Below are 49,715 nucleotides of genomic sequence, written 5' to 3'. Positions count from 1 at the left end.
GGTCGTGGCTGGGCCGGCGTCCGCCCGGGCGAGGCGGGCGGTGGGTCGCCGCGGTCGACCCCGGCGACCCCGGCGACGACCGCCACGGCGCCGAGCAGCACCACCGCCACCCCGGCCACGACGAGCGGCAGCGTCCGGTTGCGCGGCGAGGGCTGCGGCCGGGGCACCACGACCGGCAGCAGCCGGGACGGGTCGGGATCACCGACCCGGTACACCCCCTCGGCCTCGGCGTACCCCGCCGGTCCGGGACCGGTCTCAGGGTGCGGATCGGGGCGCGGCTCCGCCGGCCACGGGTCGCCGGAGGACTCGGAGGGGTACGCGACGGGGCCGCTCTCGTGGGGCAGCCGCTGACCGGGCACCGTCGGCGGGTACGTCTGGTCGGCCGGAGCCGCCGGCCAGGCCGGCGGGTCGGGCGGCCCTTCCTCGGGCGACGCGGTACGCGCGGCGGGCACCACCGGCGTCGGATCCCGCGGCGGCCGGTCGTCGGCGCAGACGTGCTCCGGATCGGCGGCCGACCGGGCCAGCGTGGTCACCTGCCGGGCGAGCGGGTCCGCGGTGTCCAGGTGCTGGCGGGCCAGGTCGCGGGCGAGCGCGAGGGTGTCCTGGGCCTCGGAGAACCGGCCGCAGTCGCGCTGCATCGCCCCGAGCCGGGCGAGCATCTTGATGCCGCTGGGGTGCCCGTCGCCGTAGACCTCGCGGTGCAGCTCCCAGGCGTCCTGTAGGCGTTCCCGGGCCTGGCCGCACTGGCCCCGGGCATACTCCACGGTGGCCAGATCGGCGTGGGCGGCCAGCACCCGCAGTGACTCGGGCCCGTCGTGGGCGGTCAGTTCGAGAATCACCTCGGAGTAGAGCCGGGCGGCCCGGGCGTCGCTGCCGACCCGGTGCAGCACCGCGGCCAGGGTGGCCGCCGCGGCGATGGTCCGCTCGTCGGAGCGGCCGTGCAGCCGGGTGGATGCCGCGTACGCGAAGGCGGCCCAGCCGCGCGCGGAGTGCGGCTCGCCGAGCGCGACCAGCACCCGGGCCTGGAGGCCGGCGGCGTCGGCCAGTTCGGGCGAGGCATGGTCGGGGCGGGGGTCGACCTCGGCCAGCGCGTCGGCGAGCAACCGCTGGGCGCCGGCGAGGTCGCCGGCGGACACCAACTGCTGCGCCTGGAGGATCAGTTCACCGAAGCCGGAGGACACGCCTCATCGTGCTGGTCCGGCCACGGTATGTACAAGCCTCACCGGGCCGCAAGTTGGTCAAGAACGGGTCAGGTGGGCGACCAGGGTCTCGCTGATCCGGCGCAGCTGGTCGACCTGGGCGGGACTGAGCGCGTCGAAGAGGTGGCGGCGGACGCCCTCGACGTGACCGGGCGCAGCGGCGGCGAGGGTGGCGAAGCCCGCGTCGGTGAGTACGGCGATCTGGCCGCGCCGGTCGGTGGGGCACTCCTCGCGCCGGATCCACCCGGCGGCCTCCAGCCGGGCGGCGGCGTGCGAGAGCCGGCTGCGCGACGAGCCGCTGCTCTCGGCCAGCTCGCTCATCCGGAGCCGCCGCTGCGGGGCCTCGGAGAGGCGGACCAGGATCTCGTAGTAGGCGTGGGGCATCCCGGCGTCGCGTTGCAGCTCGCGGTCGAGGGTCTCCATCAAAGCCCGCGAGGCGGTCAGGAAGGACCGCCAGGTCTGCTGCTCGTCGGGGTTCAGCCAGCGGGTCATGCCGACCATCATACCGGCGTTGTTGAACGCTCAACCAAACCGCGCTACGGTGGGGGCATGGGAATCCACCGCCTCAACCACGCCGTCCTCTACGTCGCTGACCTGGCCCGCAGCGTCGCCTTCTACCGCGACGTCCTGGGCTTCCGCCCGGTCCCGATGACCCCCGACGGGTTCCGCGGTGCCGCCTTCCTCCAGGCGCCCGACTCCACCAACGACCACGACCTCGGCCTGTTCGAGATCGGCGCCGCCGCCGGCCCCAGCCAGGCCGGGCGCGCCACCGTCGGCCTCTACCACCTCGCCTGGGAACTGGACACCCTGGACGAGTTGGCCCACACCGCACAGCGGCTGGCCGCCGCCGACGCCCTGGTCGGCACCGCCGACCACGGGACCACCAAGAGCCTCTACGGCCGCGACCCCGACGGGCTGGAATTCGAGATCGTCTGGATCGTCCCGGCCCACCTGCTCGACGACGCCGCGCTGACCGCCCGCAGGCGCATCGGCCGGCTCGACATCGACCGCGAGCGGCAGCGCTACGGCGGCCAGACCCGCGGCGGGGTGGGGATCTCCGTCCCGGCCTGAGCACCCGTACGGTAGAACGGCAGGATGTCCACCGATGCCGCCCTGCGCGAGCTGCTCGTCCGACAACTCGACCACTGGCTGCCCGGGGCGCTGCACCGCTCCCGGCGGGCCACCCTCGCCCTCGGGTACGCCGGGGACCCCGGCACCGCGGAGGCGGCCCTGCGGGTGGTGGCGGAGTTCGCCGACCAGCTCCGGGGCCGACGGCTGACCGTTCTGGTGCTGGCCGGCGGCGGGCCCGACCTGCCCGCCCGGCTCGGCCCGGTCGAGGCCACCCTGCCGGCCGACGTGGCCGTGCACGTGGTGCCCGGCGACCCGTCCCGGCTGCCGGTCGCGCTCAAGGCCGCCGGTGCGGCCGGAGCCCCGCTGCTGACCGTCGCCGACGGGGCCGACCCCGCCCCGGCGATGCTGGCCGCCGCGGTGACCGGCCGCCCGGCCGAACTGCTGCTCACCGCCGAGGCGCCGACCGCCTTCCGCGCCGCGCTGACGACCGCCGGCTTCCGCCTGACCGCCGAGGCGGAACTGGTCGCCGCCGACGGCTCACCGGCCCGGACGGTCGCCTTCGGCACCAACCTGGACAACAGCCTGGCGGCGTTCAAGGACGCGCTCTGGGACGTCGACGAGAGCGTCGCGGTGCGCTACCGCGACCCCGCCGGCGCGCCGCTGGACCTCGTACCGCACCCCGACCCGGAGCTGCTGCGTCGGGAACTGCTGGCCGAACTGAACCGCGGGGGTCCACGCACGGTCACCGAGCTGCGCCGGCACACCACCCTCGCCACCGCCCACCGGGCCGCCGACACCGTCGCGGCGCTCACCGATCTGCTGCGCACCGGCACGGTGCGCCGCGACCCGGTCGACGGGCGGCTCGGCGGCGACGTGGTGATCAGTGCCGCGACCGGGCGGTGAGACCACCCGGACGCGGACCGGCCGAACGGGGGTGCCGGTGAACCACCGGCACCCCCGTTCGACCCTGGACCTCACGCCCGGGACTTGTCCTGCTTCCAGGACAGCGGCCCCGGCAGGTCGACGCGGTGCGCCCGGGCCCGCGAGTTCCAGGACCAGCGGCCGATCCTGATGCTCCACGAGGAGAAGCCGTTCTCGGTGAAGTTCAGGATGATCGGCCCGTACTTCTTGCGCTTGCGGAACATCAGGCCCATCGTCGGGCTCCCTTCGGCTACCCTGCCGTCCCGGCGTCGCTTACTGCCGTGCCGGCGTCGCGGTCTGTCGTCTCCGAGCTTGAGATGCCCGGATCGAGGAAACCCGAAACCCCGCTGCCGTCCCCGGTGGACGGTGCCACGGTCAGCCGCCGACGCGGCCCGCCGTCGGGCGGCACCTCTCGCAGCGGCCGGCTGGCCGGCCCGGTCAGGCGCGGTCGACGGCGAGGACGCGGGTGACGCTGCCGTCGTCCTCGGTGACATCGCGCTGATGCGTGAAACCGAGCTTGCCGAGCAGCGCGAGCGAGGCGTGGTTCTGCTCCGCCACGGTCGCCCAGACCCGGGGCAGGTCGAGGGTGTCGAAGCCGTACCGGAGCAGGGCCCGGGCCAGCTCGCTGCCGAGGCCCTCGCCCCAGGCCGGCTTCACCAGCGCGTACACGATCTCGTGGCCGTCGACCTCGTCGGTGTGCTTGACCTCGGCGTGCCCGACGTACCGGCCGTCGCGGCGGACCGCCCAGACGTCGAAGAGGTCCTCCGCGTACACCTTGCTGAACAACCGCTCGAACAGGCCGGCGGCATCGCCCGGGGTGAGCGGGCCGTCGCCCATGAACCGAGCCACCTCCGGATCGGACAGCAGAGCGATCGAGTCCGCCGCGTCATCCGGCCGGTACGGCTCCAGTAACAGTCGGTCGGTACGCAGGACGGGCGTGGGCATCAGCGTGGCTCCCAGGATCGGACAGACCGGTCAACTCGTTATCATGCCCGCCCGATCGGCTCGGCCGGGGACCGTGGCCGCACGATCCGCCCGTGGCGGCTGGGCGTGGGCCGCCCGGAACGCGCCGGGGCTCATCCCGACCTCCCGGGTGAAGAAGCGACCGAAGTTGGTCGGCTCGGGGAAACCGAGCCGGCGACCGATCCGGGCCACCGGCTCGCCGGTGGCGGCGAGCAGCCGGCTGGCCTGCAACGCCACCCGTTCGTCAACCACCTGCTTCGCGCTGCGCCCGGTCACCGCCAGGCAGGCCCGGGTGAGGGTACGCACGGAGCAGCCCAGCTGCGCCGCGTAGTCCTCCACCCGGCGGGTGTGCTGGTAGCCGCGCTCGATCTCGCGGCACAGCCGATGGAAGGTGACCACCTCGGCCCGGTGCGCGTCGTTGCCGACGCCGGTCGGGACCGGCAGCAGCGACAGCCGCAGCAGCAGGACAGCGAGCTGGTGCCGGAGCAGGGCCTGACCGACCGGGTCGTCCCGGTGTCGGCGGACGTCCACCGACAGCTGGCTCACCTCGTTGATCACCGCGTCCTCGTCCTCACCGGTGAGCTGGTGGTGGGCGGGCACCGACGTGGTGTCGACGTCCAGCCCACGCAGCGCCCCGTCGCTCCACCGCACCACCGTCGCGGCGAGGCCGGAGGCGCAGCGCAACACCTGACCCGGCTCGGCCCGCAGCAGCGTGCCGGGCCGGCAGGGCAGGGCGCGGAAATCCAGCTCGGCGATCCCGTGGCCGCCGGTGACCAGGAGCAGCAGGTCGGTGTCGAGCAGGATCGGGCGGCGCCAGACAGGCTCGGGCGCGAGGTCGGCGAGGTCGAGCAGGTCGATCTCGGGCAGGTCGGAACGGGTTGCCGGGGAGAGCTGACCGGAAGAGACCATCACCAGCGACCGTAGCCCCAGCGAGCCGGCCTCGCATCCCGGCGACGGGACCCCCGCCGCGGGGGTTGTCCGGGTGCCGGGGTCGGGTTACGTTACCGGGCGGTAGGCTCCGAGCGGTGATGGGATGGGCATGACGGATCTGTTCTCGGTCGCCGGCAAGACGGTCCTGGTCACGGGCGGGTCCCGGGGCATCGGCCTGATGATCGCCCAGGGTTTCGTGCAGGCCGGCGCACACGTGATCATCTCGTCCCGCAAGGCCGACGTCTGCCAGAAGGTGGCGGAGGAACTCTCCGCCCAGGGGCGGTGCGAGGCCATCCCCGCCGACCTCGGCCACGACGGGGGCGCCGAGGGGTTGGCCGCGGCGGTACGGGAGCGCACGGACCGGCTCGACGTGCTGGTCAACAACGCCGGCGCCACCTGGGGTGCGCCGCTCGAGGCGTACCCGGAGGCCGCGTTCGACAAGCTCTGGGCGGTGAACGTCAAGGCCGTCTTCCGGCTCACCACGGCGCTGCTGCCGGCGTTGCGCGCCGCGGCCAGCGCCGACGACCCGGCCCGCGTCATCACCATCGGCTCGGTCGACGGTCTGCGCGTGCCGGTCATGGAGGTGTACGCGTACAGCGCCACGAAGGCGGCCGTGCACATGCTCACCCGCAGCCTCGCCCACCAGCTCGCCGACGACCACATCACGGTCAACGCGATCGCGCCCGGCCCGTTCGAGAGCAGGATGATGGCCTTCGCCCTGGACGACCCGGCCTCGCGGGCAGCGGTCGCGAAGCAGGTGCCGCTGGGGCGGATCGGCCGGCCGGAGGACATGGCCGGCACGGCGATCTACCTGTCGTCGCGGGCCGGCGCGTATTTGACCGGCGCGGTGATCCCGGTCGACGGGGGCATCACCACCCACGGTTGAGGTCGTACCGGTGCCGGGCGGCCGGAGCCGCGCGGACTCGGCAGATCCGCGCGGCTCCGATCGGGTGGTTCAGCGGCCGGCGAGCAGCCGGTTCACCGCGGTGTCGACGTCGAGGTGCTCGGCCTCCCGGCCGCGCGGAACGACGACGTAGGTCCGCCGCAGGAAACGCACCAGCACGCTGCGCGGCACCTCGAACAGGGCGTTGCCGTCCGGCGACGACAGCGCCAGCGCGACGAAGTCCCCGCGCGGGGTGGCCCAGGGCCAGACCCGCACGTCGCCGATGCCGGCCGGCTCGTCGAGGCCGGTGACCAGCAACTCGCGGGCGAAGGACCAGCTGACGGCCTCACCGCCGGCCGACTCGGCGTGGAACAGGACATGGACCGCATACGGGTCAGCAGGGTCGTAACGCAGACTGGCGCGCACCGGCAATGCGGTGGCGTCAGGCGCGACGAGCCTTAGCGACGTCTCGACCTCGACGGTCGTTGGTCGAATCACACTCATGGACGATCTCCCCCCGGCACCGCTGCGGAACGCGCGTGTCCCGCTTTTCCCATACTCAGGTGCTACCTCTGGCTACGCACCGCCATACGCTGACTTCACCCAGTGGTGGGAAGGGGGTGGGAAACGCCGCGAGAACATGAAGGTTCTTGTACGATTCCGGCTCTGCCCGTGCGTCATCCCGTCCGAAGTCGGGTGGTTCAGTCGTCGACTTACTCCGGTAACGTCCAGTGGTCTGCGCAAGTGACGGGCCCGGGCGACACTGGGGGTGCAAATGGTCACGAACCGTTCCTCGGTGGATGTCCCGGCCACGACCGGCTCGCCGGAAGTAGGGGCCCGAGCAGCCGAAAGGCGGGGGAGTGAAGTGCCCATGGAGCAACCCGAATCCGATGGTCGGACAGCATCGTCCGACCGCCGGGCCGTCGGCCCCACCGGTACGGCCGTGGCCGAGCGTTCCCGTTCCGGCTGGCGCTTCCGGGCGCGCATCACCCTCGATCTGATCCGCGCCAATCCCACCGGCCGGGTCGCCCTCAAGGTCGCCGTCGCCGTCGCCGGCGCACTCGTGGTCACCCTGGGCATCGCCCTCATTCCACTACCCGGCCCCGGTTGGCTGATCGTGATCGCCGGCCTGGCCATCTGGGCCGTGGAGTTCCACTGGGCGCGACGACTGCTCACCTTCACCCGCCGGCATGTGCACAACTGGACGCGGTGGGCGGCGTCACAATCGCTGCCGGTGCGGTTCGTCCTCGGCTCCGTCGGCCTCGTCTTCGTGGCGGCCGTGGTGTGGCTGTCGCTCAAGTACAGCCTCGGCATCGACCTGGTGGCGCAGTTGCAGCACCACCTGGCGAAGCGTTGACCAGCCGTTGATCGACGTGCCGGCGGCGCGCGGACCCCGGGTTTTTGGTCCAGCCCCTCGATCCGGTAGAGTCAACGGCGCTGAGGGCGATTAGCTCAGCGGGAGAGCGCTTCGTTCACACCGAAGAGGCCACTGGTTCGATCCCAGTATCGCCCACCATTGAAGTAGCGCAGAAGAGCCACCCTCGGACGAGGGTGGCTCTTGCTGATTCCATCGTCAGGTGTCGTTGGGCGTCAGCGGATCGTCAGCGAACGCGTCGCGGATGCGTTGATCCCGCCCGTTCGACCGGTGGGGCAAGCGTCGAGCGCCGAGCAATAGCTCGGGCTCACTCCGGCGGCGGGGGAGTGAGCCAGGCGAGAGGTTGTCCGCTGAGGGCGGCGTCGGCGAGGCGATGGGCGCTGGCGGTCTTGAGCGCCGCTCGTGAGCTGTCGATCCAGCGCTGCACGTTGTCGATGCCCTGATGGCGGTACTCGACGGCCTGGACGAGGCATTCCAGCTTGTCAGCATCACGAGCGACGATGGCTTCTAGTGTCTCGCCAGCTTCGTACTCGGCAACCGCGGCGGTGATGACGTCGGCGGCTGCCGGTGGGCAGGTGGCGACCTGGTCGGCGGTGACGGTGGTGTTGGGTGCGGCAGTGAGGTAACGCTTGGCGATGTGTGGGATGTCGGTGATCCGGGTTTCCTGGGTGTCGTGCAGCACGCAGAGCATCGACACCCTGGCCGGGTCAGCGCCTTCCATGGCGGCGAGCATCATTCCGATGAGCGCGGTCCGGAAGGAGTGCTCGGCGATGGACTCGGGGTGCTTGACGCCGGCGAACCACCAGCCGGTACGGGCGGCACGTTTGAGGACGCCGGCTTCGAAGATGAAGCTCATCGCTCCGGCGGCGTCGTGGTCGTCGCTCATCTGCCCGTCCCTGTGCTGGTGAGTCCGTCCGCCCGCAGGCTGTAGACGATTGAGGTTAGTTCCTGCCGCGACCGCGCGGAGATCCGGTCACTGTCCAGGAGCGGGACACTGCGGTCGAGGAGTGACCGAGTCGCGGCGGGGTTGTCGAGAGCGAGACCGCGTCGTGCGGCCAGCAGAGCCCAGACGTTGTGGATGTTGAGGTCGACGAAGGGGTGTCCTGGGTCCAGGCGCTGGACCAGGTGCCGAAGAAGGATCGAGCCGTGCCAGTCCGCGAGCGTCCCGGGCATGAAGGAGTCGTCGCGGTGGCGGTAAGGGATCTCGCCCACCCAGTAGGCCGAGTAGTTGAGGGCTGCTCGCTCGCAGGCGTCGTCCGGGTGTGCGTGGGCGATGAGGTCCCGCAAAGGTTCTGAATCGCCCTGGTTGGCCAGGGACGTGACGACGGATCGGGCGTCCGGCCACAGCGGTGACCAGGTGTGGAAGGTGGTCATCCGGCGGGCGCGGGCGGTGGTCTGGGTGAGTCATTCCGCCGCCGCCCTGGTGGGGTCCATGCCGGCGGGGAAGCAGGCTCGCCGATGCAGATCCATCGACAAGCATCACTTGACAGACGTATGACGTCAGATCTACGGTTGTCGAGTCCGATTCGTCGAGCTTTGCGGAGACCCCGATCCGAAACGCGCCCCGCGTACTCGGTCGGCCTTTTATTCATTCGCGCATGTGTTGCCGCGCTCGGCCCGCGACCACACCCTCACACGCGGCCTGATCCGACACATGCGGCCTCGGGTCGTGCGCAGATGGAGCGGGGGCCGGCGGTCGGCTGATGGCGGGGACGCCTACGACCAGACGCCGGCGGCTCAGTGCCGAGCGGGCCTTGCCCGTGGTGATCCGGACATCGCTCGTGGATCAGCGGACCGCACGGTGGACGGTGCATTCTTGCCGGTCGGCAAGCACGGAATCGAGAGCTCAATACCAGAAGGAGTGGAATGCTCTTGAAGCGCAGATCAGCACTTGTCGCCGCTGCGGTCGCTGCGGTCACCGTCATCGCGGCCGGCGGAATGATACTCAACGGCGGGCATGCTTCTGCTGACAGCGTCCGCACCCTGGCGACGTCGGCCGGGTGCGGTAAGGCACCTACGCTGGCCAGCGGTACACGCACAATCCAGAGCGGCGGGCAGAACCGCAGCTACATTCTGCGGGTTCCCGACAACTACAACAGCAACCACCCATACCGTGTGATGTTCTCCTTCCACTGGTGGGGTGGCACCGCCGAACAGGTCGACAACGGCAGTACCAGCGGCCCCGCGTGGTCCTACTACGGGCTCCGGCCGCTGGCCAACAACACCACGATCTTCGTCGCCCCGCAGGGCATCGGCAACGCCTGGCCCAACTCCGGCGGCCGGGATCTGACCTTCGTCGACGACATGGTCAGACAGATCGGGGCCGGCCTGTGCGTCGACACCACGCAACTGTTCGCCTCGGGCTTCAGCTACGGAGCCGGTATGACCTATGCCATCGCCTGCGCGCGGGCAAACGTCTTCCGCGGGGTGGTGCTCTACGCCGGGGGTGTCCTCAGCGGGTGCGAGGGCGGTACGCAACCCATCGCCTACTTCGGCATCCACGGGCTGCGGGACACCACGCTGTCGATAGCGGGTGGACGGTCGATGCGCGACCGGTTCGTCAGGAACAACGGCTGCACGCCGCAGAACCCGCGGGAGCCGGCGCAGGGCAGCCTCACCCACGTCGTCACCTACTACACCGGGTGCAGGCCGGGCTATCCGGTGGTGTGGGGCGCCTTCGACGGACCGCATGCCCCCAACGCCGTGGACGGCTCCGCTGACCCGTACGCGCCCGGCGCGCGGTCCTGGACCCAGCGGGAGGTGTGGAACTTCATCACCCAGCTCGGCAGCAACACGCCACCGACCACGCCGCCACCGACCACGCCGCCACCGACCACGCCTCCGCCCACCACGCCTCCGCCCACCACGCCTCCGCCTACCACGCCGCCGCCCGGCGCTGCCTGCAGCGCCAGCTACCGAACGGTCAACTCCTGGCAGGGGGGCTTCCAGGGTGAGGTCACCGTGCAGGCCGGCACCTCGGCGATCAACAGCTGGACCGTCCAGTGGGCGCTCGGTAGCGGCCAGAGCATCACGCAACTGTGGAGCGGCACGCTGACCACCAGTGGCTCGTCGGTGACGGTGCGCAACGCGCCCTACAACGGCGCTCTGCCGGCGTCCGGGTCGACCACGTTCGGCTTCATCGCCAACGGCGCGCCGTCCTCCCCGGCACCGACCTGCACCAGCCCGTAATCCTGGATAAGCGAAAACGGCGGACCCACACCCACCGAGGCCGAACTGTCGGCGAACGGTCGGGCGTGGGTCCGCCGGCTCGTCCGGCCTCGGGTTCGAGCGTCGACGACATCGGGCACCCCGGCGACGACGAAGACGGCGACACAGCGCCGATGAAGTGGCGACCGACAACGGCAGCCAGGTCCTCATCGCCGTGACCGGGTCGACCATCGCCGCCCTCCTGAACCTGAAGCGCGTCGGGGAGAACTGATCCCGCTGTCCGCTCAGGAGCGGGGACCGGCGGATCAGTCGGAAGCGGCGGCTCTGTCCAGACGGCTCTTCAGGCCGGCACCGAAGCTTGTGGGGGTGCCGGTGTAGTCCGTGATGAGAGCCGGTCCCTTGGAACAGTCCCAGGTGTTCCAGGTCCAGCCCAGGTACCCGACGCCGTGCGCGTCCGCCCACGTCATCAGCGTGTCGATGAAGGCGTGCCCGCAGTCGTTCTGACCGATCTCGGTGAGGGTCAACGGAACGACGGCCGCCACCGGCGCCAGTTGTCGGTCGTAGCACGAGACGCTGTTGCAGGCGTTGAAGTTGTAGACATGGGCTGCGGCTGCCAGGTTGCCGGTCGGATCGGTGGGCCGGTACTGCAGCCACTGGCTCAGGTCGTTCGCATAGGTCAGCCCACCGAGCAGGATCACGTTCGTCGCACCGGTCGCCCGTACCGTGTTCACCAGCGTCTGGAAGCCGGCAACCGGGTAACCGATGCCGAAGCAGTTGCCGCCGTCACGCCAGCACCGCCACGCGGCCGGCTTGTCGAGGGTGAGGCTCGCCCAGTCCGGGTAAGGCTCGTTGAACAGATCGAAGAGCACCGCGTCGTTGCCTTTGAACGCGCTCGCCACGCTCGTCCAGAACGCAGGCGCGTACCGCGCGCTCGGCATCGGTTTCTGACATGTGGCCCTCTCGTCCCAGCAGCCCGCCGAGACCAGCACATACCTGCCCCAGGTCCAGTGCACCTCCAGGATCGGGTTGATCCCGTTGGCCACGAGCAGGTTCACGTAGTCCTTCACCGCCTGCTGGTACGCGGCACCGCTGACCCCGCCGGCCGTGCCGAGCCAGCACTCCTCGTTCAGCGGCACCCGTACGGCCCGCACGTTCCAGGATCGCATCGCCGTGACCGAGGACTGGTCCATCGGCCCGTCCCACATGCCCTTGCCCTGGACGCAGGAGAACTCGCCGCCGGACCGGTTCACGCCCAGCAGGCGGTAGGTCGCCCCGCTCTCGGTGACCAGCCGGTTTCCGGAGACGTGCAATGCGGGCGCGGGTACGTCACCGTTGACCTCGGTCGCGGCAGCGGCCGGTCGCGCTGCGGAGAAACCTGCCGTCAGGCCGCCGACGAGCAGCAGGAGCAGAGCGACAAGGGCCACCAGGGGCGGGCGCTTCTGCGGCATCAGTCACTCCACCGGATGCTCGATCTTGAAAGTTGCTGCATGTTATCTCATGTATGTCGATGTTCCAATTTTCGATGTGTCAGCCCGTGGGGCCAAGGTTCCCGGGTTCGGGGCCGACCCACTCGGGTGGGCGTTGCTGTCCGTTACCGCCCCACCGGGACGCGACGCGCGGCCCCGAGCCGACCGGGCGGCTCGGGGTCCGTAGGTGCCATCACCTGGACGGCTCTTGTCACGGAGCAATGCGTGGCGGCGCTAGCAGGCCGTGTCCTGCTCCGGCAGTCGCCCCTGCACCAGGTAGGCGGTGACTATGCCGGTCAGGCAGGCGTTGGCCTGGCCGCTGAGCAGCGGCACGTGTGTCCGCTTGTCCACGGTGACCAGCCGGGAGCCGGCGATGGCGCGGGCGGTCGCGGCCGAGTTGGCCGGCGGCACCGAGGCGTCGCGTAGTGCGGCGAGCACGAGTGCCGCCGGTGCCCGGTTGCTGGCGAGTGGCGGGGTGTTGTCCCGGCTGACCGGCCAGAAGGCGCACGGATTGACGTTGGCGACCGACGGGCCGAAAACGGGATGGCGGGCGCCGAGGCGGGTCAGGTCGCGGCGGTAGGTCGACAGGTCGCGCGGCCACGCGTTGTCGCCGCAGCGGAAGGCCAGGTTGACCGCGGTGTGGTTGTCCGCCGGCACGCCCGGGGTTCCGGGCAGGGCGGCCGGTCGCGGGTTGAGCGGGATCGGCGGCGGGTTGCCGGCGAGGATGGCGGCGAGGTTGGTCGCGACCACCGGCCAGAGGTGCTCGAAGAACGTCGCGATGACCGCCAGGGAGCCGAGCTCACTGGCGGTCCAGGCGTGGTCTCCGGCCACGATCGGCTCGACCGCCGCTTTGGCGAGAGCCTGGCGCAGGGTCTCCGTCACCTCGGCCGGCGTGGCGCCGAGCCCGAACGCCGCGCTGTTGTCGGCGACGTACCCGGTGAAGGCGGCGTAGTTCTCCTCGAAGGCCGGGAGCCGCTTGAGCTCGAAGTGACGCCAGGCGTGGTCGTAGTCGACCGGGCTGTCCAGCACGAACCGATCCACCCGGCGCGGAAGGAGGGTGCCGTACGCGACGCCGAGCATCGCAGCGTACGAGCCGCCGAGGAAGGACAGCCTCCGCTCGCCGAGGCGTGCCCGGATGACGTCCATGTCTCGGGCGGCCTGTGCGGTCGTGGCGAACGGCAGCGCCCAGCCGGCGTGTCGGGCGCAGGCGCGGGCGTACGCGCGCGCCTCGGCTGCGGTGTCCTTCAGGGGCTGGTGGGTCGCGGTGCGCACCCAGTAGCCGCCCGGCTCCTCTTCCGGCTGGCCACAGGTGATCGGAGTGCTGCGTTCGACGAAGCGCATGTCGAACCCGACGATGTCGTACCGGGCGAGCACCGCGGGATCGACGATGGCGGCCAGGTTCAGCGGCTCGGGGACCCCGGCGCCGCCCGGCCCGCCGCCCGTGGTGAGCAGCACGCCGCGGCGAAGCGCCGGGTCGGTCGCGGGGAGCCGGGAGATCATGATGTCGATCGTCGGGCCGGCTGGCCGGGCGTGGTCGAGCGGCACCTCGACGGTGGCGCATCGCAGGCGGGTGTCGTCGGCGCCTGGGCAGGCCCGCCAGGCGAGGCCCGATCCGCTGGCCGCCCCGCTGGCCGCCCCGGCTGGGGCGAGGGTCACGGTGAGGCAAGCGACAACGACAGCGGCCACCCCGCGCATCCACGCCCCTGACCATTGATCCATGGTTATCTACGCCTGACACGCTATGGCGCACGCCCCCACACCGCAATGTCCAGGCGGGGGAGTGTCGCGGAATCGTGTCGGAACAAGGAGTGCCGACCGTCTGGTGATCGAGCACGGCAACGGGCGCCGTCAGTGCTTCCAGAGGGTTTCCAGGAAAGAGCCGTACTGCCTACTCTGGTCGCATGGAAGCCCGGAGGACCAGCGTCTGGCGGAGCCGTTACGCCGTGACGGACCGAGGTCGAGAGATCACGGTGTGGGACAGTTCCATGTGGAAGAGCGGCGGCGAGTTCGAGCTCGACGGGCGGCGTTTCCAGGTCCGCTCCAATGTCTGGGGCAACAAGTACACGATGGTCGACGACGCGGGGACCGTGGTCGCCTCGGCCGACCGGGTGGGCCGCAGGCGGTGGACCGTCGAGGCGGCCGGGCAGACCTACCATTTCCGGCGTAAGTCCATCTGGCGTGACGAGGAGGAACTGGTCCTCGGCGACACCCGGGTGGGCTCGGTACGCAAGACCAGCTTCTGGCGCGGCGACGTCGTCGTCGAGTTGCCGGGCCTCGCGACAGCGTTGCAGCTCTTCGTGTTCGGCGTCGTCATCAGCATGTGGGACGCGCAGGCTTCAGCGGGAGGAAGCTGAATGCCCCCGACGAAGCGGTATGTCGCTACCGCGCGGACTTCTGCGATGTCCCCGATGACGTCCTGGTCGCCGGAAACTCGGCGTGGCACGCTCGCCCCACGATGGCTCGCATGCCCCCGGTCACGGATCAAGCCCTGCTGAGCATTCGGCGAAGTTCGATGTACCGTACCGCGATCTGGCTGACCCGGGTGGCCAACCTCGTGGGGCTCCCGGTGGTCGTCTGGGGCCTCGCCTCCGTGGCGCCGAACGTGCCCGCGCTGCCGGTCCCGGTCTTCATGGCCGCCTGGGCTGCCGGGTGCGTGGCCCTCGTGCCGGCCCTCGTGCTGTTGCGCCGCTGCGGCATTCCCTTCGAACGCAGGGGCACCACCTGGGTCACCGACAAGCGTGTCGGCGCCGCGATCCTCCGGGACGTCTTCTGGCTTCGTCCCTGACCAGCCCACGGCCACGCCCTGCCGGAGGCCCTCCGCCGCCTACGCGTGTCCACGCAGGGCGACCGGGCCGATGGTCAGCCGTGGTTCGGCTTCGAGGATCTGCCCGATGCGCTCGACCTGGTCGTCGAGTTCCCGGCATGCCGCGGTGGTGAGTGTGGTCAACGGCTCGACGGTGAGGTCCACCGTGTGCCCGGTGCGGCGGTGATGCCAGATCCCGGCGACGGTGCCGTCGACGAGCAGTACCGGGAAGTTGCCGGCCTGCCCGGCGGAGAGGGCACGTTGCCCGGCGGGGCCGGGGAAGAGCTGCTCACGCGGGTGGCAGCCGACGGTGTAGGCGTCGAAGTACGGCAGTAGCCGTACGCCCTGCGGCGGCCCGGGCTGCGGCGCGATGTCGCCGGCCGGTACCCAGGCGACAGTGCCGGCGATGTCGACCTGGTGCAGGTCACCGGCGAGGGACGCGAACAGCTCGGTCGCCCATCGGCGTGGTGCGGACAGCCATTGCGCGAACTGCTGCGGCGTGGCTGGACCGTATGCGTACAGGTAACGCTGGACCAGGCCGGCGGGCGTCGGCTGCCGGGGCGGGCCGGAACCCCGGCAGCCACCGCTGGGGGTTGGTGTCGGTGACGTTCCGCCCACGGTTGCGGCCGAAGCAGAGCACGCCCCGGTGTGCGGCGAGGTGGATGGCCTGCCGCCAGCGCGGCCACATGCCGCCGAACGCGGGCACCACCGGGTCGGTGGCCCAGCCGCCGGTACGGGCGGCCACCGCCGTGTTGAGGTCCTCGACGGTCAGTTCGGCGTCTGCCAGTGCCGCCGCGATGGCCGCGACGACCTCGTCGGTCTGCTCCGGGGTCAGCCGCGCGTCGGCGCCGACGCCGTTCGTGGCCGGCGGCACGGCGCCGAGCGCACCGGTCCAGAGCGGCAACTCCCGGTTGGGTAGCAGGTGGACGGTGCCGCGGGGACCGAATGTCTTGACCAGGCTGCCGTCCCCCACAGCGCGTGTTGGACGTCGGCTCGGGTGGCCCCGGCGACGCGGAGCCCGACGGAGACCTCGGCGGCGGACAGCACCTGGGCGTGGGCGCCACACATGGCGGCAACGGCATCGGCCGGGGTGCCACGTGACGGGGTGGACAAGCCGTGCCGGTCGAGTCGCCGACCCCACACATCGGGCCAGGACAGCCGTGGCAGCACGGTGGCACTGTCGGTCAAGGGTGTCTCCGGTTCGGTTTCGGGTGCCACTGCGGTGACCTGCTGCGCCGTGCTGGCCCGGGATCGTACGGGTTCGGGCCGGCACGGCGCGTCGGCCCTCGGTCAGCGGAGCTCGCGGAAGAAGGCGCGGATGTCCTCGGTCAGCGTCTCGGGTTCCTCGACCGCGGCGAAGTGGCCGCCACGGTCGATGTCGGTCCAGCGGGTGATGGTGTTCTCGGTCTCGGCGTAGCGCCGGATGCCGACGTCGTGAGCGAAGACGATGGCGGCGGTGGGGACGCCGGAGTTGGACTGGGCGGCGCCCCAGGCCGACCCCTGGGCGTAGCCCACGTACGCCGCTGTCCCGGCGGTGCCGGTGAGCCAGTAGATCATGGTGTTGGTGAGCAGCCAGTCCCGGTCGATGATCTCGTCCGGGAGAGCCTCGCGTGGGTGGGTCCAATCCCGGAACTTGTCCATGAGCCAGGCGAGTTGGCCCACCGGCGAGTCGGTCAGGCCGTACGCGAGGGTCTGCGGACGGGTGGACTGGATGGCGATGTAGCCGAACTCCTCGTTCATGAACGCCTCGATCCGGGCGATCCGGTCGCGTTCCAGGTCGGACAGGGTGGCCAGGTCCTCGTCGCTGAGCGGCAGCGGCGGCAGCGGGCCGGGACCGCCGTTGACGTGGACTCCGGCGACCCGGTCGGGTGCGACGCGGCCGAGCTGCGGGCTGACGGCGGCGCCGATGTCGCCGCCGTGCGCACCGTAGCGGTCGTATCCGAGCCGGCGCATCAGCTCGGCCCAGGTGCGGGCGATCCGGTCGGTGTCCCAGCCCGCGTCGGTGGTGGGTCCGGAGAACCCGAACCCGGGCAGCGACGGGATGACCAGATGGAACGCGTCGGCCGGGTAGTCCGGCTCGGTCAGGGGCCCGATCAGGTCGAGGAACTCGGTGAACGAGCCGGGCCAACCGTGGGTGAGCACCAGCGGGAAGGCGTCCGGGTGCGGGGAACGCACGTGCAGGAAGTGGATCCGCTGCCCGTCGATCACAGTGGTGAACTGGGGGAAGGCGTTCAGTCGCGCCTCGGCGGCCCGCCAGTCGTATCCGGTACGCCAGTGGTCGACCAGGCCGCGCAACCACCCGACCGGTACGCCCGTGGACCAGTCGTCGCCGGGTAGGGCGGCCGGCCAGCAGGTGGCGTCGAGTCGGCGGCGCAGGTCGTCCAGACGGTGCTGGGGGATCTCGATCCGGAACGGCGTGATCTGTTCGCTCATGACACCTACCCTAGAAATCACCTAGGGCAGGTTCCGCCCTAGCTTCAGGGCAAACTTCAGAACATGTGGGAAACCTCAGCTCGGCTGTTGCGCCTGCTCTCACTGTTGCAGACCCCTCGCGACTGGACCGGCGCCGACCTGGCGCAACGCCTCGAGGTGGACGTACGGACCGTGCGCCGCGACATCCAGAAGCTGCGCGACCTCGGCTATCCGGTGAACGCCACCGCTGGTGCGGCCGGCTACCGGCTCGGCGCCGGTACGAAGCTGCCTCCGCTGCTACTGGACGACGAGGAAGCCGTGGCCGTCGCCGTCGGGCTGCGCACCGCCGCCAGCGGCACGGTCGCCGGCATCGAGGAGACGTCCCTACGCGCACTGGCCAAGCTCGAACAGGTACTGCCATCGCGCGTACGGCACCGGGTCAACCTGCTGCACTCGGTCACCGTCACGGTGCCCGCCGCCGGTCCCACCGTGGATCCGGACGTGCTGACGGTGGTCGCCGCGGCCTGCCGCGGGCACGAACGGCTCCGCTTCGACTACCACAACCACGGCGGAACCTCCTCGGTACGCGACACCGAACCGCACCGCCTGGTTCACACCGGCCGGCGCTGGTACCTGGTGGGCTGGGACACCGACCGGCGCGACTGGCGCACCTACCGGGTCGACCGGATCCGCCCGCGTGTTCCGACCGGACCCCGCTTCGCGCCCCGCCAGGCACCCGACGTCGACCTGGCCGGCTACCTCGTCCGCGGTGTCTCCACGGCCGCCTACCGGTACCAGGCCCGGATCACCCTCCACACGCCGGCCCAGACCGCCGCCGAACGGTTCCCGCCCACCGTTGGCGTCGTCGAGGTCGTGGACGAGAACACCTGCCTGCTGCGGACCGGATCCAACTCACTCGACGAGATCGCCACGTACGTCGCGCTGTCCGGCTTCCGCTTTCGGGTACACGAGCCACCCGAGCTGATCGCGCGAATCCGCGACCTCGCCGCCCGGCTCACCGCCGCCGTCGAGTAGTGGGTTGCGTGAGCGAGGACTACCCGCCGGGAAAGCGGGAAAGCCCGCGCGACGGTGAGGGGGTGCCATGGGGGTGGGCGTGGTGGTCGGCCTGGTGATCGTGCTCGCCGTCCTTGCCCTGCTCGGCGCGCTGAGCATCCGGATCGTGCAGCAGTACCAGCGCGGGGTGGTGTTCCGGTTCGGGCGGGTGGTGGCGCCGGTCCGCGAACCCGGCCTGCGGTTGATCATTCCGGTCGTCGACCGGATGGTGCGGGTGAGCATGCAGACCACGGTGATCGACGTGCCGGCGCAGGGTGCGATCACGCGGGACAACGTGACGCTCACCGTCGACGCGGTCGTCTACTACCGGGTCGTCGATCCGGTCAAGGCCCTGGTGAACGTACGCCAGTACCCGGGGGCGGTGCTGCAGATCTCGCAGACGGCGCTGCGCTCGGTGATCGGCAAGGTCGACCTGGACACGCTGCTCGGTGACCGGGACAAGGTCAACGCCGACCTCAAGTCGGTCATCGACGCGCCGACCGAGGGCCCGTGGGGGTTGAACATCGAACGGGTCGAGGTCAAGGACGTCGCGCTGCCGGAGGGCATGAAGCGCTCGATGTCCCGCCAGGCGGAGGCCGAGCGGGACCGGCGGGCCCGGGTGATCGCCGCCGATGGCGAGTTCCAGGCGTCCCGGCGGCTGGCCGACGCGTCCCGGGCGATGGCCGACACACCCGGGGCGTACCAGCTGCGGCTGTTGCAGACCGTGGCGGACGTGGCGGCGGAGAAGAACAGCACCCTGGTGATGCCGTTCCCGGTGGAGTTGCTGCGCTTCTTCGACCGGTTCGTGCGTGCCACCACCGCCGAGGAGCGTCAGGCCGCCGGTGAACACGTGGTCGCGGGGCAGAGCGCCGTGGGCGGTGACGGTCATCGCGGCGACGGCGGTAGCCGTACGTAGGCGTTGCTCACCTGCCAGGTCGTCGCGCCGGGCGCCAACGTGGCCGGGTACGACCCGCCGTCGGTTCGCAGGCGGACCGGAACCGGGCCGAGCCGGGCACGGCCTACCCGGCGCATGGCGATGAGGCTGGCCATCGACTGCCGGCCAGCCTCATCGCCGTGCTGTCAGGGCGCTGCAGCGATGTCAGGCAGACACGGAGCAACCGGAGAGCGGCCGGCTGGCCCCTAGCACGGCTTGGCGTACCAGAATGGGTCGAAGTCCAGCCAGTCGGCGCCGCCCGGGGGGATGAAGGCGTGGATCGCGTTGCGGTTCTGGTCCAGTAGGTTGGCCCAGGTGCCTGCCGTCTGGTTGTTGTGGACGGACCCGTAACCGTTCCAGTTGTACAGCGCGTAGTCGCGGCACGCGTACAGCACGAACATGCGACCGCGGCGCTCGGTCTCCGTGTAGAGGCAGAACGCGGTGTAGGGGCAGGGGCCAGCCGCCCGTGAGGAGACTCCGGCAACACTCGCGTTGTGGTTGTCGTCGGGGCCGGCGTGAGCCGCCGAGGGTGCCACGAGGGTGGCGGCAATGGCGGCGAATGCGGTGATCAGGAGCAGCCGTAGCTTCATGAGCCCACAGTGTCAACCCGGTTGCACTGGGTCAATCGGTTTATCTGTGTCGATGGCCACTCGGAGGGCGGAGGATTTCGGCATCGTGGTCGGCTGCCGGTCCTGCCCGGCGGTGGCAGCGCGATGATCGGCACGACGAGGTTTGAGCCTTTTCGATGAAACGGCATCCGTTCGCCGGACATGTAGAGGATGCTGGGCAGTTCCGCCCAGCGCTTGCCCAGGCGAAGGGAAGTCAGTTGGCACGCGCCGCACCCACCTCGCGCGATGGTGACGCCGCCGTCCGGTTCGAGGCCCTGTACCGGACCTGCTACGAGGATCTGCTCCGGTACGCCCTGCGCCGTTCCCACCGGCCGGAGGAGGCCGCCGACGTGGTGGCGGACACCTTCGTCGTCGCGTGGAGACGCATCGACGACATCCCGGCGGACCAGGGCAGGGCGTGGCTGTTCGGGGTCGCCCGCAACGTCCTCGCCAACCAGCATCGAGCCGCGCGCCGAGGCATGGAGCTGGCCGGCAGACTGCGCAACGAACTCGCCCACGTCACGGTCTCCCAGCCGGATGTCCCCGCCGAGATCTCGACGGCGTTCCGTGGGCTCGCGGAGGCCGATCAGGAGCTGCTGCGCCTGGTGGCGTGGGAGGGGCTGACGGCTGACGAGTTGGCGGTGGCCCTCGACTGCTCGCCGAACGCCGCACGCATCCGTCTGCACCGTGCCCGTCGCCGCTTCGCCGAGGCGCTGCGGGCACCGTCCCTCACCACATGAACGGGGAATCGCCGATGACCGACACCGACGAGCAGCAGGACCGGCTGATCCGGCAGCTGTCTCCACAGTTCCGTATTCCCGCCTCCGCGTCGAGTCCGGCCGGGTCTGCCGCCGACGAACTGCGCCAACTCATCATGGGAGTGTCCGAAGTGTCGCCAGTAACCGAGATCGCCAAGCCCACCGTTCAGCCGGTCAACGGCACGGCGTACCGCAGGTCGTGGAGCTGGCGGCGGCGCCTCGCCTTCGCCGTGCCGACGGTGGCCGGGCTGGGCGCCCTGGCCTTCCTCGGCCTCGCGACGCTGCCCGGGCCCAGTCCGGTCGGCCCCGTCCCGGCGCAGGCCGACGCGCTCCAGGTCACCCGGGCGGATAGTCACCTCGACATCAGGATCCTGGACCCGGTGGCCGACCCGCAGCGGTACCGCGCCGAACTCGCCCGGCACGGCCTCAGCATCGACCTCAAACTGGCGCCCGCCGGCGCGGACCGGGTCGGTCGCCTCATCTTCTCCGAAGAGGACAAGCGTGGCGGTCCGTCGATCGAGACGATCGAGGCGCCGGGCGACTGCTCGGCCACCGGCAACTGCTCGGTCGCCGTCCGGGTGCCGCTGGACTACAAGGGGCACGCGCAGCTCGTCTTCGGTCGTACGCCGAAGCCGGGCGAGACCGTCGAGGGCGATGCCCCGGTCCTGTCCGAGGGGCAGGAGGCGGACCTGAAGGCGCTGGTGGGCAAGCGGGTGTCCGAGGCGCGTGAGCTGCTGGCCGCCCGTGGTCAGACCGCGCAGTACCGGGTGGGCTTCAGGTCTCTCGAAGCCTCCGCCGACCAGGTGCCGGGCAGCTGGTACGTCTACGACGTCGCGCCGCTGGCCAACAACGTGGTGGTGCTGTGGGCCTCGGCGGATGGCAAGGAACCCACGTCCTGAGGTGACGATCGACGCGCCGCGTACCCCGTAGGCGCGGCCCGACGGGGGTCGGGCGGTCCCGGCCGGTTGTGATCCGGCGCTGGTGGCTCGGGCGCGGGCGTTGCGCCGGCCGGGACCGTCGAGGGGCAGGGGCGGCCCTCCGCGTCAGCACGCCGCGGTCGTTGAGTACGACGCTGTCCTTCAACACCACGATGTAGTGCCGGGCACCGAGCCCGGCTCGGCCGTGCCCAGGATCGCCGCCGAACCGTCCGCCGCCGGTGCGTCCCGGCCGGCGTAGCCCTGGCGGTGCCTGGTCGGGTCAGCGCGGGTTCGCGCCGTCGAGGTCGCTTTCCACCGAGTCCGGCGCACGCATGCGCCACGCGTCGGTGACCAGTTCCGTCAAGCGGTCGACGCCCACCTGCGCCAACCGCAGCATGACCAGGGGTGACCCGTCGTACGCGGGGGTGGTGAAGAAAAGCTCGGGCTCGCCGAGGAGCAGGGCCTGCTTCTCGGCCTCGTCGCCGACGTACAGCACCGCGATGTCGGTACGGATGGCGCGCGGCCCGCCGGGCCTGCGCTCGGGGTAGGACCAGACGAATCCCTTGTCGACGACCCGGAAGTCGAAGCCCTCGCTGTCGATCTCGACCACGTGTGGCAGGGCCAGCGCCAGCCGACGGACGTCGTCGGCGTCAGCCATCGAGGTCGCTTTGAGAAATCGCCTGCCGCACGGGCACAGAATAGCCGCCGCCGCTGGCTGCCCGAAGCGGATCCACCGCCGGCGCCAGGCCACCGCGATGACCACCGTCGCAGTCACCCTAGAACCTCAACAATTGTTAGGGTCAACGTGGTGGGACAGGTGGAACAACAAAAGGTCGGACCATGACACCGGACAGGGATTTGACGGTGGGGCAACTCGCCGAGCGAAGTGGGGTGAGCGTCTCGGCGCTGCACTTCTACGAGCGCCAGGGGCTGATCACCAGTTCACGGACCCCCGGCAACCAGCGACGGTACCGTCGCGACACTCTGCGTCGGGTGGCGCTCATCCGGATCGCGCAGCGCGTCGGCATACCGTTGGCACGGGTTGCGCAGGCGCTGGCAGAGCTGCCCGACAATCGGGTGCCCACCCGTGCCGACTGGGAACGGCTGTCCCGCGGCTGGCAGGACGATCTCGACGCCCGCATCCACCATCTGCGCCTGCTTCGGGACAGCTTCGCCGACTGTGTGGGGTGCGGATGCCTGTCCATCGACCGTTGCCTCCTGGCGAACGCCGACGACGTCCTCGGTGCCCTGGGCGCGGGACCGCACCGGCTCGCCCCCTACGGTAGCGGCCGACAGGCTGCCGGCGGAGGTTCGTGAACTGCCGCCGGCACCCTGGTAAACCGATCGGACTTGACCTCAATATTTGTTCAGGTCGCAGCCTGGGGGACAGACGACATCGACTGCCCGGTCGGCGGCGGGTGTCCCCGGTCAGAGGGGCGGAACGCCGGTAAGAGTGCAACGAACAGGAGAACTGTGCGTAGGAATCCCGGAACCGTGCTCGTGGCCGTTCTGCTGTCGACCGTGTCGCTGCCGATCACCCTGACCGGTGCCTCTGTCGCGCTGTCCGACATCGCGGCCGACCTCGACGCGGACCTGACGCCGGTGCAGTGGGTGGTGACCGGTTACAACGCCACCTTCGCGAGTTTCATGCTCGCCTGCGGCTCGCTCGCCGACATCATCGGCCGACGGCGGATCTATGCCGTCGGCGTCGCCGTGTTCGCGGTGACCGGCCTGATCAGCACAGTGGCGGACAACATCCTGCTGCTCGACGTGGTCCGCGCGATCGCCGGCATCGGTGCCGCGGCCGCCGCGGCCAGCGGCGTCGCACTGCTCGCCGCCTCGTTCGAGGGACCGGCCCGAACCCGGGCGTTCGGGCTCTTCGGCACCGCGCTCGGTGTGGGTCTGGCGTTCGGGCCAAGCATCGCGGGCGTGCTCGTCGACGCGTTCGGCTGGCGGGCCGTCTTCGCCACGCCGGCGCTGGCCGCACTTGTCGTCCTTGCGCTGGTGCCGCGACTGCCCGAGTCGAAGGACGCGACGAGCCGCCGGGTCGACCCGCCGGGAACGCTGTCGTTCACCGCCTTCCTGCTGTTGCTCATCTTCGGCGTGGTGGAGGGGCCGAGGCAGGGCTGGACGAGCCTGTGGGTCGTGGGTGCTTTCGTCGCCTCAGCCGCCCTGCTGCTGTGCTTCGTGCTGGTCGAGCGGCACCAGCGAAACCCACTCTTCGACTTCAGCCTGCTGCGTAGCCGGCACTTCGTCGCCTTCTCGGCGGCGGCCGCCACGATCATCTGCGTGACGATTCCGCTGTTGGTCTACCTGCCCTCCTACTTCACCGGGGTGCTGGGCATGACCTCGGGACAGGCCGGCGCCACCCTGCTCCTGCTCACCGCGCCGACGCTGGCGCTGCCCCTGTTCAGCAGCATGCTCACCCGGTGGGTCCCGCCGACCGCGGTGGTCGTCATGGCGGTCGCTCTCGTCGGGGTGGGTGCGGCCTGGCTCACGGTCATCGAGCCGGGAGTCAGGACGCTCGCCCTGGCTGGCCCGCTGCTGGCCCTCGGCGCGGGAATGGGTATGACAACCGGCATGATCGACGGTGTCGCGCTGTCCAGCATCGAAACCGGCCGTGCCGGGACTGCCGCTGGCATGCTGAACACCGCTCGTCTGGCCAGCGAGACGGTGGTCATCGCCATCTTCGGCGCGGTACTGGCCAGCACGGCCGATGGTCGGCTGGCCGAGCCCGGCTACACGCGTGGGATGGACATCACGCTCTGGGGCCTGGCGGCCCTGGCAGCAGCCACGCTGCTGCTGATCGCACTGCTGCTGCGTCGTCAGTCGTCCGCCCCGGTGGCGGTTGAGCCGGCGGAGCCGGTGGGCAAGGTCTGACGGAGGCCGAAGGACGGCAGGAATTGCCGTGGAGCGGCGACCGCGTCACCTCACTGCGCCACTGCTCGCCGTACCGGTCGGCGCCGAGTCCTCACCGGGGCCGTCGTCAGGGTGCAGCGGGCGGATGCCGAGGCTCATCTCGGCGACGGTGTGGGCCCGGATGTCGAGGTGGGGTCCCTCGACGGTCTGGGCGACGACGGCGCGTACGTGGTCCTGGGCTGGTTCGGCCAGGTGGTCGTACACGGTGCGGAACAGTTCCCGCGCGCGTGCCCGGGGCCAGTCGGGCGGCATGAGTTCGCTGGGCAGCAGGGGGTCGAGGGCCGGGAACCGGCGGTAGGTGTCCATCACCTCGGCGCGGGCTCGCACGGCTGCGGCGCCGGTGACACTACCGGTCCGTAGGTCGGGCAGCAGAGGTTCCCAGCGCTGGATGAACCTGTCGTACTGCTCGGCGATGCCGGCGATGTCCCAGGCGTCGATCGGGTTGCGCGTGCCGCCGGCCGTCAGTTCCAGGTGCTGGGCGCGGAACGCGGTGATCGTCCCCGGGGTCACGGCGGGCAACTCGGCCCGTTCCTTGATGGTCAGCGGGTTCGGCGACACCCAGACCCCGTCGTACAGGGGAGCGAATCCGAGCCACCGCAGGTGGGTGCGGAGCGTGCTCCGCCGGATGCTCTCCTCCTTCGGCAGGGTGAAGATGACGAGTGTCCACGACCCGTCCCAGATGTCGGGATGGGCGGCGTACGCGGCGACCGTCATGCCGCCGAGGGACAGGCTGGCGGCGGCGGCCAGGGTCAGCCGGTACGAGCTGTGGCGTCCCTGCCGGCTGCCCTCCAGTACGCCACGCCGGGCCAGCCTGCTGATGGTCGTACGCGCGGCACCGGTGGTCACGTCGAAGTCGCCGAGCAGGGCGACGATCGCCGCGGTCGGCAGCCAGGCGCGGGTGCGCAGTGTGTAGTCGGTGATCAGGGTCACCGCGAGGCCCTGGGGTGAGCCGCCGGTCTGTCGACGTGGCAGCCGTACGGACTCGGCGGCGATGTCGGGAAAGATCTCCTCGATGTCGAACGGGCTAACCACGTGTGCTCCGGCGCGAAGGGAGGTGAGGGGCGCTGCCGACTGTAGTGGTCCCGCCGCCGCGGGAGCCCTTGCGGACATCATTCCATCGAAAGTAATCGTTTGACACTTGTGTGCATTGGCGACAGACTATCCGACACATCCTGGTTCTGCGGGAGCCAGTGCGGGCAACAGCGACCCGACGTCCGGTGTCGGTCCCGGTCGCGTGACGAAGAGGGCACTTCGTCGCGTGTCCGAGCCGTCCGTCGTGCTCCGGCACAGTCGCCGGGAGCGACGAGCGGGCCGGTGGCTGGCCGCACGGTGTGCGGGACCGGTGAATGACGCCCCGCCCAGGTACGCCGGACCGGAAGTCGACGCGCCTGTGGCCCAACCGGCCGGGCGCATCGCCGACGCCGGACGGGCTGACGACGTCACAGACCGGTAACCCGGGACGAGCCGAGCCCGGGCGCCACCACGGCCATCGTCCGGACCGGGAGGCGCCGGCCTCATCGTCTCTCCGCGTTATGTCGCAAGGAGGTACAAGGCAATGCCAGAAAGCGAAACTGAGCCCCGGGTATCGGGGATCGCCGAGGCCGACCGGCCGAGGTCCGGCCGTTCGGGTGGGCTGTGGCGGCGCACCGCGGCGGTGGCCGCGGCAGCGCTCTGCGCCTTGTCGGTCGCGGTGGCGGTTCGTCCGGCGTTGGCGGCGGACAATCCGTACCAGCGGGGTCCGGATCCGACTCCAGCCAGTGTGGGGGCGTCGCGGGGTACGTTCGCGACGGCGCAGGTGAGTGTGCCGGCGGGGAACGGGTTCGGTGGTGGGGTGATCTACTACCCGACGGACACCAGCCAGGGTCGGTTCGGTGCGGTGGCGGTCGTGCCGGGTTACACGGCGACGTGGGCTGCTGAGGGTGCCTGGATGGGGCCGTGGCTGGCGTCGTTCGGGTTCGTGGTGATCGGGATCGACACGAACAGTCGTAACGACTGGGACACGGCGCGTGGTACGCAGTTGTTGGCCGCGTTGGACTATCTGACCCAGCGTAGTTCGGTGCGGGACCGGGTGGACGCGAGTCGGGCGGCGGTGATGGGCCACTCGATGGGTGGTGGTGGGGCCATCTACGCGGCCCTGCAGCGGCCGTCGTTGAAGACCACGGTCGGGTTGGCGCCGTTCAGCGCGTCGCAGACGTTGAACAACATGCGGGTGCCGACGATGCTCCTCGCCGGGCAGAACGACGGGACGACCACTCCGGCGAGTATTCGGAACTACTACGGTCAGGTGCCGTCCGGGGTGGAGAAGGCGTATCTGGAGTTGACCGGCGCGGGGCATGGTTTCCCGACGTCGAACAACCCGACGATGATGCGCAACGTCATCCCGTGGTTGAAGATCTTCGTCGACAGCGACACCCGGTACACGCAGTTCCTGTGCCCGCTGTCCAACACCAACGGCATCCGGTCGTACGAGAGCACCTGCCCGCTGGTGCCCTCCCCGGTACCGACGGACCCTCCCACCAGCGCACCGCCGACCAGCACCCCGCCGACCACCCCGCCGCCCACCACTCCGCCGCCGACGACGCCGGCGCCCGGTGGCCCCTGCGCCGCGAGCTACCGCACCGTCAACTCGTGGTCGGGCGGTTTTCAGGGCGAGGTGACCGTGCGGGCAGGTGGTGCGCCGATCAACGGGTGGACCGTTCGTTGGACGTTGGGTGGCGGCCAGAGCATCAGCCAGGTGTGGAACGGCACGCTGAGCACCAGCGGCTCCACCGCCACGGTGCGGAACGCCCCGTACAACGGCTCGCTTCCGGCGTCCGGCTCGACCACGTTCGGCTTCATCGCCAACGGTAGTCCGTCCGCTCCCACCCTGACCTGCGCCAGCCCGTAGGCGCGCACCACCCACGCCCCGCCGGGCACCGGGGCCTCTCGCGGCGGGCCAGCGGACATCGCGTCGTCAGACACCTGGCGTCGATGCCCCTGGCCCGCCGCGATCTCGGTTCTGGTCCCGGGCCGTCACCGCGTACCCGCGACCGCCTCCCATCTTGTTGCCTAATACTTGCAATAACGTCCTGGTGGCGATTAGATCGACGGCGTGACCCTGACCCTTCGGCACGACCAGCCTGCCGCCCCGGACCAGCAGGCCAACCCCGGGCCTCCTCCTGTCCGCTTCGGCCGGCTGCTGGCCGAACTGCGGGGCATGCCGCCGCTGCTGCGTCTGCTCATCGGCACCCAGCTCGCCTTCAACATCGGCTTCTACGCGGTCCTGCCGTACCTGAGCAGCCATCTCGCCGACCACATCGGTCTCGCCGGGTGGCTGGTCGGGCTCGTCCTCGGTCTGCGCACCTTCAGCCAGCAGGGGCTGTTCGTGGTCGGCGGCGCGCTCACCGACCGGCTCGGCCCCCGACCGGTCGTGCTGGCCGGCTGCGCCCTGCGCGTCGCCGGGTTCGCCGGCCTCGCCGTCGCCGACGGCATCTGGTCGGTGCTCGCCTCGGTGCTGCTCATCGGGTTCGCCGCCGCGCTCTTCTCGCCCGCGGTCGAATCCGAGGTGGCCCGCCAGGCCGTCGAACACGAAACGGCCGGGCACGCCCCCCGGACCCGGGTACTGGCGATCTTCTCCGTCGCCGGGCAGATCGGCGCGTTCACCGGACCGGCGCTCGGCGCGCTGCTGCTCCTGGTTGATTTCCGTGTCACCTGTCTCGGCGGTGCCGTCGTGTTCGTCGCGATCCTCGCCGGGCACGCCCGGCTCATGCCGCACCGGACCACCGCCGGCCCGGCCGCGGCGGGCCGAACCGGCGGGGGGACCTGGCCGGGGGTACGGGGACTCTGCCGCAACCGGAGCTTCCTGCTGCTCGCCCTGGCCTACAGCGGCTACCTGGTCTCCTACAACCAGCTCTACCTGGCGCTGCCCGAGGAGATCATCCGTACCAGCGGCTCGGCCACCGCACTGGCCTGGATGTTCACCCTCTCCTCGCTGCTGGTCATCACGGCCCAGCTGCCGGTCACCGGGTGGGTCACCCGTAACCTCTGCCTGCGCACCAGCCTCGTGGCCGGGCTGGCGACCATCGCCGCCGGGTTCGCCGTGGTCGCCGCCGCCCGCCCCTTCGAGCTACCCGGGCCGGCCGGCCTGCTACCCGCCACCGGGCTGGTCGTCCTGCTCACCACGGGGCAGATGCTCGTCGTACCGGCGGCCCGGGCACTCCTGCCGGACCTCGCCGGGGCAGGGCACCTCGGCCTCTACACCGGCGCGCTGTCCACCATCTCCGGCACGCTGGTGCTGGTCGGCAGCGCCCTCACCGGCCTGCTCCTGGACAGCGCGGGCGACCAGCTCGGCGGGACGCTGCCCTGGCTGACCCTCACCGCGATCCCCCTGACTGCCGCGTTCGCCGCCTGTCGGCTGCGCCCCTGACCGCCGCGCCGCCGGCCGGCGCCGACCGCCGCCGCTGCCGTGTCGCCGCCGTGGGCCCGGCCGCCCGGCGGGCGCGGGCGCGTTCAGCCCGCAACGCGATCTCCAGTTCCAGGCGCTGCTGCGGGTCGCGGATACGGTCGCCGAACAGGTCGGTCAGCTGACGCAGGCGGTGGCGCACGGTCTGCGGATGGACGTGCAGCTGGGCTGCGACCTCGTTGGCGTTCATGTTGAACATCAGCCAGGCGAGCAGGGTGTCGGCCAGCAGGGCGCGCCTGTCGTCTCGCAACCGGGCCAGCGGCGCGAGCTGCCGTTCGCTGAGCGCGGCGATGAGCGCCCGGTCCTGGAAGACCGCGAGCGCGGCCAGGTGGTCGCGGCACCAGATGAGCGGCTGCCGGGGGAGGAGACCGTTCGCGGCGAGGTCGAGGGCGAGACGCGCCCAGCGCAGCGAGGCGGCGGCCTCCGTCGGGGGCACCGCCAGTCCCACCGCCGCGTGCTGCCCGGCCAGGCCGTTGACGAGCACCCGTACCTGCGCGTGACTTTCGGGATCCGGCACGATCAGGCACGGCTGCGGACGGTCGTACCCGGTCAGCATCTCCGGCACCAGCCTCGGCGTCGGGGTCGGTGGCCCGAGCGCGGCGATGGCCACGACGGCCAGGCGGCGTGGCAGTCGCCAACGGGCCGCAGCGGCTGCGGCGGTCAGCGCCGGCACCGACGGCGGCGCATCGGCGAGGAGCACGTCGACGAGCTGCCGTCGCCGCCGCTCGTGTCCGCTGGCCTCGGCCTCCCGCGCCTGCGCGTACCCCTCGGTCGACGCCTGGGCGATGTCGTCGATGTTGTCGAAGATCCGTTCGGCGAGCCAGGCGACCGCCTCCGGCGACAGCGGGTGCCGCGCGGCGAACGCGCGCAGCCGACGGTTGGCCACCCGGGCGCAGGCCCGTGCGGCGGCGTGCAGGCCGTCCAGGCTGCGGCCCGCGCGCATCTCGTTGGCGCCCACCGCACGGTAGATCTCGCGCCAGTCGGTGGCCCCGCCGGTGGCGTCCGCCGCGCCGACCGCCGTCGGGTGGGCGTGCCGGTCGAGCAGGTCGAGGTAGCGGCGCAGGGCCAGGTTCACTCCGCGACGTAGCGCGCGGGCGGACGTCGGGTCACCGGCCGGGCCGTATTCCGGAACCTGCCGTTCGATCTCACGCACCATCTCCGCAGCGGAACGGAGGACATCGGCGCGCAGCAGCTCCACGGTCGCCGCCGGGATCCGCGGGGCGGACCATCCCACCGCGGACGCGTCGTTCGTTGCCATCTTGCGACTCCCGCCCATAGTCGGCGACGCCACCGGGACGCTCTGCCTTCCGACACGGCCCCGACCGCCGCGTGGTTCAGCGGCACTCACCGCAGTGACATTCTTCGTCGTTGATATCAGCATGTCGCTGAGTGTCGCCCGGTCTGAGCGCTCAGTTAACTTCTCGTCTCGACCAGCATCAATCCTCAGTGGAGGTGACCGGAGATGCGCTTCGCCATCCCCCGTCTCTGGCGGCGTACCGGCGTCCTGCTCGCCGCCGCGCTGCTGACCACCGGCGGCGCGGTCTTCGCCGCCGGTCCGGCGGCGTCCGCCCAGTGCGCCGACGTCGACGTCGTGGTCGCGCGCGGCACCGGCGAGCCGGGCCGGCTGGGCGTCATCGTGGGCGACCCGGTGTTCGCCGCGCTCCAACGGCGGTTGACCGGCGTCACCCTGACCAGCCACGCCGTCGACTATCCCGCCAACACCAGCCGCACCTCCCCGACGGAGGGCAACCGGGCGTTGGTCGACCATGTGACCAGCCAGGCACAGTCCTGCCCAGAACAGCGCTTCATCCTCGTCGGGTACTCGCAGGGCGCCAACGTCGTGGGCAACTCGCTCGGCACCAGTTCGGCGGGCGCCGCCGTCGGTGGTCCGGTCGTCGCCACCATCCCTGCGGCCGTGCAGCCCCGGGTGGCGGCGGTGCTGGTGTTCGGCTACCCGCTGCGCAAACTGGGCCGCGGTATCGAGGGCCCGGTCGCGGCCCGCACCCTGGACATCTGCGCCGACCGTGACGTGGTCTGCGACCCGTTGGGCACCAGCGTCCTCGCGCACCTGGGTTACGGGGGCGACGCGGGTCGGGCGGCGACCTTCGCCGCCGGTCGGATCTAGCTTCTGCGTCGAAGGTTCCTCGGCCGGTCGCGCTCCGACGTCCCCGCCGGACGTCGGGGCGCGGCCGGCCGCGCCACGGTGGCCGACGCCGAGCAGGCTCCGGTCCCGTAGGCCCGGCCTGCTCCTGGACAGCGCGGATGCGGCCGGGCGTGGTCCACCAACGGCCTCGGCCACACCCACCGCGCCTCGGGCGGTGGCTGCGGGATTCACGCGATCAATCGGCGAAACGTACAACCGGGTGGCCGTCCGGCCCCGTCTGAGGGTTGATGACCCAACGGAGGGACGGGCGATGCGGGATGTTTCGGACAAGGAGTACGTCGACTACGTCTCGGCGCGGATTCCCGCGCTGCGACGGTTGGCGTACCTGTTGGCCGGCGACGAGCACCGTGCCGATGATCTGGTCCAGCAGACCATCACCACGCTGTACGTGAAGTGGCGGCGTGCGCAGGCCGCCGACAGGCTCGACGCGTACGTCCGCACGATGCTGGTGCGGACGTACCTGGACGAGCGACGGCTGGCCTGGGCGCGCGTGCGGCTGTTCCGCGAGACACCTGAGCCACCACCGTCGCAGGACGGTGGCGTGGAGGAGCGTCAGGTCGTCCGGGCGGCGCTGAGCCGGGTCCCCCGCCGGCAGCGGGCCGTGCTGGTGCTGCGGTTCTTCTACGACCTGTCGGTCGACGAGGTGGCCGCGATACTCGGCTGCTCGTCCGGCACCGTCAAGAGCCAGACGTCCCGCGGGTTGGCCACGCTGCGGCGCCTGCTCGGCGAGCGGGAGTTCGCAGATTTCTCCACCGTGAACTGAGGAGCCGATGATGCCATCCGAACTCGATCTGCTGCGCTCGCTCGACGACGAGCCGCACACCCCTTCCACCGTGGACATCCGACGGGCGATCGCCGACGGACGGCGCCGCCGGATCCACCGGGGCGTCGGGTACGCGGGCGCCGCGACGGTGACCGCGCTCGCCGTCGCCGGTGCCTCGGTCGTGGCGATGTCCCCCCACACCCCGCCGCGCACCACGGCCGGTGCGGCGCCCACCACCGCCTCCGTCGCGCCGGAGGGGGAGTACACGATCCCCGGCACGGCCGGCTGGAGCCCGGCGGCGGCGACCCCGCCCACCAGGTGCGCGCTCAACCGGCTGCCCGTGCCGGACGGCGCGCCGATGGCGCTGGTCACCGGCGCCGACCCCACCGGCCGGTACCTCGTCGGGCGCTCGTACCCGAAGCCCGGCAGCTACCAGGCGGTCATCTGGCACGACGGTGAGGCCCGGACGGTGATGCTCCCCGGCGACCTGGAGGAATCGCTACAGGACGTCAACTCGACGGGTACCGCGGTCGGTTGGAGCTACGCCGAAGGCGGTAAGCCGGGCACCGGCCCGGTTCCGTACGTCTACCGCGACGGCAGGGTCTCGAAGCTGCCGGGAGTACAACGCGGAAACGCGTACGCGATCAATGAGGCCGGAGCCATCGTGGGCGATGACGACACCGGTAACGCCGCGTTGGTCTGGCCGTCGGAGACCACCGAGCCGATCCGACTGCCGCTGCCCGCCGGTGCGTCGCAGGGTACGGCCCGCGACATCGACGAGGACGGCACCACGGTCGGCACCATCGACAACAAGCGGCCGTACGTGTGGTTCCCCGACGGCACCCACCGCGCGCTCCCGATGCCGAGCCTCGACGGTGAGCGGGCCACCACCGCCCGGGTCTTCCACATCCGCAACGGCTGGGCGATCGGGGTGGCCAGCGACGGCCTCGGCCGCGACGGGGCAGCCGACCCGTCGTCGGGACGGACCGGCGCGAGTGCGGAATACGCCCGGGCGAAGGCTGTCCGGTGGAACGTCCGTACCGGTGAGGTGCGCGTGGTCGGTGCGTTCAAGGGTGCGGCGGACGCCGTTAACGCCCACGGCTGGCAGGTCGGCATCGACGGGCGGGGGCGCGCGGTGCTCGTCGCCGACGCCACCACGGTGGCGCTGCCGGCTCTGGCCAGCCACCAGCCGGGCACCCTGTCCACCATCGCGTCGACGGTGAGCGATGACGGGCGCACCATCGCCGGGCAGTCCGACGATGCGACGGGCACGATCCAGGCCGTCGTCTGGCGCTGCCGGTAAGGGAATCTGGCGCATCCGCCCGGGTGGACCAGAGAGAACACCGAGAGGGGCCGACCCGGTCGGGTCGGCCCCTCTCCGCGGCCTGGCCGGCACCTGAGGGACGGAGTCGCGCAACTCGCGGAGCAGGTCACCACGGCATGTCATCCGTCCGACGGCGGGTCGCGGCGCAGCACGCGGTATCCGCTAACTGGCGCTCCTGTTGCCGGCGGCCGCCAGCGACAGCGCCCGCAGCGCGCAGAACCAGCCTGCCGCGCCGAGGAACATCCGCAGGTAGTTCAGGCTGGTCCACCACTGGACGGTCGTCGAGATTCTCGACTCCGACCAGGAGTCGGCGGAGCTCTGCAACATCAGCATCTGGGGAACGAAGTAGCTGTAGCTGAAAATGGCGTACGACAGCATGATGATGCCGGCCGCCAACACCCAGCGCCGGTTGGCCCGGTTGGCGCGCCACGCCGCGATGTTGGCGATGGCCAGCAGTGCGACGACCGGCGACACGAACGGCCAGAACGCACGCCCGGCGTCGTACATGCCGGACTGTTGCATCGCGGTGAGGATGTCCCGTGGTGGCACGCTGTCCCAGAGCGGCACGACGACGATCTTCTCGTACAACCCGGCGCCGAACTGAACTCCCACGAAGACGACCAGGAGCCAGAGCAGGACTGATGCCACCCGGCTGGGAGCCGGCGAGAGGGGGTTATGGGACATTGTCGATCGCATTTTGCTTGCACCTGTCTCTTGTGCTGAGAAGTTGGCATCGAGTGAATGTCGGCCCGTGCTCGGGGGGCCGCCCGGCGGGTCTCCCGCTTCGGCCGACGCCGTCCGGCAGACGTGGTCGATTCGGCCGCTCTCACGCCACCTTGGTCACGGCTTTCTCGTTCCAGTCGATGTGGTGGGCGTACATCCAGGCGTGGGACCTCGGATTGGCGAACAGTTTCAGGGCGATCGGCATCATGAGGTCGCGGTGGCGGTATGGCCAGCCGGTTGGTGAATGTCAGTCGCCCGGCGGTGGTGGTGTCGGCCGCGGCCACACTGCCGCCAACCCTGCGCCGAGTGCAGCGGTGCAGACCGGTACGCCGATGAGCCCCATCTTCAACAGTGACCGGCGGGCGAGGCGCCGTGGTGCCATCAGGCGACCGAGCCGATCGCCACGGTGTCGGCGCTACCGGACACGATCACGTGGTACCAGTGATCGGTGTTGCGCGGCCGGGACGACTGTTCGACCAGCCCACCGCCGACCGCGCCGAACCACCGATCGTCCAGCGTCACCTTGGTGGCGCCCTTGCCGATCTCCAGCCGCACGGGTACGTCAGCGGGTCGATCGACGCGAAGACCCTTCACGGAGGTGAGGCGGATCGTGGTCGGTGCCGTCGGTTTGCCCAGGACGAACCGCAGGTGCGTGGCGCCGGAGTGGAACGCGAGCGAACGTACGTCGAGGCCGGTGAGGTCGGCGTCGAGGTGTTCCGCGCCGCCGTGCACATCGAGCGCCCACGGCACCGCGGGGTTCAGGCGTACGGCGTTGGGCCCCGTCCGGCGCAGCAGCCGTGCGCCCAGCGGGTACTCGACGTGGGTGTTGTGGCCGGTCGTCCAGACCAGCGGCAGCGGGTGGGCGAAGTCCGCCGCCATCAGTTCGGTCAACTGCTCGTCGGCGCGCAGGCCGAACTGGGCCAGGCCACTGTCGAAGCTGAGCCTGGCCACGTCGGGGGCCGGGTCGGCGAGCGGTACGACGACATGTGGGTCGCGGACTCCCGCTGGGGTCGCTATGACGCTCATCTTTGGTCTCCAGGAGGGGTAGGCGCTCGGCCCGACTGCCGCGCTTCAGCTAGCCTCGCCGAGCCCAGGGCCTCCGCACCTCTGGCAACTGCCCTAGCCGCCGCCTCAGATTCCGCCTCGGGACCGGCCTAGGGGTTCACCGGACACGCGTACCCTTGATCAAGTGGGAGCGAAGGTGTTCGTGGGGCGGCGCAAGCAGTTGGCTCTCATCGACGAGGCCGTGGGGCTCGCGCACACCGGAGAGCCGCAGTTCGTGGTGTTCGGCGGCGAGGTCGGGATCGGCAAGACGCGCCTGATGCGCCATGTCGCCGACCGGTTGGCGGAGTCCGGGATGCGGATCCTGTCCAGCGCCTGCATCGAGCTGGGCGTGGAGGGCCTGCCGCTGGCGCCGGTTACCGCCGTACTGCGGGACCTGGTGCACGAGTTGGGCGAAGCGGCGCTGCCCGCCCTGCTGCCGGGCGCCGACGCCCTACTGGGGCTGCTCCCGGAGCTGGGCGCACCAGAGCCGGCCCCGAGCAGCCAGGCGCAGATGTTCGACCTGTTCGCCGCGCTGCTGCGGCGGCTCAGCGCCGAGCGCCCGGTGTTGCTCGTCATCGACGACCTGCAGTGGGCTGACCGCTCAACCCGCGACCTGCTGGGGTATCTGGCCCGCGCCATGCGCGCCGCCCGCGTCCTGACGGTCATGGCGTATCGCACCGACGACCTGGACCGCCGCCACCCGCTGCGCCCATTCCTCGCCGAACTGGAGCGCCTGCGGGGAGTACGTCGCAGCGAACTGGCCGGGTTTTCCAGGGCCGAGATCGCCGAGCTGGTCGCCGGTCTGCGCGCCGCCCCCGCCGCCCGACCGCTGATCGACGAGGTGTACCGCCGGTCGGGTGGCAACGCGCTGTTCGCCGAGGAACTGGCCCTGGCCGATGGGGTCGGTGAGGTCCCGGACTCCCTGCGCGACCTCCTGCTGCACCGTGTCGAACAGCTTCCCCCGTCCGCGCTGCGCGTCGTACGCCTGGCCGCGGTCGGTGGGCGGCGTGTCCCGCACCGCCTGCTCGCCGCGACCGCCGGCCTGGACGAGGTGCAACTGTTGGACGCGTTGCGGGCCGCCACCGCCGTACAGGTGTTGTCAGCCACCGTAGACGGGTACGAGTTCCAGCACGGGCTGCTGCGGGAGATGACCGCCGCGGATCTCCTGCCCGCGGAGCGGGCACGGCTGCACCGCCGGTACGCCGAAGCGATCGAGGCCGATCCCGCCCTGGTGCCGGCGGATCGGCTCGCCGCACAGATCGCCCACCACTGGGACGGCGCGGGCGAGGACCACAAGGCACTGCCCGCACTGGTGCGGTCCGCGGAGGTGGCCGGGAGCATCCACGCCCGTGCCGAGCAAGCCCAGATCATCGAGCGTACGTTGGACCTGTGGCCGCGGGTACCCGACGCACAGCGGCTATCCGGGCACGACCGGCTCGACCTGTTCGAAACGGCTGTCGCCGCCGCCACCTGGGCCGGCGAGGACGCTCGCGCGCTCGGCCTGATCGACCGGGCGCTGGCCGAGATCGACCAGGCACGCGAGCCGGGTCGAACCGCGAAGCTGCTCGCCCACCGTGGCATGACGTTGCACCATCTCGACCGCGACGGCGCGCTCACGTCGGTGGCGGAGGCTGTTCGGCTGCTGCCCACCGTGCCTCCGGGCATCCGGGCGAGTGTGCTCGATCTTGTCGCCGTCGTGTACGCGCTGCGTGGGCATCCCGGCCCGGCGCGGGACGCCGCTGAGGAGGCGGCTCGACTCGCCGCCGAGCTGGGCGACGTCGACGTGGCGGTCAACGCCCGTACCACGCTGGGCTGGGTGCTGTGCCAGCTCGGTGCCTACGACGAGAGCCTGGCGACCCTGCGGGCGGCGGGCGACCTGGCCGAACGACACGACGATCTGGTCCGGGTGGCGAGGGCCCAGCTCAACATCGCCGAGGCCCTGCACCATCTCGGGCACTATCCGTCCATGATCGTTGCCGCGCAGGCCGGTTTGGAAGCGGCGTACCGGTCAGGTGTCAGCCGAACCCTCGGGGCGCTGCTCGCCGCCCAACTCTGCGCGGCGCTCGCCGCTGTCGGCCGGTGGGACGACGCCGAATCGACCAGCTCGACCGCCCTCGACATGGACCCACCGGACGTGTTCGGCGCCGCGCTGTACGCCCTGCGTGCCGAGATCGCCCTGGCGCGCGGCGAGACCGGTGCCGTACGTGAGCAGATGTCCCTGGCCCGCACCCTGCTGAGCCCGGTGTCCCATCCGGGTCCGACAGCTCTGGCGGTGACCCGACTCGAAGCCGAGATCGCGCTCGTCGAGAACCGGATCGACGACGCACGGGCGGCCATCACGGCAGCGCTACCCACCGCCACCGGCACCGGCCTCGCGCTGCACGCCTGGCCACTGGTGACGATCGGCGTTCGGATCGAGACGCACGCTCGGATGCGAGCCCGAGTGAACTCCCGGTCGGACACCGGCGGCGGGGCGGTCGACGCGCTGCGCGCGGTGGCGGACCAGCTCCCCACCCACACCCCGCTGTTTCGGGCATATGCCGCGCAGTTCGCGGCAGAGATCGGAGTACCGGCCACCTCCTGGCCAGACGTCGTCGCGGACTGGGACGCGGTCGGCAGCCCGTACCCCGCTGCCCGCGCCCGGCTGCGCGCCGCAGAAGCCGCCCTCGGCGTCGGTGACCGTCGCGCGGCGCGGCGGTGGCTTCTGGCAGCAGTCGAACAAGCCGACCACCTCGGTGCCGAGACCCTGTCCGAACAGGTCCGCCTGCTTGCCCGCAGCAGCAAACTGCCGCTCGACGCGCAGGCCGAACCGCGCACCCGTCCGGGCGACCTCGAACGCTTCGGGCTGACCGACCGCGAGGTCGAAGTGCTCCATCTCGTAGCCGAGGGCCGGTCCAACCGTCAGATCGGTGAGCAACTGTTCATCAGTGCGAAGACCGTCAGCGTGCACGTGTCCAACATCCTGACCAAACTCGGCGTGAACAGCCGGGGCGAGGCCAGCGCCACCGCCCACCGCCTACACCTTCTGGACGGATAGCCGAAGCCGTGCCCCTCCGCCGGCCGCATGGGCACGTCGACCGTCGAGGCGTCATGGATCCGCGGTTCGGCGGGGAGGTGGCAGTCGTTGTCGTTCGCTGCGGATGCGGGCGCGTTCGCCCAGCTCCTGCGCCTCGACCCCTGGCCGGTCGCGCCCCGACGTCCCGGTCGGACGTCGGGGCGCGACCGCTGGCTTCGTGCCGGGGCCGGATCGCCGGCTACGCCGACGCGCGGGTCGGCCAGTCCGCCGCCGCCACCTCGGCGCGGGTCGGCGGGTTCGCGCCCCGGCGACCGCAGGTCAGTGCGGCGATCCGGGCGGCGTGCGCCAGCACCGGGCGCAGTACGTCGGCGCCGGCGGCGCCGAGCGCCGCACGGTGACCGACGCCGAGCAGGCCCCGGTCCCGCAGGTCCGCGAGCAGGCCGGCCATGAACGCGTCCCCCGCGCCGACGGTGTCGACCACCTCGACCGCGACGCCGTCCACCCGGGTCTCGTCGGCGTGCGACCGGGCCCACGCCCCCTGGTCGCCCAGGGTGACCGCGACCAGGCGGGCGCCGAGATCCGTCCACCGGCGGGCCACCTGCTGGTACGGGTCTCCCGGGTACAGCCAGCCCAGATCCTCGACGCTCACCTTCACGATGTCGCTCTGCCCGACGAGCGTCTCGATCCGGCGCGCGGCCAACCGGTGGTCGCCCATCAGGGCGGGCCGGCAGTTCGGGTCGTAACTGATCATCGTCGTCGGGCGGGCGGCGCGCACCAGCGCCAGCACGTCGTCCGCGCCGGGAGTGAGGACACTGGCCAGGGAGCCGGTGTGCAGGCATTCCGGCGCTGCCGCCGGCACCGCTTCCGACACCGGGAATGCCCGCCAGGTGACGTCGAACGCGTACCGCGGCTGCCCGTCGCCGTCGAACGTGGTGCGGGCCACGCTGGTGGGCGCCCCGTCGAGCAGCGAGCCCGGCGCGAGCCGTACCCCGTTGTCCCGCAGGTGCGCCCGCAGCAGCTGGCCGTGCGGGTCGTCGCCGAGTTGGGTGAGCAGCCCGGTCGACAGGCCGAGGCGGGCCAACGCCACGGCGACGTTCGCCGGGCTGCCGCCCGGGTGGGCGACGGGTCGCCCCGCGTCGTCCTCGATCAGGTCGACCAGGGCCTCACCGACCACGATGATCACGAAGGGTGCCCTTCGGGGCGCGGGGGCGTCGGGCGCCGCCCGTCGCCCGCCGGATCCTGCTCGGCCGGCCCCGGTGTCGCGGCGGCGGCCGGGGCGCCGACGGACCCCGGTGTCTCGGCCAACGTGGTCGCGCCGGTCATGATGGCGACGGCCTCGTTCATGGTGTGGGAACTCGGGGTGATGACGCCCGCGCTCCGGCCCAGCCGCTGGATGTGGATGCGGTCGGCGACCTCGAAGACGTGCGGCATGTTGTGGCTGATGAGGATGACCGGCAGGCCCCGCGACCGGACCTCCTTGATCATGCGCAGGACCTGGTTGGACTCCTTGACGCCGAGGGCCGCCGTGGGCTCGTCCAGGACGATCACCTTGCTGCCGAAGGCGGCGGCGCGGGCCACCGAGACCGCCTGGCGTTGACCGCCGGAGAGGGTCTCGACGGCCTGGGACATGTTCTGCAGGGTGCCGATGCCGAGACTGGTCAGGGCCTCGGCGGCGGACCGCCGCATGCCCTTGTGGTCCAGCATCCGCAAGACCGAGCCCAGTACGCCGGGCCGGCGGCGTTCCCGGCCGAGGAAGAGGTTGCTGGCGATGTCCAGGGCCGGCGCGACGGCCAGGCTCTGGTAGACCGTCTCGATGCCGACGTCGCGGGCGTCCTGGGGGCGCTTGAACTGCACCGGCCGGCCGTCGAGGAGAAGCTGCCCGGCGTCGGGGACCAGTGCCCCGGTGAGGCACTTGATCAGGGTGGACTTGCCGGCGCCGTTGTCGCCGATGACGGCGAGCACCTCGCCCGGGTACAGGTCCAGGTCGACGCCGTCGAGCCCGACCACCCTGCCGAAGCTCTTGACCAGGCCGCGGGCCGACAGCACCGGGGTGCGGTCGTTGCGGCCCGGCGTCGACGAGTCCGCGGGTTGCGCTGTCGTGACGGTCATGGCTTCACCTTCCTGATCCACTGGTCCATGGAGACGGCGAGGATGACCAGGAGCCCGATGGCCAACACCCGGTACTGGTCGTCGACGCCCGCCAGCGACAACCCGCTGCGGAAGAAACCGACGATGAGCGCGCCGAGGGCGGTGCCGAGGACCGCGCCGCGACCGCCGAACAGGCTCGTGCCGCCGATGACGACGGCGGTGATGCTCTCCAGGTTGGCGTCGGTGATGGCGTTGGGACTGGCGGCACCGGCCCGCCCGATGATGATCCACGCGGTGATGCCGTAGACCAGCCCCGCCACGGTGTAGACGCTGAGCAGCACCCGGTTGACCCGGATCCCGGCGAGCCGGGAGGCCTCCAGGTCGTCGCCGACGGCGTACACGTGCCGTCCCCAGGCGGTCTTGGCCAGTGCGAATCCGATGACGAGGTAGAGGATCACCACGAGGACGACGCCCCGGGTGATGCGGAACTGACCGACCGGGAACGATTCTCCGGTCCAGCTCAACAGGGCCGGCAGGTCGCTGCCCTGCACGCTGCGCCCGGCCGAGTAGAGCAGCCCGAGGGCGGTGAACACGCTCAGGGTGCCCAGCGTGACGATGAACGGCGGCAGCTTGAGTCGCGTCACGAGCAGCCCGTTGAGCGCGCCGGCGGCCGTGCCGACGGCGATGCCCAACGCGATCGCGAGTAGCCCCGGCATGCCCTGCTCCTGGGCGGTCTTGGCGGACACCATCATGGCCAGGATCGCCACCGCGCCGACCGACAGGTCGATGCCGGCGGTGAGGATGATCAGCGTCTGTCCGATGGCGAGCGCGGCCACCACCGCGACCTGTTGCAGGACGAGTGAGAGGGAGTTCGGGGAGGCGAACCGGGGGTTGACCGTCGAGAAGACGACGAAGGCCAGGACGAGGACGAGGAACGGGCTGATCGCGGGGTGGGCGTGCAGCAGGTGCTGGACGCGTTGCAGCGGTGAGCGGGGACGGTGCGCGAACTGCTCCGCGGCGGTGGCGGGCGGATGCACGGTGGCGGTCACGGCGGGCTCCCTGCCGGTCGTCGGGGGAAGGGGAAGAGGTGCCCGGGCGGGCCTCCCGCGGGAACGCCGTCGGGAGGCCCGAGCCGAGCGGGTGGGATCAGCCCCAGCAGCTCTTGGCGCCGGCGGCGGTGTCGATGCTGTCGACCCCGGTGGCGGGCTTGTCGGTGACCAGGGCGACGCCGGTGTCGAAGAAGTCGAGTCCGCTGGTGACCTGCGGCTTCTCGCCACCCCGGGCGATCTTGGCGATGCTCTCGACACCGAGTTCGGCCATCTTCAGCGGGTACTGCTGGGAGGTGGCGCCGATGACGCCGTCCTTGACCTGCCGGACGCCTTCGCAGCCGCCGTCGACGGAGACCACCAGCGCACCCTCGGCCTTGCCCGCCGCCTGGAGGGCCTTGTGTGCGCCGATGGCGGCCGGCTCGTTGATGGTGTAGACGACGTTGATGTTCGGGTTCTTGCTGAGGCAGTTCTCCATCGCGGTCCGGCCGCCGTCCTCGGCGCCGTTCGTGGGCTCGTTGCAGACGATGGTGTAGGTGCCGCCGGAGTAGTTGCCGGTCTTCGCCTCGTCGCCGTTCTTCTTCTTGTCGGCCGTGTCGATACCCATTCCGGTCAGGAAGCCCTGGTCGCGGTTGTAGTCGACGGAGACGATCTTGTCGTTGAACAGGTCGAGCAGGGCGATGGTGGCCGGCTTGCCGCCGAGTTGGGCGGCGGTCCACTTACCGATCAGCTCGCCGGCCTTGAAATTGTCGGTGGCGAAGGTGATGTCGACGGTGTCGGCCGGGTCGGGCGGGGTGTCCAGCGCGATCACGTAGAGCCCGGCATCGCGGGCCTTCTTGATCGCGGTGTTGACGCCGGGGCCGTTGGGGGTGATCAGGATGCCCTGGTCGCCCCGGGCGATGGCGTCCTCGATCGCCTGGACCTGGCCCGCCTCGTCGCCGTCCTCCTTGCCCGCGGCCACGGTCAGCTTGACGTTCTGCGCCTGGGCGGCCTTCTTCGCGCCCTCCTGCATGCTGACAAAGAACGGGTTGGTGGAGTTCTTGGTGATCAGGGAGACGGAGACGGACTTGTCGCCGGACGCCGCCTCGTCGGTGCCGCTGCCGCAGGCGCTGATGACCGTGCTGCCGACGACCGCGATCGCCAGCAGCGCCGTGGCGCGGGTACGGCCTACGCGTGGAAACATGTTCACTCCTCATCGACCGCCGCTGGTGCGGGACGTGGTTGACAACGTTGTCCGAGGAGTCTCGTCCCCCCTGCTGAAGGGTGTCAAGAGGTCGTTTGACTAGGTGCATAACGTTGGCGTAACGCGATCGAAAACTTGACATCGATATCAGGCGGGCGGCAGTATCCGGCGATACACCGGCGCGGTGCCCGGCCGTGCCGGTCGGGCGGTGGCCTTCGCGGAGAACTCCGTCGACGAGCCACCGGTCTTGGTTGTCGTCACGCCCGGCCGACCCGCTTATCTGGCGGTCGCCGGTAATCTGACAGCCCCAGGGCCGGCCAGGGGTGGCCGTACTGGTGCCCCCGGGCCAGGTCCGTAAACCCTGAACCGTGGAGGAGCACCATGCAGGGCGCCGCTTCACCGGTCGCGCCACGGCAGGCCCGGAGCCGACCGACATTGCGCGATGTCGCGCTCCTCGCCGGAGTGAGCCCGAAGACCGCGTCCCGTGTGATCAACGGCGAGTCGGGAGTGTCCTCCGCCAAGGTGAGCGCGGTGCAACGGGCCGTCTCGCAGCTCAACTACCGGCCGAACTTCACCGCCAGCAGCCTGCGTCGCGCCAGTGGGCGGACCGCGGCGATCGGGGCCGTGCTGGAGGACGTCGGCAACCCGTTCTCCGCCGCCCTGCTGAGGTCGCTGGAGGACGCGGCTCGGGACCGGGACGTACTCATCTTCGCCGGCAGTGTGGACGAGGACGCCGAACGGGAGCGGGCGCTGCTGCGGGCGTTCACCATCCGGCAGGCGGACGCGCTCGTGGTGGTGCCGGCGAGTGACCGCCACGGCCACCTCAGCGACGAGGTCAACGCCGGCACTCCCGTCGTGTTCGTCGACCGGCCGCCGGTCGGGCTGCACGTCGACGCCGTCCTGGCCGACAATGTCGAGGGCGCCGCCACGGCCGTGCACCACCTCGTCGCGCACGGGCACCGCGACATCGCGTACCTCGGCGACCTGCGGACGATCGCCACGGCCCAGCTACGGTTCCAGGGCTTCAAGGAGGCGCTCAGCGACCACGGGATCCGACCGGCCACCGCCGTCCACGACCTGCACACCGAGGCAGAGGCGGAGCAGGCCGTGCAGCGGCTGCTGGCCGGTGCGGCACCTCCCACCGCGATGTTCGCCGCCCAGAACATGGTCACCATCGGCGCCCTGCGGGCGCTGCAACGGCTGGGCCGGCACCGCGACGTCGCACTCGTCGGGTTCGACGATTTCCCCCTGGCCGACCTGCTCGAACCGGCGGTCACCGTGATTGCCCAGGACCCGCCGGCCATGGGTCGCGTCGCCGCGTCGCTGATCTTCCGCCGGCTCGACGGCGAGGTGTGGGAGCCCACCACCCACGTGGTGCCGACCCGGCTGATCGCGCGCGGATCCGGCGAGATCCGGGGACCGTGGGCCACCTGATCCGGTCAGGAGGAACCGGCGGCCGGGTCACGGCCGCCGGTGGGTGATCCGGCACGACGGAAGAAACCGGAGGGCCGGCGCGTGGGAAGCTCGGGGCCGACGAGACCGCGTACGCGACGACATCTGGCCCGGCGGCTGGCCGAACTGGACGAGGAAACGACGACGCCCTGAGCGGAGCAGGGTTCACTCCTGCAGGACGGAGAGGATATTGCCGGCCGGGTCCCGGAACCAGGCTATCGGCGGTCCCTCGCCGCGGTGGATGCCCTGGGCGTCGACGTAGTCGTACGTCTCGAACCGCACCCCCCGACCGCGCAGCTCCGCCACTGCCTGCTCGATGTCGTCGACCGGGAAGTTGAGGACCGTGTAGGTGGCCGGCTGGTGTTCGGGCTTGGGGTAGACGAGCACCTCACGCCCGCCGGCCAACCGCAGGTGGAGCATGCCGTGCTCCTCGGCCACGTCGAGCCCGAGCGTCTCGGCGTAGAACCGCTTCGCCGCCGGGATGTCGTCGACCGAGAACCCGCTGAACGCCGGGGATCCGCCCAGCAGTGCCTCCGACGTGGGCCGGTCGGTCCGCTGGGCCGCGAGGTAGTCGGCGTTGAGTTGGATGACCTGGACGTAGTTGCCGTCCGGGTCGAGCAGGGTGCCGAACAGCCCGTCGCGGCGTTCCTCGAGGGGAGCCAGCCAGGTCACGCCCATGCTGTCGAGGTGGGCGGCGACCGCGCGGGCGTCGTCGACCTCGACGTTGAGGATCACGCGACCCGGCTCGGCGTTCTTGCCTGCAACGTCGTCCCGGCGGTCCACCAGCACCTCGACGCCGCCGAAGTCGAGGAACCCGGATGGCGTCACCGTCGGGCAGAAGGCGGCGACGTACCAGGCGCGTAGCCGATCCGGGTCGGGGGTGCCGAGCAGGATGCTGCCGAGCCGTAACGGTGCCATTCGGTCCTCCGCGTGAGGGTTCTCCACGATCTGACGTCCCGTCTATACCACCGATGCTTGGCCGTCGCTGCCACGCCACAGCGCAGTCCGTCGTGGCCGGTTCAGCGCACCGTTTCGCCGGTCTGCGGCCAGCGCCCCGGTGAGCGTACCGACCGACCGGTGGCCCGCCTCCGCGAGCAGGTCACCGCCCCAGCGGGGCCAGAGCCGGAGCCGAGCCCCGTCCTGGCGCCGCGTACGTCTGACCCACGCCGGCGTCCCGACGGAGCATCTGGCCGTCGCCCGGGCAGATCCGGCTGGCGGGCAGGTGCGGCCGGTCGTCGGTGAGGTAGCGCAGCGCCAGCGCGGTGGCGCAGTCGTTGGCGCCGATCACGCCGTGCCCCCCGGTGTCGGCCGTGACCAGCGTGGACCGGTGCCGCAGCGCCTGGTGCATGCCGTGTCCGCTGACCCAGGGGGTCGCCGGGTCGCGGCGGTTGTGCAGGATCAGGATGTTGCGGGGGCCCGCTGCCCCCACCGTGGGCGCGGCTTCGACCGGGGCGGGCCAGAAGGCGCACGGGGTGATGGTGGCGGACCGGCCCGCGTCCTCCGGAAACAGGGTCCGGTCCCGGCGTACGGCGGCGGCGTAGCGCTCCGGTCGACGGGGCCAGGCGGCGTCGCCGCACTGTACGGCGTAACCGACGGTCTGTCGGTTGTCGGCGGGTACCGCTGCGCCGGCCGGGACCGAAGTGGCCGGGACCGCGTCGGCGACGGCCGGGGTGCCGGTGGCTGGCGCCCGGCTGGCGGCGGCGAGTTCCTGCCAGACGGCGGCGATGTGCGGGAACTGGCTGGCGTCGGGCTGTTCGAGGTTGTCGCGGGTGTAGTCGCGTAGCCAGTTGCCGTCGACGACGAGGCCCGGGTAGGTGATCGGGTGGTGGTCGAGGTCGCGGAGCAGGGTGCGGTAGCGGTGCTCGACGGCGGCGGCGGTGCGGCCGAGCCGGTACGTGTGGTGCCGGTCGGCGACCCAGCCGGTGAGGTCGGGCAGCCGCTGGGTCAGACCGAGCCCACCGAGGCGGACCAGGTCGTACCAGATCCGGTTCGGATCCAGGGCGCTGTCGAGGACGACCCGGTCGGTGCGGTGCGGGTGGCGGGTGGCGTAGACGGCGCCGAGGTAGGTGCCGTAGGACAGCCCGAAGAACGAGATCCGCTCCTCGCCCAGCGCCGCCCGGATTCGGTCGAGATCCCGGGCGGTGTTGGCGGTGGTGATGTGCGGCAGCACGTCGGCGGCCTCTCGGCGGCAGGCCTGGGCGGTGGCCCGGGCGTGGGCGACGCTGTGCGCGATGGAGCCGTCGGGGGCGGGGTAGCGAACGGCCCGGTCGGCCACCGGCAGGCCGCAGCTGACCGGGCTGCTGTGCCGTACGCCGCGGGCGTCGAAGCCGACCAGGTCGTAGCGTTGCCCCAGCTGTGGCGGTTGCCCGGGGCCGTGCAACTGGGCGGGCATCGCCAGCCCGCCGATCCCGGGGCCACCCGGACTCAGCACGAGGGTGCCCAACCTGCGGGCCGGGTCGGTGGCCGGGATCCGGGAAACGGTGACGGTGATGTGCCGGCTCTGCGGGTCGCGGTGGTCGAGCGGTACGGACAGGACGGCGCACCGCAGCGCCGGATGGTCGGACACGTCCGCCGGGCAGGAGCGCCAGACCAGCGGCCCGGTGGGGGACTGGGCGCCCCCGGGTGTCGCGCCGGTGGTCAGCAGACCGGCGGCCAGAGCGACCGTGACGGTGACGGCGGTGCCGACCCGCGATGCTGGAGAACCCATGGCTGTCCTTCTTTCTGTCACTGCTCCTCGGCCAGGTAGAACAGCTCGTCGACCCGGGTGTGCAGGGCTCTGGCGAGCTTGAGGGCGAGCACCGTCGACGGGATGAACCGCCCGGTCTCCACCGTGGTGATGGTCTTGCGGGTCACCCCGACCAGATCGGCGAGCTGCTGTTGGGTCAGGTTGTGGCGAGCCCGTTCGACCTTGATGTGGTTGCGCAGCGGATGGCTGGTCTCCTCACCCATCACGCGTCCCGGTTGAACCACAGCCGCGCCGCCCCGTACGCCGCCAGGGCACCCGCCACGGTGAACTGCGCCTGGGCGACCGACGGCACCTCGATCCGGAAGAAGAACGGAAGCTGTACGGCGAGTGCTCCGACCAACGCCGCGGCCGTCGCCCGCAGGTGCGTCGCGGCGGTCCGCTCGTCGGCCAGAACCGCGCCGGCGTGGCGGGCCCGCCACTTCGCCCAGCCCGCGACGGCCAGCGCCATCCCCGCGACCACCACCGCGGTGACGTAGGTCAGCTCCCACCAGCGGGGCCAGCCGACCTGCCCACCCGCGTCGTGTGCCCCCTTGGACACCAGGGCGGTGGCTCCGGCCACCCCCCAGACGAAGGTCGCCGCGTCGAGCAGGCGCGCGAACGACCGACCGGATCGGGCGTTCGGCAGCGTCGAATTGGGCATCGCCCACCCCTTCCAAATAACCTTCACGACCCATCCTGGGTCGTATAGGTGTCTTAATGACACCTGAAGGTTACATGGAGGGGTGGGTGACCGCAATTGCCGCTGTCGACAGCCGAGCGAGCGGGTTGAACGGCCGTGCGGGGTGCTCGGCCGCCAGAGGTTGCGCCGAGACAGCACCGCGCGCCGCCGCTGCGGCGTCAACCTGGGAGAGCAATCAGTCGTCACGACGGAGTGGTGGCGCCTGAACCCGATGCTTCCTACCGGGTGCGGGTGCCGGGAGCGTCCCGCAGAATGGCTCCGGGGGTGACCGACATGATCGACGGGGCAAGCGTGCCCAAGTTGTGCCAGGTGGTGCTGGACTGCACCGACGCCCGTGCCCTGGCGGAGTTCTACCGGTCGCTGCTGGGCCTGGTCTACCGGCCCGGTGACGAGCCGCCGGAAACGGGCGCCGTGGACGAGCGAGGCCGCGACTGGCTGGTGCTGCGAAGCCCGGAGGGCGCGCCACAACTGGCCTTCCAACACGTCGACCGGCTGCCGGCGGCGACGTGGCCGCACGGCCCGGTGCCGCAGCAACTGCACCTGGACCTGACCGTGGCGTCGGTCGAGGAGCTTCGGGTGCAGCACGAACGGGTCCTGCGCCTCGGCGGTCGGCTGCTGCTCGACCGTATCGACGACCCGCAGGAGCCGCTGCGGGTGTACGCCGACCCGGCCGGCCATCCGTTCTGCGTCTTCGTCGCCTGATCGGGCAGGCCACACCCGGGAACGTCGACCGTCACCGAAACGCTGCCGTCACCGCCCGGAATCGGGGGACGTCCCGCGCCGGACCTCGCTGAGCAGCCGCTCCACCCGAGTACGGATCTCGTCGCGGATCGGGCGTACCGCGTCGACGCCCTTGCCGGCGGGGTCGTCGAGCTTCCAGTCCTCGTAGCGTTTGCCGGGGAACACGGGACAGGCGTCGCCGCAGCCCATGGTGACGATCACGTCGGAGGACCCGACGGTCTCGTACTCCAGGAGCTTGGGCGCCTGGTCGGTGATGTCGACGCCGACCTCGCGCATGACCTCGACGGCGGCCGGGTTGATCTGGTCGGCGGGGGCGGAGCCGGCGGAGCGGACCTCGACGGTGTCGCCGGCCAGGTGGCGCAGCCAGCCGGCGGCCATCTGGGAGCGGCCGGCGTTGTGTACGCAGACGAACAGGACGCTGGGCTTGTCAGGCATCGGAGGCCTCTCTGGAGAGCAGTGCGGGACGCTCGACAGTGCCGTCGGTGGGGACGACGACCTGGTCGGCGGCCCGGCCGGCGTCTGGGTAGAGCGCCAGCAGCAGACCGGCGCCGACGGTGAGGCCGACGAGTTGGGCGAGGACGAAACCCGGTACCGAGGCGGGGGCGATGCCGGCGAAGGTGTCGGTGAACGCCCGGCCGACGGTCACCGCGGGATTGGCGAACGAGGTGGACGAGGTGAACCAGTACGCGGCCCCGATGTACGCGCCGACCGCAGCCGGGGCGACCGCGGCACGGCCGGTGCGGGCCAGTGCGAAGACCAGCAGGATCAACCCGGCGGTGGCCACGACCTCCCCGAGCCACAGGTTGCCGCCGGAGCGCTGTCGGCCCGAGAGGTCGACGGCGGCCAGGTCGAACATGAGGTTGGCCAGAACCGACCCGCCGATCGCGCCGAGGACCTGGGCGGCGGTGTAACCGGCGAGGTCGCGGCCGGTGAGGCCGGTGCCGGTCCGCCGGCCGAGGAGCCAGTCGGCGGCGGACACCACCGGATTGAAGTGTGCCCCCGAGACCGGGCCGAAGATCAGGATGAGAGTGCCCAGGGCGAACGCGGTCGCGACGGAGTTCTGCAGGAGTTGGAGTCCGACGTCGGCGGGAGAGAGGGTGGCGGCCATGATGCCGGAGCCGACCACGGCGGTGACCAGCAGCGCGGTGCCGACGAACTCGGCCAGCAGGCGACGCCGCAACGCGATGGTCATCGGATGCCTCCCGCCGTGACGGCGGGGGCGAGCCGGTCGACCCGGTCGGCGAGTTCGGCGTAGGCGGCGTCGAACGCCGCGTCGGTGTCGAGACGGGCCGGGTCCGGGACGGACCAGTGCAGGTGGGGGCGGACCGGCCCGCCGAGGTTCTCGTGGGCGTGGTCACAGACGGCGACCACGAGGTCGTCGGCGCGTACGACGTCGTCGACATGGGCGGTGCCGGCCGGGTCGAGGTCGAGGCCGTGTCGGCGGGCCACGGCCACGGCCCGGGGGTGCACCCGGGCCGCCGGCTTCGTCCCGGCGGAGGCGGCGGCACCGTGGGTACGCCGCTTCCAGAGCGCCGCGGCGAGCGGGGAGCGGGCGGAGTTGTGGGTGCAGACGAAGACCACCCGCTCGACCCCGGTCAGGGGTGGGGCGGCGAGGGCGGCCAGGGCGGCCGGCCGCAGCCGCAGGTAGGTGCGCCGCCGGTCGCCCTCGGAGCGGCCCTTTACCACCAGGCCGGCGTCGATGAGCACCTTGACGTGGTGGGCGACCAGGTTGGTCGGCAGGTCGAGGGCGCGGGCGATCTCGCCGGGGGAGGCGTCGCCGACGGTGAGGGCGTCGACGATTGCCAGGCGCGCCGGGTCACCGAGGGCGGCATGGCGGCGTGCCCGCGCCGCGAGGGAGTCCATTTCAAAGCTCATTGACTCAATTATCGCTGAGGCTTTCCCCGTGTGTCAACCGAGGGTGGGCC

50 protein-coding genes, 1 tRNA gene and 1 pseudogene are annotated in these 49,715 nt (G+C 71.4%); 22 read left to right on the top strand and 30 right to left on the bottom strand.

Annotated features, from left to right (window positions below; all coding sequences use genetic code 11):
* Both E1166_RS07855 and E1166_RS07850 read right to left on the bottom strand, forming a co-directional pair.
* Positions 1-1,181 (bottom strand): tetratricopeptide repeat protein (locus tag E1166_RS07855; RefSeq protein WP_132337070.1); only part of this gene is annotated, 1,181 nt, incomplete at its 3' end.
* 57 nt (positions 1,182-1,238) lie between these two features.
* Positions 1,239-1,700, bottom strand: coding sequence for a MarR family transcriptional regulator (locus E1166_RS07850; protein ID WP_132337080.1), 462 nt, complete (start codon positions 1,698-1,700; stop codon positions 1,239-1,241).
* Positions 1,701-1,748: 48 nt separating this feature from the next.
* Here E1166_RS07850 and E1166_RS07845 point away from each other — a divergent pair, with 48 nt between their 5' ends.
* Positions 1,749-2,270 (top strand): VOC family protein, encoded by a 522-nt coding sequence (locus E1166_RS07845; RefSeq protein ID WP_132337068.1) that lies wholly within the window; start codon positions 1,749-1,751, stop codon positions 2,268-2,270.
* 24 nt (positions 2,271-2,294) lie between these two features.
* Entirely contained in the window at positions 2,295-3,173 is an 879-nt protein-coding gene (locus tag E1166_RS07840) for a hypothetical protein (RefSeq protein ID WP_132337066.1), read from the top strand.
* Between the two features lie 71 nt (positions 3,174-3,244).
* Here E1166_RS07840 and E1166_RS07835 read toward each other — a convergent pair whose 3' ends face one another.
* The 3 genes from E1166_RS07835 to E1166_RS07825 all read right to left on the bottom strand — a co-directional run bounded on the left by E1166_RS07835 (position 3,245) and on the right by E1166_RS07825 (position 5,063).
* Entirely contained in the window at positions 3,245-3,424 is a 180-nt protein-coding gene (locus tag E1166_RS07835; RefSeq protein WP_132180879.1) for a DUF4236 domain-containing protein, read from the bottom strand.
* Positions 3,425-3,629: 205 nt separating this feature from the next.
* A complete protein-coding gene (locus tag E1166_RS07830) occupies positions 3,630-4,136 on the bottom strand; it encodes a GNAT family N-acetyltransferase (protein WP_132337064.1) in 507 nt (168 codons plus the stop codon).
* A 30-nt stretch (positions 4,137-4,166) separates the two neighbouring features.
* Positions 4,167-5,063 carry an AraC family transcriptional regulator gene (locus tag E1166_RS07825; RefSeq protein ID WP_207914073.1) on the bottom strand — a complete coding sequence of 299 codons (897 nt, stop codon included), beginning with the start codon at positions 5,061-5,063 and terminating at the stop codon, positions 4,167-4,169.
* A 130-nt stretch (positions 5,064-5,193) separates the two neighbouring features.
* On the opposite strand from E1166_RS07825, the gene E1166_RS07820 reads away from it, so the two are divergent.
* On the top strand, positions 5,194-5,970 hold the full coding sequence (locus E1166_RS07820; RefSeq protein ID WP_132337078.1) for an SDR family oxidoreductase: 777 nt from the start codon (positions 5,194-5,196) through the stop codon (positions 5,968-5,970).
* Positions 5,971-6,039: 69 nt separating this feature from the next.
* Here the strand turns inward: E1166_RS07820 and E1166_RS07815 are convergent, their stop codons facing one another.
* Entirely contained in the window at positions 6,040-6,471 is a 432-nt protein-coding gene (locus E1166_RS07815) for an SsgA family sporulation/cell division regulator (protein WP_007457244.1), read from the bottom strand.
* A 271-nt stretch (positions 6,472-6,742) separates the two neighbouring features.
* On the opposite strand from E1166_RS07815, the gene E1166_RS07810 reads away from it, so the two are divergent.
* Both E1166_RS07810 and E1166_RS07805 read left to right on the top strand, forming a co-directional pair.
* Positions 6,743-7,324 carry a TIGR02611 family protein gene (locus tag E1166_RS07810; RefSeq protein ID WP_243710237.1) on the top strand — a complete coding sequence of 194 codons (582 nt, stop codon included), beginning with the start codon at positions 6,743-6,745 and terminating at the stop codon, positions 7,322-7,324.
* Positions 7,325-7,408: 84 nt separating this feature from the next.
* A tRNA-Val gene (locus E1166_RS07805) sits at positions 7,409-7,483 on the top strand.
* A gap of 166 nt (positions 7,484-7,649) precedes the next feature.
* Here the strand turns inward: E1166_RS07805 and E1166_RS07800 are convergent.
* Entirely contained in the window at positions 7,650-8,228 is a 579-nt protein-coding gene (locus tag E1166_RS07800; RefSeq protein ID WP_132337060.1) for an HD domain-containing protein, read from the bottom strand.
* A pseudogene (locus tag E1166_RS07795) lies at positions 8,225-8,815 on the bottom strand (transcriptional regulator); the annotation flags it as partial. The pseudogene E1166_RS07795 and the gene E1166_RS07800, both read right to left, overlap by 4 nt.
* A gap of 393 nt (positions 8,816-9,208) precedes the next feature.
* On the opposite strand from E1166_RS07795, the gene E1166_RS07790 reads away from it, so the two are divergent.
* Positions 9,209-10,531 carry a cellulose binding domain-containing protein gene (locus E1166_RS07790; protein ID WP_132337058.1) on the top strand — a complete coding sequence of 441 codons (1,323 nt, stop codon included), beginning with the start codon at positions 9,209-9,211 and terminating at the stop codon, positions 10,529-10,531.
* Positions 10,532-10,815: 284 nt separating this feature from the next.
* On the opposite strand, the gene E1166_RS07785 is transcribed toward E1166_RS07790, so the two are convergent.
* The gene (locus tag E1166_RS07785; protein WP_132337056.1) at positions 10,816-11,958 is read right to left on the bottom strand and encodes a cellulase family glycosylhydrolase; all 1,143 of its coding nucleotides are present in this window, start codon (positions 11,956-11,958) and stop codon (positions 10,816-10,818) included.
* A gap of 252 nt (positions 11,959-12,210) precedes the next feature.
* Positions 12,211-13,662, bottom strand: coding sequence for an alpha/beta fold hydrolase (locus E1166_RS07780; protein ID WP_207914072.1), 1,452 nt, complete (start codon positions 13,660-13,662; stop codon positions 12,211-12,213).
* Positions 13,663-13,877: 215 nt separating this feature from the next.
* On the opposite strand from E1166_RS07780, the gene E1166_RS07775 reads away from it, so the two are divergent.
* On the top strand, positions 13,878-14,330 hold the full coding sequence (locus tag E1166_RS07775; protein WP_243710236.1) for a hypothetical protein: 453 nt from the start codon (positions 13,878-13,880) through the stop codon (positions 14,328-14,330).
* Positions 14,331-14,488: 158 nt separating this feature from the next.
* The gene (locus E1166_RS07770; protein ID WP_132337052.1) at positions 14,489-14,761 is read left to right on the top strand and encodes a hypothetical protein; all 273 of its coding nucleotides are present in this window, start codon (positions 14,489-14,491) and stop codon (positions 14,759-14,761) included.
* Between the two features lie 39 nt (positions 14,762-14,800).
* Here E1166_RS07770 and E1166_RS07765 read toward each other — a convergent pair whose 3' ends face one another.
* The 3 genes from E1166_RS07765 to E1166_RS07760 all read right to left on the bottom strand — a co-directional run bounded on the left by E1166_RS07765 (position 14,801) and on the right by E1166_RS07760 (position 17,212).
* On the bottom strand, positions 14,801-15,301 hold the full coding sequence (locus E1166_RS07765; protein WP_347813013.1) for a crosslink repair DNA glycosylase YcaQ family protein: 501 nt from the start codon (positions 15,299-15,301) through the stop codon (positions 14,801-14,803).
* Positions 15,204-15,752 (bottom strand): crosslink repair DNA glycosylase YcaQ family protein, encoded by a 549-nt coding sequence (locus tag E1166_RS32660; protein ID WP_347813012.1) that lies wholly within the window; start codon positions 15,750-15,752, stop codon positions 15,204-15,206. Before E1166_RS32660 ends, E1166_RS07765 begins: the two co-directional genes overlap by 98 nt.
* 317 nt (positions 15,753-16,069) lie before the next feature.
* A complete protein-coding gene (locus E1166_RS07760; protein ID WP_132337048.1) occupies positions 16,070-17,212 on the bottom strand; it encodes an epoxide hydrolase family protein in 1,143 nt (380 codons plus the stop codon).
* A gap of 63 nt (positions 17,213-17,275) precedes the next feature.
* Here E1166_RS07760 and E1166_RS07755 point away from each other — a divergent pair, with 63 nt between their 5' ends.
* Together E1166_RS07755 and E1166_RS07750 are read left to right on the top strand one after the other, a co-directional pair.
* Positions 17,276-18,226 carry a YafY family protein gene (locus tag E1166_RS07755; protein WP_132337046.1) on the top strand — a complete coding sequence of 317 codons (951 nt, stop codon included), beginning with the start codon at positions 17,276-17,278 and terminating at the stop codon, positions 18,224-18,226.
* Between the two features lie 67 nt (positions 18,227-18,293).
* Positions 18,294-19,160, top strand: a complete 867-nt coding sequence (locus E1166_RS07750) for a slipin family protein (protein ID WP_132337044.1) — start codon at positions 18,294-18,296, stop codon at positions 19,158-19,160.
* 224 nt (positions 19,161-19,384) lie between these two features.
* On the opposite strand, the gene E1166_RS07745 is transcribed toward E1166_RS07750, so the two are convergent.
* Entirely contained in the window at positions 19,385-19,768 is a 384-nt protein-coding gene (locus E1166_RS07745) for a peptidase inhibitor family I36 protein (RefSeq protein ID WP_132337042.1), read from the bottom strand.
* Between the two features lie 236 nt (positions 19,769-20,004).
* Between E1166_RS07745 and E1166_RS07740 the strand changes: the two genes are divergently transcribed.
* Positions 20,005-20,526, top strand: coding sequence for a sigma-70 family RNA polymerase sigma factor (locus E1166_RS07740; protein ID WP_243706241.1), 522 nt, complete (start codon positions 20,005-20,007; stop codon positions 20,524-20,526).
* Between the two features lie 14 nt (positions 20,527-20,540).
* Entirely contained in the window at positions 20,541-21,443 is a 903-nt protein-coding gene (locus E1166_RS07735) for a hypothetical protein (RefSeq protein WP_132337040.1), read from the top strand.
* Positions 21,444-21,741: 298 nt separating this feature from the next.
* Here E1166_RS07735 and E1166_RS07730 read toward each other — a convergent pair whose 3' ends face one another.
* Positions 21,742-22,119 (bottom strand): hypothetical protein, encoded by a 378-nt coding sequence (locus tag E1166_RS07730; protein WP_132337038.1) that lies wholly within the window; start codon positions 22,117-22,119, stop codon positions 21,742-21,744.
* A gap of 182 nt (positions 22,120-22,301) precedes the next feature.
* On the opposite strand from E1166_RS07730, the gene soxR reads away from it, so the two are divergent.
* Both soxR and E1166_RS07720 read left to right on the top strand, forming a co-directional pair.
* Positions 22,302-22,778 carry a redox-sensitive transcriptional activator SoxR gene (soxR, locus tag E1166_RS07725; RefSeq protein WP_132337036.1) on the top strand — a complete coding sequence of 159 codons (477 nt, stop codon included), beginning with the start codon at positions 22,302-22,304 and terminating at the stop codon, positions 22,776-22,778.
* 156 nt (positions 22,779-22,934) lie between these two features.
* Positions 22,935-24,341: an MFS transporter gene (locus E1166_RS07720; RefSeq protein WP_243710235.1), complete on the top strand. Its 1,407-nt coding sequence runs from the start codon at positions 22,935-22,937 to the stop codon at positions 24,339-24,341.
* A 45-nt stretch (positions 24,342-24,386) separates the two neighbouring features.
* On the opposite strand, the gene E1166_RS07715 is transcribed toward E1166_RS07720, so the two are convergent.
* Positions 24,387-25,412, bottom strand: coding sequence for a PaaX family transcriptional regulator C-terminal domain-containing protein (locus E1166_RS07715; protein WP_132337034.1), 1,026 nt, complete (start codon positions 25,410-25,412; stop codon positions 24,387-24,389).
* Between the two features lie 622 nt (positions 25,413-26,034).
* On the opposite strand from E1166_RS07715, the gene E1166_RS07710 reads away from it, so the two are divergent.
* Complete coding sequence (locus tag E1166_RS07710; protein ID WP_243710238.1) at positions 26,035-27,267, top strand: cellulose binding domain-containing protein; 1,233 nt, start codon at positions 26,035-26,037, stop codon at positions 27,265-27,267.
* A 204-nt stretch (positions 27,268-27,471) separates the two neighbouring features.
* Positions 27,472-28,785 (top strand): MFS transporter, encoded by a 1,314-nt coding sequence (locus E1166_RS07705; protein ID WP_243710234.1) that lies wholly within the window; start codon positions 27,472-27,474, stop codon positions 28,783-28,785.
* Here the strand turns inward: E1166_RS07705 and E1166_RS07700 are convergent.
* A complete protein-coding gene (locus E1166_RS07700; RefSeq protein WP_165944274.1) occupies positions 28,733-30,079 on the bottom strand; it encodes a helix-turn-helix domain-containing protein in 1,347 nt (448 codons plus the stop codon). The two genes, E1166_RS07705 and E1166_RS07700, sit on opposite strands and share 53 nt — an antisense overlap.
* A 204-nt stretch (positions 30,080-30,283) precedes the next feature.
* Here E1166_RS07700 and E1166_RS07695 point away from each other — a divergent pair, with 204 nt between their 5' ends.
* From E1166_RS07695 to E1166_RS07685, 3 genes are all read left to right on the top strand, one after another.
* Entirely contained in the window at positions 30,284-30,946 is a 663-nt protein-coding gene (locus tag E1166_RS07695) for a cutinase family protein (RefSeq protein ID WP_132337028.1), read from the top strand.
* A 289-nt stretch (positions 30,947-31,235) separates the two neighbouring features.
* Complete coding sequence (locus E1166_RS07690) at positions 31,236-31,748, top strand: SigE family RNA polymerase sigma factor (protein WP_132264848.1); 513 nt, start codon at positions 31,236-31,238, stop codon at positions 31,746-31,748.
* A 10-nt stretch (positions 31,749-31,758) separates the two neighbouring features.
* Positions 31,759-33,051: a hypothetical protein gene (locus E1166_RS07685; RefSeq protein ID WP_132337026.1), complete on the top strand. Its 1,293-nt coding sequence runs from the start codon at positions 31,759-31,761 to the stop codon at positions 33,049-33,051.
* 183 nt (positions 33,052-33,234) lie between these two features.
* Here E1166_RS07685 and E1166_RS07680 read toward each other — a convergent pair whose 3' ends face one another.
* The gene (locus tag E1166_RS07680) at positions 33,235-33,756 is read right to left on the bottom strand and encodes a DUF1772 domain-containing protein (protein WP_132337024.1); all 522 of its coding nucleotides are present in this window, start codon (positions 33,754-33,756) and stop codon (positions 33,235-33,237) included.
* Positions 33,757-34,176: 420 nt separating this feature from the next.
* Positions 34,177-34,821: a hypothetical protein gene (locus E1166_RS07675; protein WP_132337022.1), complete on the bottom strand. Its 645-nt coding sequence runs from the start codon at positions 34,819-34,821 to the stop codon at positions 34,177-34,179.
* Positions 34,822-34,984: 163 nt separating this feature from the next.
* Between E1166_RS07675 and E1166_RS32465 the strand changes: the two genes are divergently transcribed.
* Entirely contained in the window at positions 34,985-37,876 is a 2,892-nt protein-coding gene (locus E1166_RS32465; RefSeq protein ID WP_132337020.1) for a helix-turn-helix transcriptional regulator, read from the top strand.
* Between the two features lie 217 nt (positions 37,877-38,093).
* Here E1166_RS32465 and E1166_RS07665 read toward each other — a convergent pair whose 3' ends face one another.
* From E1166_RS07665 to E1166_RS07650, 4 genes are all read right to left on the bottom strand, one after another.
* Positions 38,094-39,038: a carbohydrate kinase gene (locus E1166_RS07665; protein ID WP_132337018.1), complete on the bottom strand. Its 945-nt coding sequence runs from the start codon at positions 39,036-39,038 to the stop codon at positions 38,094-38,096.
* Positions 39,035-39,964, bottom strand: a complete 930-nt coding sequence (locus E1166_RS07660; protein WP_132337016.1) for an ATP-binding cassette domain-containing protein — start codon at positions 39,962-39,964, stop codon at positions 39,035-39,037. Before E1166_RS07660 ends, E1166_RS07665 begins: the two co-directional genes overlap by 4 nt.
* Positions 39,961-40,992 (bottom strand): ABC transporter permease, encoded by a 1,032-nt coding sequence (locus E1166_RS07655; RefSeq protein ID WP_132264870.1) that lies wholly within the window; start codon positions 40,990-40,992, stop codon positions 39,961-39,963. Before E1166_RS07655 ends, E1166_RS07660 begins: the two co-directional genes overlap by 4 nt.
* A 97-nt stretch (positions 40,993-41,089) precedes the next feature.
* Positions 41,090-42,172: a substrate-binding domain-containing protein gene (locus E1166_RS07650; protein ID WP_132337014.1), complete on the bottom strand. Its 1,083-nt coding sequence runs from the start codon at positions 42,170-42,172 to the stop codon at positions 41,090-41,092.
* Between the two features lie 381 nt (positions 42,173-42,553).
* Between E1166_RS07650 and E1166_RS07645 the strand changes: the two genes are divergently transcribed.
* Positions 42,554-43,606: a LacI family DNA-binding transcriptional regulator gene (locus E1166_RS07645; protein WP_132264875.1), complete on the top strand. Its 1,053-nt coding sequence runs from the start codon at positions 42,554-42,556 to the stop codon at positions 43,604-43,606.
* Between the two features lie 183 nt (positions 43,607-43,789).
* Here the strand turns inward: E1166_RS07645 and E1166_RS07640 are convergent, their stop codons facing one another.
* The 4 genes from E1166_RS07640 to E1166_RS07625 form a co-directional block, all read right to left on the bottom strand.
* The gene (locus tag E1166_RS07640) at positions 43,790-44,542 is read right to left on the bottom strand and encodes a VOC family protein (RefSeq protein WP_132337012.1); all 753 of its coding nucleotides are present in this window, start codon (positions 44,540-44,542) and stop codon (positions 43,790-43,792) included.
* A gap of 181 nt (positions 44,543-44,723) precedes the next feature.
* A complete protein-coding gene (locus E1166_RS07635; RefSeq protein ID WP_132337010.1) occupies positions 44,724-46,331 on the bottom strand; it encodes an alpha/beta fold hydrolase in 1,608 nt (535 codons plus the stop codon).
* A 17-nt stretch (positions 46,332-46,348) separates the two neighbouring features.
* The gene (locus E1166_RS07630; RefSeq protein WP_132264880.1) at positions 46,349-46,573 is read right to left on the bottom strand and encodes a helix-turn-helix transcriptional regulator; all 225 of its coding nucleotides are present in this window, start codon (positions 46,571-46,573) and stop codon (positions 46,349-46,351) included.
* A complete protein-coding gene (locus E1166_RS07625) occupies positions 46,573-47,010 on the bottom strand; it encodes a hypothetical protein (protein ID WP_132264882.1) in 438 nt (145 codons plus the stop codon). Before E1166_RS07625 ends, E1166_RS07630 begins: the two co-directional genes overlap by 1 nt.
* Positions 47,011-47,322: 312 nt before the next feature.
* On the opposite strand from E1166_RS07625, the gene E1166_RS07620 reads away from it, so the two are divergent.
* A complete protein-coding gene (locus tag E1166_RS07620) occupies positions 47,323-47,751 on the top strand; it encodes a VOC family protein (protein WP_132337008.1) in 429 nt (142 codons plus the stop codon).
* 48 nt (positions 47,752-47,799) lie between these two features.
* Here E1166_RS07620 and E1166_RS07615 read toward each other — a convergent pair whose 3' ends face one another.
* Genes E1166_RS07615 through E1166_RS07605 form a run of 3 tightly spaced genes read right to left on the bottom strand, consistent with a single transcriptional unit; the run spans position 47,800 to position 49,665 of the window.
* Positions 47,800-48,225 carry an arsenate reductase ArsC gene (locus E1166_RS07615; RefSeq protein WP_132264886.1) on the bottom strand — a complete coding sequence of 142 codons (426 nt, stop codon included), beginning with the start codon at positions 48,223-48,225 and terminating at the stop codon, positions 47,800-47,802.
* Positions 48,218-48,982: an MIP/aquaporin family protein gene (locus tag E1166_RS07610; RefSeq protein WP_132337006.1), complete on the bottom strand. Its 765-nt coding sequence runs from the start codon at positions 48,980-48,982 to the stop codon at positions 48,218-48,220. The genes E1166_RS07615 and E1166_RS07610 overlap by 8 nt, the downstream gene beginning before the upstream one ends.
* Positions 48,979-49,665 carry a helix-turn-helix domain-containing protein gene (locus tag E1166_RS07605; RefSeq protein ID WP_132337004.1) on the bottom strand — a complete coding sequence of 229 codons (687 nt, stop codon included), beginning with the start codon at positions 49,663-49,665 and terminating at the stop codon, positions 48,979-48,981. The genes E1166_RS07610 and E1166_RS07605 overlap by 4 nt, the downstream gene beginning before the upstream one ends.
* Positions 49,666-49,715: the final 50 nt, after the last annotated feature.

The sequence above is a fragment of the Micromonospora sp. KC213 genome (genome assembly GCF_004348325.1).
Taxonomy (GTDB): Bacteria; Actinomycetota; Actinomycetes; order Mycobacteriales; family Micromonosporaceae; genus Micromonospora.
Note: the sequence above shows the minus strand (reverse complement) of the source record. Positions and strands in the feature narration are given on the sequence as shown.

Bases quoted from the DNA above. Each gene is read 5' to 3' on its own strand.
- E1166_RS07850 (WP_132337080.1), bottom strand. From the start codon at position 1,700: ATGGTCGGCATGACCCGCTGGCTGAACCCCGACGAGCAGCAGACCTGG.
- E1166_RS07845 (WP_132337068.1), top strand. From the start codon at position 1,749: ATGGGAATCCACCGCCTCAACCACGCCGTCCTCTACGTCGCTGACCTG.
- E1166_RS07840 (WP_132337066.1), top strand. From the start codon at position 2,295: ATGTCCACCGATGCCGCCCTGCGCGAGCTGCTCGTCCGACAACTCGAC.
- E1166_RS07835 (WP_132180879.1), bottom strand. From the start codon at position 3,424: ATGGGCCTGATGTTCCGCAAGCGCAAGAAGTACGGGCCGATCATCCTG.
- E1166_RS07830 (WP_132337064.1), bottom strand. From the start codon at position 4,136: ATGCCCACGCCCGTCCTGCGTACCGACCGACTGTTACTGGAGCCGTAC.
- E1166_RS07825 (WP_207914073.1), bottom strand. From the start codon at position 5,063: ATGGTCTCTTCCGGTCAGCTCTCCCCGGCAACCCGTTCCGACCTGCCC.
- E1166_RS07820 (WP_132337078.1), top strand. From the start codon at position 5,194: ATGACGGATCTGTTCTCGGTCGCCGGCAAGACGGTCCTGGTCACGGGC.
- E1166_RS07815 (WP_007457244.1), bottom strand. From the start codon at position 6,471: ATGAGTGTGATTCGACCAACGACCGTCGAGGTCGAGACGTCGCTAAGG.
- E1166_RS07810 (WP_243710237.1), top strand. From the start codon at position 6,743: ATGGTCACGAACCGTTCCTCGGTGGATGTCCCGGCCACGACCGGCTCG.
- E1166_RS07800 (WP_132337060.1), bottom strand. From the start codon at position 8,228: ATGAGCGACGACCACGACGCCGCCGGAGCGATGAGCTTCATCTTCGAA.
- E1166_RS07790 (WP_132337058.1), top strand. From the start codon at position 9,209: ATGCTCTTGAAGCGCAGATCAGCACTTGTCGCCGCTGCGGTCGCTGCG.
- E1166_RS07785 (WP_132337056.1), bottom strand. From the start codon at position 11,958: ATGCCGCAGAAGCGCCCGCCCCTGGTGGCCCTTGTCGCTCTGCTCCTG.
- E1166_RS07775 (WP_243710236.1), top strand. From the start codon at position 13,878: ATGGAAGCCCGGAGGACCAGCGTCTGGCGGAGCCGTTACGCCGTGACG.
- E1166_RS07770 (WP_132337052.1), top strand. From the start codon at position 14,489: ATGTACCGTACCGCGATCTGGCTGACCCGGGTGGCCAACCTCGTGGGG.
- E1166_RS07760 (WP_132337048.1), bottom strand. From the start codon at position 17,212: ATGAGCGAACAGATCACGCCGTTCCGGATCGAGATCCCCCAGCACCGT.
- E1166_RS07755 (WP_132337046.1), top strand. From the start codon at position 17,276: ATGTGGGAAACCTCAGCTCGGCTGTTGCGCCTGCTCTCACTGTTGCAG.
- E1166_RS07750 (WP_132337044.1), top strand. From the start codon at position 18,294: ATGGGGGTGGGCGTGGTGGTCGGCCTGGTGATCGTGCTCGCCGTCCTT.
- E1166_RS07745 (WP_132337042.1), bottom strand. From the start codon at position 19,768: ATGAAGCTACGGCTGCTCCTGATCACCGCATTCGCCGCCATTGCCGCC.
- E1166_RS07735 (WP_132337040.1), top strand. From the start codon at position 20,541: ATGACCGACACCGACGAGCAGCAGGACCGGCTGATCCGGCAGCTGTCT.
- E1166_RS07730 (WP_132337038.1), bottom strand. From the start codon at position 22,119: ATGGCTGACGCCGACGACGTCCGTCGGCTGGCGCTGGCCCTGCCACAC.
- soxR (WP_132337036.1), top strand. From the start codon at position 22,302: ATGACACCGGACAGGGATTTGACGGTGGGGCAACTCGCCGAGCGAAGT.
- E1166_RS07700 (WP_165944274.1), bottom strand. From the start codon at position 30,079: ATGGCAACGAACGACGCGTCCGCGGTGGGATGGTCCGCCCCGCGGATC.
- E1166_RS07695 (WP_132337028.1), top strand. From the start codon at position 30,284: ATGCGCTTCGCCATCCCCCGTCTCTGGCGGCGTACCGGCGTCCTGCTC.
- E1166_RS07690 (WP_132264848.1), top strand. From the start codon at position 31,236: ATGCGGGATGTTTCGGACAAGGAGTACGTCGACTACGTCTCGGCGCGG.
- E1166_RS07685 (WP_132337026.1), top strand. From the start codon at position 31,759: ATGCCATCCGAACTCGATCTGCTGCGCTCGCTCGACGACGAGCCGCAC.
- E1166_RS07680 (WP_132337024.1), bottom strand. From the start codon at position 33,756: ATGTCCCATAACCCCCTCTCGCCGGCTCCCAGCCGGGTGGCATCAGTC.
- E1166_RS07675 (WP_132337022.1), bottom strand. From the start codon at position 34,821: ATGAGCGTCATAGCGACCCCAGCGGGAGTCCGCGACCCACATGTCGTC.
- E1166_RS07660 (WP_132337016.1), bottom strand. From the start codon at position 39,964: ATGACCGTCACGACAGCGCAACCCGCGGACTCGTCGACGCCGGGCCGC.
- E1166_RS07650 (WP_132337014.1), bottom strand. From the start codon at position 42,172: ATGTTTCCACGCGTAGGCCGTACCCGCGCCACGGCGCTGCTGGCGATC.
- E1166_RS07645 (WP_132264875.1), top strand. From the start codon at position 42,554: ATGCAGGGCGCCGCTTCACCGGTCGCGCCACGGCAGGCCCGGAGCCGA.
- E1166_RS07640 (WP_132337012.1), bottom strand. From the start codon at position 44,542: ATGGCACCGTTACGGCTCGGCAGCATCCTGCTCGGCACCCCCGACCCG.
- E1166_RS07635 (WP_132337010.1), bottom strand. From the start codon at position 46,331: ATGGGTTCTCCAGCATCGCGGGTCGGCACCGCCGTCACCGTCACGGTC.
- E1166_RS07630 (WP_132264880.1), bottom strand. From the start codon at position 46,573: ATGGGTGAGGAGACCAGCCATCCGCTGCGCAACCACATCAAGGTCGAA.
- E1166_RS07625 (WP_132264882.1), bottom strand. From the start codon at position 47,010: ATGCCCAATTCGACGCTGCCGAACGCCCGATCCGGTCGGTCGTTCGCG.
- E1166_RS07620 (WP_132337008.1), top strand. From the start codon at position 47,323: ATGATCGACGGGGCAAGCGTGCCCAAGTTGTGCCAGGTGGTGCTGGAC.
- E1166_RS07615 (WP_132264886.1), bottom strand. From the start codon at position 48,225: ATGCCTGACAAGCCCAGCGTCCTGTTCGTCTGCGTACACAACGCCGGC.
- E1166_RS07610 (WP_132337006.1), bottom strand. From the start codon at position 48,982: ATGACCATCGCGTTGCGGCGTCGCCTGCTGGCCGAGTTCGTCGGCACC.
- E1166_RS07605 (WP_132337004.1), bottom strand. From the start codon at position 49,665: ATGAGCTTTGAAATGGACTCCCTCGCGGCGCGGGCACGCCGCCATGCC.